Below are 55,709 nucleotides of genomic sequence, written 5' to 3' on the forward strand. Positions count from 1 at the left end.
CCGCAATGGTCGCGACCGGGACGGCGAGATTGAGCGCCTGCCGGACCTTGACGTCCGCAAGTGCGGGCCGCGTGAGGTTCATAGCGAGACCGATGGGCCGCAGGCCCGGCTTGCGCACCACTTCGACATCGGCGCTGCCCTCGAGCTGGCCGACGAGCTGGACCGGGACCGAGTCGATGACATCGACAGCTCCGGTGGTGATGGCGTTGATGCGCGTCGCGGGCTCGGCGATGAATTTGAAGACCACGCCGGACGCGCCGGGCTTCTCACCCCAGTAGCTGTCGAAGGCCGTCAGCGTCAGTTCCTGCCCCGGGTTGAAGGCCTGGACCATGTAAGGACCGGCGCCGACGGGGTTCTGCGCGAAGCCGTCTTCGCCGAACTTCTCGATCGCGGCCGGCGACACGATAGCGCCGGAACCATGGGCGAGCGTGTTGGGCAGCTGCGCGAACGGGGCGGAGGTTCTGATAACCACCGTCGTCTCATCGACCACTTCGGCTCCGGAGATCGGGTTCCACAGTGGACGGTTGGTCGTGTTGATTTCCTTGTTCATCATCCGCTCGATGTTGAACTTGATCGCGGCTGCATCGCACGGCGTGCCGTCATGGAAGGTGACACCACTGCGAAGCTTGATCTCGCACGACTGGAGGTCGTCGCTCATCGTGAACGCCTTCGCGAGCTGCGGCACGATCGTCATGTCGTCATCGAAGTCCAGCAAGCGGTCGAAGATCAACAGCGCCGCCTCGTAGCCGCCCGGATAGCCGGTAAAGGCGCCGTGCGCCGGGTCGAGCGTCAGCACGGCCGTGCTCTGTCCGTAGGTGATAACACCGGAAGCGCTCTGCGCGAAGGCGCGTATCGAGCCGACCGGCAGCGTGGAGAGGAGGGCCGCGCCTGCTGCGCCCGTGAGGAAGTGCCTGCGTTTCATGTCGTTTCTCCCATTTTCGTGTTGAGCGCTATCGGGCGCGGCAGACCTCTGCCGCGTCAGATCCAAAGTTCGTTCCATTTGAAGATCGCCGGCGTGCCCCCGGTGTGCACGAAGACGACAACGTCGTCGGGCTCGAAGCGTCCTTCGCGGATATGCGCGATCAGACCGGCGGCCGCCTTGCCGGTGTAGATAGGATCGAGAATGATTCCTTCGGTTCGCGCAAACAACCGGACGGCCTCGTCGCCGGCATCGCTCGGTATGCCGTAGCCCTTGCCCACGAAGGCTTCGGTGTTGATCACCTCGTCCTCGGCGACCTCGATGTCGAGCCCGAGAGCAGCAATCGTCTCGTTGGCGATCCTGGCGGTGCGGGACGGCAGGTCGAATTCGGCGGTCGCGCAGATCGCCTGCATGATGAAATCGGCCCCGAGCAACTTTTTCGCCAGCATGATGCCGGCCGAGCCCTTTCCGCTCGAAGACATGTAGAAGTAGTCCGGCTTGAGTTCGCGGGCCTCGAGTTGCTCCATAACCTCGAGCGTCACCTCGAGATAGGCCACGGCCGAAGCAACATCGAACATCGGGTTGTCGTTAAGAATATGGGGGCGCCCGCCGCTCGTGCGCACCTCCTCGGCCAGACTGTCGAGCATCGCTCGCTGCTCTCGCTGGTCGGCAGCGAAGTGCACGTCCGCTCCAAGCAAATAGTCGACGAGCAGATTGCCCTGGACGTTGTTGGGCCGCCGCCCCTCCAGAACGAGGATCGTCTTCAGGTCGAGCTTGTTGCAGGCGCCAACGGTTTGACGGGCGGAATTCGACTGTAGGTCGAGTCCGACGATCACCGTGTCCGGGTCGTCCTTCATCGCATGAGCGAGACGGAATTCGAGATTGCGCAGCTTGTTGCCGCCGAGAGCCACCCCCGTCAGGTCATCGCGCTTCACGAAGATGCGTGGCCCGCCGAGCGTGCGGGAAAGGTTGCGAGCCTCCTCGAGCGGAGTGTTCTTCAAGGCAATGTCGAGCCGTGGCAGGGTCGCGATCCGCTCGCGGATCTGCTGGTGGCTCATGACCGCCGTTTCAATCATTCCAACAACCTTCCCGCCTCCCGAAGACCCGCCTCGAAAGCGTCAGCGCCATCTTTCGACGCGCCATCTCGATATGCTTTCCTGAAAATGTCCAGTATACAGGACACTTGTCTCGTGTTAGAGACAGAATATCAGCCTCTCCGAATTGCGCAAGAGATAGCTTTTGTGAATGCACTTTCGCCCGCCACGACGGAGACGACGCAGCGCCGCGAGCGCAGTGTCGACCGGATCCTGCAAATCCTCGAATTCCTCCATGCGCACGGCGAGGGCATCCGCATCGGCGCGCTTGCCAAGGCGCTGAACGCGCCGCGTTCATCGACCTACACCCTGGTCAACGACCTCACGGAAGCCGGCCTTCTGGAGATCTCGCGGGATGACGGACGCATCTTCTTTGGTAAGCGGATGTATCTCTACGGCTTGAACTACATTCGCGAGAACTCGCTCGCCAAGCGAGCACGCATGGAGGTCGACCGGCTTGCCAAGGAAACCGGCGAAACCAGTGAGTTCTGCATGCTGCAAAACGGACGTTACACGATCATGCACATGCGGCCGGGCAACAGGCCGTTCCGGATCAGCTCGGCGGTCGGTCTCCAGATTCCTATCCCCTGGACGGCTTCCGGCCGGCTATTGCTTGCCGGAAGCAGTCGCTGTGAAATCGAGGAACTCATTGCAGAAGAGGACTTGATCCTACCCGACGGGCGACGCATCGACATTGAAGAGTTCATCGACGCGATAGAAGTGGCCCAGCGCGAGGGTTTCTGCCTGACCAAGGGCCTGGTCGATGCGGTGACGCAGTGTCTCGCAGCCCCGATCTACGGTGCCGATGGCAAAGTCGAGGCCACCATCTGCTTGGTTCTGCCGGTCGACCTGTCCGACGACCAGACCACCAACCTGCGCGATCGGCTGCTAGAGAGTGGACGAAAATTGTCGTCATGCTAGGTGCCTGAAGTCGCAGCGTCCCCACTCCGGGATGCGACGATGATGGGACTTCTCGATCTGTCCACGTCCTTTCGCGGCATCGGTATCCGCTGCTCGCCGGAAGCCTCCACACCACGCCGCTAAATTTGGCTTCCCACACAGAAAGCGACCTCTTGCCAAGTTGTAGGATGATAGTATCATCTGATCCCAGAAAGTAGGGGTCATGGTGCTCACTGCCTCCGACACGTCTCCCATTGAGAACCTCCACGCCGATTTGGTGAGATCGGTGGGCGGAGCGGCGGTCCTCGTCGAGCGGGAGGATAAGGCCGGTTACCTGACCGACTGGTCTGGAGACTGGACGGGTGACGCCTTCGCGGTGGTGAGACCCAGCTCGGTGGCGGAGGTTCAGGCCTGCGTGAAAGTCTGCCGCCGTCACGGGATCGGCATTGTGCCTCAGGGCGGCAACTCCGGGCTTGTCGGAGGCGGTTTTCCGCCTTCCACCGTCCAGAACATGGTGGTCGTCAGCCTCTCGCGGCTGAACGCCATCCGGCGGGCCGATACGGCAAATGCAACGCTCGACTTGGACGCTGGCTGCACACTCCAGAAGGCGAAGGACGCGGCGGATGCGATCGGCCTACAGTTTCCTCTCGCACTCGGAGCGCAGGGGAGTTGCCAGATTGGTGGGAACGCGGCCACCAATGCTGGTGGTGTCAACGTGCTACGCTTCGGCATGGTCCGCGACCTGATCCTGGGACTTGAAGCGGTGCTTCCCGACGGGTCGCTCTGGAGTTCGATGCGCGGCCTGCGAAAGGACAATCGTGGCTACGACATGAAGCAGCTTTTCATTGGATCCGAGGGCACGTTGGGACTAATTACCGGGCTCTGCCTGAAGCTCCATCCGAAGCCCGCGAAAATCGAAACCGCGTATGTCGGCGTCGGCTCCATCGAGGATGCCATGACGATTAGTGCTCTGGCGCGCAGCGAACTCTCTGAACTCGTCACCGCCTTCGAAATCGTAGGCTCCGAATGCCTTCCGCTCGCGCGGCTCATCGACGAGGGGCTGACCTTGCCTGTCTCGTCCGCATTTCCTTTCCATGTTCTGATCGAGCTCTCGTGCGGAAAGCGCCTGGACGGCCGCGTGCTCCTGGAGGGTTTTCTGGCCGACATGATGGCGCGAGGCCTCATCGGAGATGCCGCGGTGGCCCAGAGCGACCGGCAGGCGCGCAGCTTTTGGGCCATCAGGGAGGGCCTCGTTGAGGGACAGGCGCGTCGCGGCTATCACGTGCGCAGCGACGTCTCGGTCAGGCTCGGCGATGTGCCGGCCTTCGTTGCCGCGGCACGAGCTTTTGCCGCGCGGGATTGGCCCGACTGGACGCCGCAGGTCTATGGCCATGCCGGCGACGGAAACATCCATTTCAATCTCCTGCCGCCGCTCGGGATGCACCGCCGAGATGCACGAGAACACGGCCAGCGCATCACCAAAAGCCTTTTTGCGATCGTCGAAGACTTCAAAGGCTCGATCAGCGCGGAGCATGGCATCGGCAGAGCGCGGATAGGAGCCTTCTGGCAAGGGCTGGGCGAGGTGGAGCGGCGGACTATGCGCGCGATAAAGGACTCCCTTGATCCTCACGATATGATGAATCCGGGATGTCTATTTCCGGTTCTAGAGGAACAGAAATGAGAGAACGATCCAGCAGCATCGGTGTATTCGAGGCGCTTCCCGGGCGTGTTGCTTCCCTGCTGTCCCAGGAGATCCAGACCGGAGGTTTCAAGCCAGGCCATCGGCTGCCTACCGAGCAGCAACTCGCAGACCGATTCGGCGTCAGTCGCAATGTCGTGCGCGAAGCCGTCGCGCAATTGCGCGCCGACGGGGTCATCGAGGCGCGCCAGGGCGTCGGCGCCTTCGTGCTCGCACCCGAGCAGCGGGCCGCGATCCGCATCGACCGCGATGCGCTTATGGACGGCGACAACATGGAGCGGCTGTTCGAGCTGCGCTGCATCCTGGAAGCGGAGGCGGCGGGGCTGGCCGCCGAGCGACGCACATCGGAACATCTCGTAGCCATCAAGACCGCGCTCGACCGCATGAGCGGTGAAGAGCGATGGGAAGACGGCAGCATCGAAGCGGACCTCGCTTTCCATCGGGAGATCGCGCGAGCAACCGGCAACAGCTACATCCATACGTTCATTTCCTTCATCTGCGAGCAGATAAGGCGTTCGATCCATTATGCGCGCGCGGTGAACCCGCTGCACGATCTCGTGGATGTCAATGTCGGCGAGCACGTGCTGATCTACGAGGCGCTCGTTGCCGGTGAGGCCGACGCCGCCGCGGACGCCATGCGCAGCCATATCATCAGCGCCGCCGAGCGGGTTGGCGTGCGCCTAGGGAACACCAGGAACGGCCAGGAAACCAGGAGCAGCCAACCATGACATTCGGAACCGAGCAGCGCATTTCCGACATCTGCCTGCTGGTGGAGGATATCGAGCGCACCGTCGATTTCTATGTCGACAAGCTCGGCTTCCGGCTGCGCCGCCGGGCTGAAGGCTTCGCGGATTTCCACGGGGTCGGCGTCACGCTTGCCGCCTGGGAGATCGACCACATCAACCGCCACACCGGCGTGTCCAACGCGCGCGCTCCACGCTCTGTCCACAAGGCGTGCGTGGCGGTAAATCTCGCATTGCCCGCCGATATCGACCGGATCCATGGCGAGCTGTCGGCGAAAGGCGTCCCCTTCTACAGGCCGCCGGCCGACTACGTCTGGAACGCGCGATGCGCCTATTTCACCGATCCCGATGGCACACTCTGGGAGCTCTACGCCTGGCTCGACGGCGGCCCCGGCGACTATCACGACGAACAGCCGTGACCCACACCGCCGGACATGGGACCGGCGGGACGCAACAATGACAAAGGGGAAAGATCATGACAGGACATTTCTACCACCGCATTGACCGCAGAATCCTCCTCAAGACCGGCGCGGCGGCAGGCCTGCTCGCCGTTGCGCCGGGCATCCAGCTCCTCTCCGCGACATCCGCGAGGGCCGCTGCCAAGCTTGTCATCCAGTATGACTGGCTGATGTCGAACGGCCAGATCGGCGACATCGCGGCCATGAAGAACGGCTACTTCGAGGAAGCCGGCTTCGAGGTCACGTTCAGCCCCGGCGGACCGAACTCGGCGACCGTGCCGCCGGTGATCTCGGGCTCGGCCCAGCTCGGGCAGTTCTCCGAAACACCGCAGCTCTTCGCCGCCCGTGCGAGCGGCGTGCCCGTCCGCATCATCGCCTGCGGCTTCCGCACCGGCCCCTATGCGCTGACCTCCAAGCCAGGCAAGCCGATCAATGGCGTGGCCGACCTGAAGGGCAAGACGATCGGCATACAGCCGACGGCGCGTTTCCTGATGGACGCCATCCTGTCCAAGAACGGCATAGCGCCCGCCGACGTGAACGTCATCAACGTCGGTTTCGACAAGGGGCCGCTGGTGCGCGGCGAGGTCGACGCCATCGGTGGCTGGATCACCAACACCCAGGCGCTCTCCGTGGTCGGCGAGGATCGCGTCGATCTCCTCGTCCGCGACCTTGGTCTGGACTCCTACGCCAACGTCTACTCGCCACCGACAGCGCGATCGACAGCGACGCCGACACGCTGGCGAAGTTCATTGGCGCGGTGGCGAAAGGCTGGGGCTGGGTGCACGCCAACCCGCAGGAGGCCGTCCAGACGATGGTCGGCGCCTATCCGGAAATGGATCTCGGCTGGGAGGAGAAGACGATCGACCTGATCCTCAAGCTCTCCTTCGACGAGAACACCGCCGCCGGCGGATGGGGCACGTTCAGCCCCGAGTCGCTCGACAGCCAGCTGTCGCTGCTCGACAAGGTCGGCCAGTATCCGAACGGTCGGCCGAAGACCGAGGACGTCCACACGACGGCGATCCTCGACCTGACGGCCGACAGCCGGCCGAAGCTCGCCGCGCCCGGCGCCTGAGCCGATGCCGCAAGCCGTTCGGACGGTCGGTCTCGACGTCGGCTATCCGACGGCCAGGGCACCCGTCATCGTCATCACCGGCCTCGACCTCACCGTCGAGGCCGGTTCCTTCCTGTCGATCCTCGGCCCCTCGGGATGCGGCAAGTCGACCCTGCTTCGCGTGGTGGCGGACCTCCTGCCGCCGCTCTCCGGAACCGTCGAGGTGCTCGGCGAAACCGCCGCCTCCGTGCGCAGCCGGCGCGACGTCGCCTTCGTCTTCCAGGATTCCACGCTGCTGCCCTGGCGCTCGGTCAGGGAAAACGTCTGTCTGCCACTCCAGGTCGGACGGGCGAGCCTGACACGCGCGATCTCCGACCAGAGCGAAGCCCTGCTCGACCTGATGGGTCTGTCCGGCTTCGGCGACCGCTATCCCAACCAGTTGTCCGGCGGACAGCGGCAACGCGTCGCGATCGCGCGGGCGCTGATGGGCGAGCCCAAGCTGCTCCTCATGGACGAGCCGTTCGGTGCGCTCGATGAGATCACTCGCGACCGCCTGAACGACGAACTGCTCAACCTCTGGCGACGGACGGGAACGACGATCCTGTTCGTCACGCACTCGATCGCCGAGGCGGCCTACCTCGGAGAGCGCGTCATCGTGCTCGCCGCCAACCCCGGGCGCATCTGTCTCGACCGCGACCTGAAGCCCATCAAGCAAGCGCAAAACCGCTGCAAGCGCGAGGACCCCGCCCTGGTCGCCGCGATGGCGGAGCTGCGCGCCGCGCTGGCGGAGGCATTGTGACACCGCTCCCGCCCCTTGCCCGGACCGTGCTGCCCGTCGCGGGAGCCGCCTCCCTCGTCGTCGCCTGGCAATATCTCCTTCCGATGGCCGGCGTGCCCGCCTACATCGTGCCTACGCCGACGGCGGTCTTTGCCGTGCTGGCACGCGACGCGGCCCTCCTGTCGGGCCACTTCTGGCCGACCGCCATCGAAGCCGGCGCCGGCTTCCTCATCGGCAATCTCGCCGCGATCCTGCTGGCGGTCGTCTTCGTCCACAGCCGCGTGCTGCAGGCGGCCTATTTTCCCGTCGTGCTGTTCTTCAACACGATTCCGGTGCTGGCGCTCTCGCCCATCATCATCCTGATCTTCGGCTTGGGCATGACGCCCAAGATCGTCATCGCAGCAGTCATCTGCTTCTTCCCGACGCTGATCAACATGATCAGGGGCCTGGATTCGGCGGGGACCAACGAGCACGAACTGTTCCGCATGCTGTCGGCCAGCCGCTGGGAGGTATTCTGGCGCCTGCGCCTGCCTCGCTCCATGCCGCTGCTCTTCTCCTCGCTCCGGATCAGTTCGGCCACCGCCGTCATCGGCGCGATCGTCGGCGAGTGGATCGGCTCCGACAAGGGGCTCGGCGCGCTGATCATCCAGGCGACCTTCAACTACCAGTCCGACCGCCTGTATGCCGCGATCGTGCTGTCATCCCTGCTGGCCATCGGCATCTTCGCCATGGTCGTGGCGGCCGAGAGGCTCGTCGTCCGGGAGCCCTGATCCCGAGGAGGGCCTGTCCCTCCGCCTTCGGGTGTGGAGTGTTCTCACCCCGCCTGCGCAGGCGGCACGGCGGCGAGATCGAAGCCTCGGATCACCTCGACCAGCCGCTTCGTCTTCTCGATGTCGAAGACCTGCTGCGGCCCCTCCGGAGCCTTGTCGATGAACGGGCTTTCGTAGAGCAGACCCGGGTCCATCGCCCCCTTCTCGGTCAGATGCTCGATCACCATGTCGATGAACTCGATCTGCTCCGCCGTCGCCGCGCTGTCGCCCAGGAACTCTCCGAAAGCCTCGACGACGGCATGGCGGTCGAGGCCGACGAGCGCGCGGATGAAGGCGGCAAAGCCGTGGGCCAGCTGCGTTGCCTTCTCGAAGTGCCCGGCATCGCCGATGCCGGCGGCAAGCAGCATCTGCTGCAGTTCCTCGATGTCCGTCGGGGTGAGAGGTTTGCCGTGCCGGAGCTTGGCGATGGCGATGTGGTCTTCGTGCTCGCGCAGGAAATGCCGGGCCTTGCGCTTGAAGCGGGTGAAGTCGACCTCGCCCACCTGCGGCAGGTCGAGTTCGGTGCCTTCGCCGAGTTCGTCGATGAAGTTGGTGTAGACGATCGCCTTCCGGCGCTTCTCGATATGGTGGACGAGCCCGCGCAGGCGCAGCCGCACCAGTTCGAGCAGCGGCACGGTTATCCCCTCCCACCAGATGTCGGAGAGGACGTCGAGGATCAGCGCATGCTGGGCGGCAATCGCCGGAATGGCCGTCTGCTCGTCCAGCGCCGAGGCGATCTCGACCAGCTGCCTCTTCAGCCTGTCGAAGCGCTTCGAGCCCTTCATCAGCGCGATCTGAAGATTGAACATCAGGAGGTCGAAGCGCTTGGCCTCTTCCGGCTCGCTCTTCATCTGGTTCGGCAGCGGCGCGATCTTGTCGACCAGTTCCTCACGCATCGCCTCGGAGAGCGTCGCCCAGGCGTCGGGCGCCTGATATTTCTCGACCAGCTTGCGCTTGCCGCGCACGATGAAGTTGTCGAGGTTCATCGTCGCGACATAGGTCTTCAGGAAATCGAGCGCCCCGGCGCGGATCGTCTCCTCGCTCGGCGGCGCATCCTGGCCTGCGTCGTATCCGGTTCCCTCTTCCTGGAACGAGCCCTGCACGAGGAGACTGTGCTTCTCGTCAAGAGCGCGGACCAGATCGAAGCGCGCGGCAAACAGCCGCTCGCTGAGGGATCGGGCGTTCTTGCCCTCGTCGGGCTTGGGGTTCTGGCGGAAGAATTCCAGGTTCTGGCAGTAGTCGAAGACGCGGAAGAACTCCTTGTCCTCGCCGGGGCCGAAGAGATCCGGGCACAGCCGGGTGCCGCGGCCGATGATCTGCCAGAACTTGGTCTTTGAGCGGATCAGCTTGAACAGGACGAGGTTCACCACCTCCGGCACGTCGATGCCGGTATCGAGCATGTCGACGGAGATGGCGATGTGCGGCGCGCCGTCCTTCTTCGAGAAGTCGTCGATCAGGCTCTGGGCGTAGTCGGTCTTGAACGTGATGACGCGGGCGAAATGCCCGGCGAGATGCGGATAGGCCAGGTTGAACCGCTTCTCGATGAATTCGGCATGGGCCTGGTTCTTGGCGAAGACGATCGTCTTGCCCAGCCGGTCGCCGCCCGCGACCTTCAGGCCGTCGATCATCACGTGCTTCAGCACCTGGTCGACCGTGTCGGCGTTGAACAGCCATTTGTTGACCGCTTCGGGGTCGACACTGTCGGGCGGGTCGCCGTCCTCCTCGTCCCATTCCAGCATGTCCCAGGCTTCCTTCTCCGCCTCGGAGAGATCGTCATAGGCAATGCCTTCGCGCACGAATTTGAGCGGCACGGAGACCGCGCGCGGCGGCACGAGGAATTCGTCCTCCACTGCCTTGTCCAGCGAATAGGCGTCGGTCGGCACGCCGTCCTCGAGGTCGAACAGGCCGTAGGTGTTGTGGTCGACGTCCTCCTTCGGCGTTGCCGTCAGGCCGACGAGCAGCGAGTCGAAATAGGAAAAGATCGCGCCGTAGCGCTGGTAGACCGAGCGGTGGGCCTCGTCGATGATGACGAGATCGAAATGGCCGGGCCCGAAGCGGGCGGTCCCGCCCTTGCGCTCGTCGATGAGGTTCATCATCGTCGGATAGGTGGAGAGGAAGACGCGGCCCTCGGCACCCTTCTCCGTCACCAGATTGACCGGCGACGTCTCCGGCAGGTGCGCCTTGAAGGCTTTCGCCGCCTGGTTCACCAGCGCGACGCGGTCGGCAAGGAAGAGCACGCGTTTCACCCGGCAGGCGCGCATCAGCATGTCGACCAGCGCGATCACCGTGCGCGTCTTGCCCGAGCCGGTCGCCATGACGAGCAGCGCCTTGCGCTGGCGCTTCGCCTCGAAGCTGTCCTTGACGCGGGCGATGGCCCGCTCCTGGTAATAACGGTCGGCGATCTTCCGGTTCAGCGGGATCGTCGCCATCGGCTTGACCGACGTGCGCCGCTGGATCGCAAGTTCCAGCTCGGCCTTCTTGTAGAAGCCGGAGACGGCGCGCGGCGGATAGGCGGCGTCGTCCCAGATGAAATGCTCGTAGCCATTGGTGTAGAAGATCACCGGCCGCTGGCCGAACTGCGCTTCCAGGCAGTCGGCATAGAGTTTGGCCTGCTGCTGTCCGGCGGTCGCATCCCGCTTGGTGCGCTTGGCCTCGATGACGGCGAGCGGCTTGCCGTCGTCGCCCCACCGCACGTAGTCAGCAAAGCCCTTGCCTTCGGCGTTGGGCATGCCGGTGACGGGAAATTCCCGGTCCCGCGCCGCGCTCAGCGGCCAACCGGCTTCCTTCAGCAGGAGGTCTATATAGAGGTCGCGGGTCTGTGCTTCCGAATAGTCGTGATGGTCCGGCCGCGCCTCATTGGCGCGGCGGATCCGGTCGCGCTCGGCGCGGGCGGCGTCAAGCTCGGCGTCGAGATCGTCCTTGTTGCGCAGGAGATCGGCAAAGGCCTTGTCGCGCGCCTCCATCTCGGCCTTCAGCCGGGTCAGCTCGGCAAAGGCCTTGCGGACGAGATCGTCCTTGCGGGTGAGCAGGTCAGCGTCGAAGGCGAGCCCGTCCGGCGGCGGCGCCTTGGCATAGGTGCGGGCGAGCCAGAAGGTCAGGTGGAAGAGTTCGCGCACGGCATCCGCCGCGTCCCTGGCCGAGGTGTCCTTCGTCTCGTGCACCGCGCGGTTGCCGATCCGGATGATCAACCTGGCCTTGGTGAACACGGCCTGGCCGGCGCGCTGGACGAAGCTCGGTTCGTGGATCAGCGCCGAGATGCGGTCGTCATAGGGAAAGTGCAGGCCGCCGTCGTTCCTGTAGGCCCACTGCACCGCCAGCTCGACCGTGCGCCGGGCGTAGAAGGCGGCCGAGCGCGGATCGCCGGCAGCATGACCCTCCGCCCGCTTCGCGCTGTCGAAGATCTCGGGAAACTCGGCGGCGAGGAAGGCGAAGTTGGACATGGTTTATCCCCGGTAGACCACGGCCGAATCCATCCCTGCATGTAAATACGGATACAGCCCGGCCAACATGCAAGAAATTGCTATAAAATCTTTCAAGTCGACGTCTCGTAGCGTCGCGTTCGGATTACCTGCATGGCCGAGGCCCGGGTAATCGGAGCGAAACCCATAAAGCTTCTTTCCTACTTCCTTTATTGTTGCATGTGGCCAAAGATTTATCTGGTCACAAATCGCCCCAAGGGTTGTGCCGCTTACATTAAATGTCTGCTTTGCAACGCCCTCTACCAGAATAAACTGTTTTTGTATGCAGCTCTTTATTCGCCCCGACGTGGGTTCTGTATTAAGGTCTATGCAAGATTCTTCGTATTCACCATGTAACTGCTGCAAATGAGGATCATTATACGTAAGACGCCTCATCTCCTGAAAAAGTCTGGAAACCACTCCAGGAACAGTAGGCACCAATACAAATGGTTCTACTAATACATAACCAAGGCTGTATGTGTCGATTGCCTCAATTATGAGACTTCTAAATCTTAGGACAAGTTCGGGATCTTCTAAGTCAACGAGCGTCGAATAGGTCTTCGCAAGGCATACCACGGCATCAAGCTCCGTATCGGCTTTGCTCCGCAGGAGATTTCTGAGTGCTTCCCTTGATCCTTGTCCAGTCGATGCGAGTTCAAAGTCGGACCTATCTTTCTGATATTCGTCGAGCAAATTTCTGTATGAATCGAACTTTGCTTTCACGACTGGGTCGGCCAAGTTCCCGCCGGCATCGAAGGCGTCAGCGGAAGGCTGTTCCGGCTCTTCTGGCGGAGATGGTGGACGTTTGAGGCCGCGATAGATGTCCGCAAAAAGCAATTCCGGGTGGGGACGATTATCCGCGAGAGGGATCCAGAGCTCACTCCAGAGTCGTTTCCATACGTGCTTGAAATCACCATTCATTGGTCGTCGGCCTCTCTCGAGAAAAGAGTATGTTGAAGCGACCTGAAAAGCCCCTCGCTTTCGAATAATGCCTCGTTCGATATAGCCAATGAGCGCAAGATTTTATCGTGATGATTTGTAAATACCTTCTGTAAATCTATGGGAGGACATAATACAGGGATCTTGGATAGAGCGTCCATATCCAACCGTTTTGTGCCGTGTGCGGCAGTCGATACTTCTTGTAAGATTGCAGATCGCTGAGAGAGCAAGTTCCAGAGCCCGAAACGTGGATCAATGCCTTCGTGGAACACGATCGATTTGATGTCTTGGTTGAAAGCAGCTTCCCGGGCAAGGATTCCCACTGGCACGGAATGGGCAAGAATCATCCCGCGCACCACAATCAGCACTGCGTTTGCGGGGGCAAGTTTAACAGCGGACTGTCTGACTGCCGTTTCGCTGATATGATCTATGGCGTTCCGGATGATCACCGTTTTCATGTCTTTCGGAGAAACCCAAGGAATCTGACCTACCCAAAAGCTAGGGGAGGATTTTGATGGCGTCCCGCCGCTCAGGAAATCTGCAACGTCAGCAAGCTTCTCTTTAGCCCATTCCTTGGGATTGCTCACCGGATCCCCAAACATCTCCAGAAAGATCGACTGCGTGAGACTGTCGAGCAGCGCGATGGCCTGGCGGCGCTTCTGCCGGAGTTGATCGGCCTTATCGAGGATCGCCGCAATCCGCTTCTGCTCGTCGAGGGGCGGGAGGGGGATGGCGACCCTGTCCAGATTCTGGCGAGTGATTTGCGGCTGCGCTGCACCAGTGACGGCATCACCAAGGCCACGGTGCTCAAGGCAATGTCGTAGATACTTCTGATCAACTCTTTTCTCATCGAGCCTGTCGAGCGCCATTGCATTCCCGCTGATGTATGAGAATGGCTCAGACAAATTTATAGTCCCGCAGGTCGCCCCACGGCATGTGATCATGAGAGTTGGTTCTGCGTGCGTATACTCAGAATAGTATCCGATTTTACCGTTTGCTCCATAAACGGGATACCCCGTGGATGTCAGTTGGCTATTGGGGACGATTTTCCACTGTCTTGGGTAGCAGACGTCCAGTAGTCGGACGAAAGGAAAACTCACAACATCGCCTCCAGCTCTTTCAGCCCGGCGGCGATCTCGTCCTCCAGCGTCAGCAGTTCCGCTATGATCTCCTTCGGAGGCCGGTGGTCGGCGGCTTCGTGCACAACTTCCTTGTAGCGGTTGATCGAAAGATCGTAATCGGCCGCCGCGATCTCCTCGCGCGGCACGGTAAAGCTTTGGCCGGTGCGCGGGTTCTCCCGCTCAGGCCCGTCGCGCTTTGACCAGCGGGCCAAGACGTCCGGCAGGTTGTTCCTGGCATGCTCGTCCGCGCTCAGGGTCGCCTTCGGCACCGGCCCGAACTTCTCCTCCGGCACCAGCATCTGGCGCTTGTCGTCGAGGCTCATGCCGTCGGCCTGGACGGCGTAGAACCAGACGTCGCCGGTGCCGCCGGAATTGGTCTTGGTGAAGAAGACGATGGCCGTGGACACGCCCGCATAGGGCTTGAAGACGCCGGAGGGCAGTTTGACGATGGCGTCGAGCCTGTGGTCGTCGACCAGCATTTTGCGGATCGCCTTGTGGGCCGTCGAGGAGCCGAAGAGGACGCCGTCCGGCACGATCACCGCCGCGCGGCCGCCGGGCTTCAGCAGCTTCAGGAACAGCGCCATGAACAGGAGCTCGGTCTTCTTGGTCTTGACGATGGCCAGCAGGTCGCCCGACGTGGTCTCGTAGTCCAGCGAGCCGGCAAAGGGCGGATTGGCGAGGATGAGGGAATATTTGTCGGCGTCGTCGGCATGGCCCGAAGCGAGGGAATCCCGGTAGCGGATATCGCCGCCCTCGACGCCGTGCAGCTGCATGTTCATCGAGCCGATGCGCAACATGGTCGCGTCGAAGTCGTAGCCGTGGAACATCGTCTCGTGGAAATGCTCGCGGCTTTGCTTGTCCATCAGCATCTTCGGGTGATGCGTTCGCAGGAATTCGCCGGCGGCGACGAGGAAGCCGCAGGTGCCGCTCGCCGGGTCGCAGATCACGTCCCTCGGGCTTGGCGCGGTCATTTCGACCATCAGCTTGATGATGTGGCGCGGCGTGCGGAACTGGCCGTTCTGCCCGGCCGACGCGATCTTGCCGAGCATGTATTCGTAGAGATCGCCCTTGGTGTCGCGGTCCTCCAGCGGAATCTCCGCCAGCATGTCGACCACCTTGGCGAGAAGGCCGGGCGTCGGGATGGTGAAGCGCGCGCCCTTCATGTGCTCGGCATGGGCAGTGCCCTCCTCGGCCATCTCGCGCAGGAAGGGGAAGACGAACTCCGAGAACAGGAGAAACATGCGCTGCGGGTCCTGGTTCTTCAGCTTCGACCAGCGCAGTTCCTCATAGGTGACGTCCCTCCCGTCGCGGTCCTGCCGGTAGACGCCGGCTGGATAGATCACCCGCTCGATCGGCCGGCCGAGCATGGCGGCCTTTGCCTCCGCTCGGTTCTGGACGTCGTCCAGTCCGCGCAGGAAGAGGAGGTAGGTGATCTGTTCGATCACCTCCAGCGGATTGGCGATGCCGCCCGCCCAGAAGGCGTTCCACACGGCGTCGACCTTTGAACGGATATCTCCTGTCAGCACGTCGCATTCCTTGGTTGCAGTGTCGATTCGAGGGGTAGCACAGGGACGCGGTGACGATGAAGTGTGCCGTGGATCGCGACACTCACGACCCCGGGACGTTCACCGGCGGGAAAAGAGGCAGATTACGGCCAAGACATAGGGCGGAAGGCGCGCTCGTTCAGGTAGTCAGCACATCCGGTTCATGTGATGGAACTGGATGTGCAGATGAACGGCCCCAACGGTAAGGGCGACGGCTATCAATGATATGTCGAAGAAAAAATCCAATTCCATCTCCCATCTACTTGCCGCAAGATCCATACTGCCAGGAAATTCAAATTCAAAAGTCCAGTATGACGTGCTACGTTTCCACTTCGGTAAATGAAGGGAGAGAAGATGATTGCATATGAGCGATCCTATGGGACCGGACGATCCGTCTGTTCTGTCCTCGAGTTTTTCGGCTGGGTAGTGGTTGTTTTCGGAATCCTTGCCGCCTTCGTTGGAGTGGTCAGTGGCGGCTTCCTTGGAGCTATGTCCCGTGGATTCGGCGAGAGGGATCCCCACTTCATGGTGCGCGTCATTGCGATGATCCCCGGTCTGCTGATGGTCGTAGCCGGCCTGATTTCAGTGACCCTAGCACAACAGTCCCGTGCGACATTGGATACGGCAGAAATGACGCGCGACCTTCTTGATCTCGCGAAAAGGCAGTCGCTGCCGAGCCTGAGAACTTCGGCCGTCCAAGATGCCGATCCGCCCTTCGAGGACCATGAAACCGTTGTTGCTGCAGGTCGTGAATGGCGACGGACCGCGGCTGGCGGATACACGATCATCAAGGGCAAAGGCGTAGGTTTGACATTCGGGTCGATCGACGAACTCAAGGCTTACCTCTTGGAGAATCCGTGATCCCCTAGGGAACCGAACCCGAATGCAAGATTCGGGAATAGCGACGATTATCGGTTCCTCATCCTGCGGGTGGACGAGGCATCACGCACACGGGGTTGACCGGGCGAATTTCGAGCCGGGAGCTTTTTTCATGCATGCCTTCTTACGTTCGCTATAACGCACGCAGAAAGGAGCTTTCCTCGTGCCCATAGCCAGTCTCATCCATGTCTTGCCCCTCGACCAACGCCGCGGGATCAACCGCCGGGAGGCGGCCGACATCTGGGGCGTGTCGCCGACATTCTTCGACAGGCTTGTGAGGGACGGGGTGGCGCCGAAGTCGCGCCGCCTGCATGGTCGCCAGATCTGGCACCGGCATGAGGTGGAGGAGGCCTTCGACCGTTGGTTCGAACCCGCGCCGCCGAAGAGAGGTCATGAACTCACCGCCGACAACGACGACCTCGATGCCGAACTCGCTGCCTTCGAGGCCAGGCATGGTTACGCTTGAACTGAAAGGAGTGCACCGAGTCCGCGTCAAGGGCCGGACTTACTGGTATGCTTGGCGTGGCGGACCTCGTCTCAAGGGTGAGCCTGGGACTCCCGAATTCGTGGCGTCATACAACGAGGCGGTCGCCGACCACCGCGCGCCCGATGCCACCCGCTTCCGCTCCGTGATCCTCGCCTACAGGGCCAGCGCGGATTTCCAGAAGCTGGCGGAATCGACGAGACGGCAGTGGTCCCGCTGGCTGGACCGTATCGACGAACACTTCGGCGAACTGCGGACGGCGCAGTTCGACCGAGCGGAGAAGATCCGCCCCATCATCCGCAAGTGGCGCAGCACCTATGCCGACAGACCCCGCACGGCAGATTACGCCATGCAGGTCCTGTCACGAGTGCTCTCATATGCGGTCGATCCCATGGGAAAGATCGCGGCCAATCCTGCCGAAGGGATCAAGCAGCTCTACACGTCTTCCCGGGCGGAGATCATTTGGACCGATGAGGAGATCACGGCGCTGAAGGCCAGCAATTCGGAAGAAATAGGACATGCCGTCGACCTGGCCGCACACACCGGCCTTCGACTCGGCGATCTCTTGCGGGTCTCCTGGAGTCACATCGGCGAACACGAGATCACGCTGCCCACCGGCAAGAGCAGCGGCAAACGCCACGCAGTGATCCCACTCTATGATGATCTCCGGGAAATTCTGTCGCGCATACCTCGTCGCGCGACCACCGTGCTGACGTCGAGCAAGAACAGGCCGTGGACCACCGACGGCTTCGGCAGCTCGTTCAACAAGGCCAAGGCGCGTGCCGGCCTCGCTGACCGGGATCTCCATTTCCACGATCTCCGCGGCACCGCCGCGACCAAGTTCTACAAAGCCGGTCTCTCGGAACGAGTTATCGCCGAGATCATGGGTTGGGAAGAGCAGAGCGTCTCGAGGATTATCCGCCGCTATGTGGGTCGAGCGGCGGCGACTCGAGCCGCAATCGAGCAGCTCGCGAAGGGCAAATAAGGAACGTAGTTTGTAAAACCGGCTGTAAAACCGCCTCTCCCACGGGAGGCTCGTATGGCTCTAACACATTGAAAAGACAGCTGGAGCGGGTGAAGGGAATCGAACCCTCGTATGCAGCTTGGGAAGCTGCCGTTCTACCATTGAACTACACCCGCGACCCGTCATTGAATCGTCCAACGCGGTCGCGCTGTCAAGAGACGGGGCATCGGGTTCGTCAAGGCAATTGAACGCAACTCTAGGCTTGCCATCATTGAACCTCACGCGAGTGGAGGTGGCGATCTGCATGACGGGAAAGTTGCTGGTCCTTACGGTCCTGACGGCGAGCCACGCCCGATGGGGGGTGTAGACGACGCAGGCTCAATCTTTGGCCGGCAAAGTCGGCGAGCGCGAGAGTACGGCCCTCTTTCCGGCCGAACGTCGGAGACGAACTGTCAAGCCGGGCGAACCGATCCGACCGCGTGCTCGCGACGGGAACTTGTTGCGACATCGGCGGCGCCCGGCGAGGGATTAACCGATGGTTCACCATGCCGAAAGACGCAGGTGAACGGGAACTGTACCGGTGAGTTAACGGGCAGGTTGAAAGGTCAAGAGACTCTCATGCTGCGAGTAGAGCGAGGCCAGGAGCGAGATCGCGACGATACGGATATGGACGTCAACGTGGACTCATACGAGGTGTGGCGGGCATACAAGGACGTCGAACGGCTTGCCTTCATGTTTCGGGCGACACGGCAACGCCCCCCGGCGGAACTCGAAAGGCTACAGGCCTGGGTCAGGCGAATGGCTGCCGCGAACAGCATCAATCTGCACAGCCAGTAACGGCAGTGCTGCCGGCGCAATTTCCAAGGTTCCATGCGACGAACGAGCCACCTTGGCGCCTTCCCCTGCCCCTCCCGCTTGACGGGTCCGGCACGGGAGACCACTTGTGCGGGAGTTTCGCCGATCCATCCGGAGCCTCCCCGCCGTGCCCGCCCTGAAGCGCCTCATCGAATCGCGCCGTTTCGATCTCGTCATCACCGTTCTCATCATCGTCAACGCCATCACGCTCGGGCTCGAGACCTCGCAGGCCGCGATGGCCGAATGGGGATCGGTCTTGCTGTTCCTCGACCGCGTGATCCTCGCCGTCTTCGTGGTCGAACTTTTGGCGCGCTTCGCGGTGTACAGACTCGCCTTCTTCCGCGATCCCTGGCGCATCTTCGATCTCGTCGTGGTGGGTATCGCCCTGTTCCCGGCGACCGGCAACCTCTCGGTACTGCGCGCGCTGCGCATCCTGCGGGTGCTGCGACTCGTCTCGATGGTGCCGTCGCTGCGCCGCGTTGTCGGGGGCCTTGTTGCTGCCCTTCCGGGAATGGGCTCGATCATGCTCCTGCTCACGCTCGTCTTCTACGTCTTTTCGGTCATGGCCACGAAGCTCTTCGGCGCTGCCTTTCCCGAATGGTTCGGCACCATCGCCAGTTCGGCCTACTCGCTATTCCAGATCATGACGCTGGAAAGCTGGTCGATGGGTATCGTGCGTCCGGTCATGGAGGTATTCCCTCTGGCCTGGCTGTTCTTCATCCCCTTCATCGTGTGCACGACCTTCACCGTGCTCAACCTGTTCATTGGCATCATCGTGTCGGCCATGCAGGAGGAGCACGACGCAGAGGCCACCGCCGAACGCGCCGCCCTGCAGGGCGAACAGGAGATGATTCTCGCCGAGATCAGGGCGCTGCGGGAAGAACTGCGCGCGATGGCGAGCGAGCGGCGGTAGGGCCGTCAGCGAAAGTGTTTCGACAGCTTCAGGCCCTGCGCCTGGTAGTTGGAGCCGAGATCGGTCCCGTAGAGCGCCTTCGGCTTGGAGAGCATGTGCTCGTAGACAAGCCGGCCGACGATCTGGCCGTGCTCCAGAATGAAGGGCACCTCGTGGCTGCGCACCTCCAGCACGGCGCGGCTGCCGGTGCCTCCGGCGCCGGAATGCCCGAAGCCGGGATCGAAGAAGCCGGCATAGTGCACCCGGAACTCGCCCACCAGCGGATCGTAGGGCGTCATCTCGGCGGCGTATCCGGGCGGCACGTGAACGGCTTCGCGCGAGACGAGGATGTAGAATTCGTCCGGATCGAGGATCAGTTCGCGGCTGCCATGCGCGTGCAGCGGCTCCCAGAATTCGAGCACATCGTGGGCCGCGCGCCTGTCGACGTCGACCAGCGCCGTATGGTGCTTGCCACGATAGCCGATCGGCCCCTGCGCACTGCCTTCGAGGTCGATCGACAGCGCGATGCCCCCACCCGTCACGTTCGGCTGCTCCGACGCGACCAGCACGTCCGTGCGGTGCAGCGCTGCCAGTTCCGGCTCGGAGAGGATCGAATTGCCTTTTCGGAACCGGATCTGCGACAGCCGGGAGCCGGTGCGGGCGACGATCGGAAAGGTGCGAGGGCTCACCTCGAGATAGAGGCCGCCTTTGTACCCCGGAGCGATCTTGTCGAATTCCGGCCCGTGGTCGGTCATCACGCGGGTGAAGATGTCGAGCCGGCCCGTGGAGCTCTTCGGATTGGCCGAGGCCGCCACGCCGTCCGGTAGCGCCAGGCTTTCCAGCAAGGGCACGATGTAGACGCAGCCGGTCTCCAGCACCGCGCCCGCCCGAAGGTCGATCTCGTGCAGCTTCAGCCGGTCGAGCTTGTCGGCGACCTTCTTTTCCGGGCCGGGCAGGAAGCTCGCACGCACGCGGTAGGCCGTCTCCCCCAGCCTCAGGTCCAGGCTCGCCGGTTGGATCTGGTCGGCGTCAAGCGGGCGCGGCGTCGACAGGGCACCGGCCTCGAAAAGGGCCGCTATCTCGTGATCGGGAAGGATGCCTGTCGTACGCAAGTCTTCGCTCCGGTCGGCCCTGTCGCGGCCGCGTGGCGCATCGGGCGATTCGACGTTTCACACGCAGGCGATTGACGCAAGCCCGCCCCGGGTTTATGGGACCGTTTATCCCGTGGTGATTTGGCCGGTCGGCTTGCAGCCACGTTAAACAAGTCGCTAAAGGGCCGAACGCAAGACCGGCATGCGACTTTCGCGGCCGGTTTTTTTGTGCGTGAGGCATGACGACGATGAACGAGACGAAGCGAAACTGGAAACCGGCGACGGCGCTGGTGCACGGCGGCACGGCACGGTCGGCCTTCGGAGAGACGTCTGAAGCGCTCTACCTGACTCAGGGCTTCGTCTACGAGACCGCCGAGGCCGCGGAAGCCCGCTTCAAGGGCGAGGAACCCGGCTTCATCTATTCCCGCTATGCCAATCCGACCGTGGACATGTTCGAAAAGCGCATGTGCCTGCTGGAAGGCGCCGAGGATGCCCGCGCCACCGCGTCCGGCATGGCTGCGGTTTCCGCCGCCCTTCTGTGTTCGGTCAGGGCCGGCGATCACGTGATCGCCGCACGCGCGCTCTTCGGCTCCTGCCGCTGGGTCATCGAGACCCTGATGCCGCGTTACGGCATCGAGACGACGCTGGTCGACGGCACGAAGATGGCGGAATGGGAGGCTGCGCTGCGGCCGAACACGAAGCTCTTCTTCCTGGAAAGCCCGACCAACCCGACGCTGGAAGTGATCGACATCGCGGCCGTCGCAGCCATTGCCAACGGCATCGGCGCGCGGCTCGTGGTCGACAACGTCTTCGCCACGCCGCTGCAGCAGAAGCCGCTGGAACTCGGCGCGCACGTCGTCGTCTATTCCGCCACCAAGCACATCGACGGTCAGGGCCGCTGCCTCGGCGGCGTCGTCCTGTCGGACAAGAAATGGATCGACGAGAATCTGCACGACTACTTCCGCCACACCGGCCCGAGCCTGTCGCCGTTCAACGCCTGGACGCTGCTGAAGGGCCTGGAGACGCTGCCGCTGCGGGTTCGCCAGCAGACGGAGAGCGCGGCGCGGCTCGCCGGCCATCTCGCCTGCCACTCCGGCATCGCGAAGGTCATCTATCCCGGCCGGAACGACCATCCGCAGGCCGACATCATCGCCCGGCAGATGAAGGGCGGCTCGACGTTGATCTGCTTCGAGGTCAAGGGCGGCAAGCAGGGCGCCTTCCGCATGCAGAACGCGCTGGAGACCATCCGCATCTCCAACAACCTCGGCGACGCCAAGAGCCTGATCACGCACCCCGCGACCACCACCCACAAGAATCTGACCGACGAGACGCGCGCGCAACTCGGGATCAATCCCGGAACGGTGCGGCTTTCGGTGGGCCTCGAGGACGCGGACGACCTGATCGAGGACATCGACAGGGCGCTGGACCAGGCGGCGTAGGCGTAGTCGCCCCTCGTAGCGCGAGAATCGACCGGAGGATAACACGTCTTCCTTGCAGAAGGATCCTGGTCTATGTCTGCGACGATCAGGGAGTTCCGCCATGCGTCGTGTCCTGCCATACGTAGTAGTCCTCGCGGCGGTGACGCCCGTATCGGCGCAGACGGTGGACGAGGTGAGCGCCGACGGGATCGCGAGAAGCCTGTCTCGCTACATCGGCTCAAGGTCGTTCGAGACGGGCATATTCAAGGTCTCAGCCGAGGGGGACGCATACCGTATCGCCGTGAATCTGGATCGGTTCGCCGCGATGATCCCCCAAATCGACGCGTCGTCTTTCGATTTGGCGCCTTTCGAACTGCGCGTGAAGCCGCAGCCCGACGGGACCTTCCTAGTAGACAGCGACCTGATGCCAACAGGCGCGTTCAATTTCCAATTGGCGAGTACGGAGGCATCACCGCCCCTCCGCTCGCACGTCGAATGGCGCGCACAGGAGAGCCAGTTTACCGGAATGTTCGACCCCGAACTTGCCATGTACTCGTCGTTGTCTGGGACCTTGCGCGGCGTGAATGTGCTGTCGCACGATGACAGTCAGCGGATCGAGTACTCTATCGGCTCGTCGACGGTCGAGATGACCGCGAGGAAGTCGAAAGGGCCAGGGCTTGATCTCGAGACGACCCAGACCATGCTCGATCTCGTTGAAACCGTCACCGTGCCGGCTGCGCCGGATGGACCGCCGACCGCTATCACCCTCAGGTCGCCGAAGATCACAGTCGCCTCGAACACCACGGGAATGCAGTGGAAGCCGATGCTGGATCTTCTCGCATTCGGCGTGGCTCAGGCTGGGAAAGACATCGAGGCGGCTGATCGGACCGAATTGAAGCGGCTGATCCTGGCCACGCTGCCACTATGGGAAACGGTCCGAGGCGGCTACGACTTCACCGATCTGACCGTCGGCACACCGGCCGGACTGTTTCGCCTTGCAAACTTCGGAATCGACGTCACGATGGACGGCATCCGCAAGAGCGGCTCGCTCGACTATGGCGTCGATCTTGCCGGTATCGCTCTTCCCCAAGGCGTCGCCCCGGTCTGGAGCAATCCGCTTCTGCCCACGGATATCAACCTGAACTTCGGCGTTCGGAATCTCAATTCGGAAGACCCCGTGCGGCAGTTCATCGAGGCCTTCGACTTCGACCGTGAACCGCCGATTCCGGACGAGGTAGGCGAAAAGATTCTGGCGGACTTCATGGCCAACCCGCCGACATTCGTCATGGAGCGGAGCATCATCCGCAATGCCGATATCGAAGTCGTCATGTCAGGGGAGATGCCATTTTCGCTGGGCAAACCGACGATAGGCGCGACGATCGAAGTCGCGGGGTTCGACGCCGCCATTACCGCGTTGCAGACCGCGGCAGCCTCCGACGCTCGCGCGCAACAGGCATTCCCTCTGCTTCTGGCAGCCAAGGGACTTGGGAAGATGCTGCCGAACGGCCGGCTGCAATGGATCGGCGAACTCAAGAGCGACGGATCGGTCCTGGTGAACGGCGCGACGCTGAAAGGGCCGGATCCGATCGAAGTGCCGTTGCCACGGCTGTAATGAGGCCTGCGGACTGTTCCCAGTCCCCTCACCCAAACTGCCGCACCGCCAGGATGATGCGCGACAGCGCGGTGTAGAGGCAAACGGCTGCGAACGGATAGGCGATCACGGCAAACCAGCCCGGCAGGAGACAGAAGGCGACGAAGACCGCGAGCGTCTCGGTCGCCTCCGCGAGTCCGGTCGTGAAGAAGATGGACTTCTCCCCGCGCGCGAGCGTCGAGAGCTTCCGCCTCTCCGCCAGCACGGAGAAGGCGAGGAAGCTCGCTCCGTTGACGTAGAAGGAAAAGATCAGGGCGGCGGCTGGAAGCGCGTTGGCCTGCGGATCTGCGACCGCGAAGCCGAGCGGTATCGCGCCGTAGAAGAAGAAGTCGAGCAGGATGTCGAGATAGCCGCCGAGATCGGTCTTGCCCCTGATCCGTGCCACCGCTCCGTCAAGCCCGTCTCCAAGCCGGCTCACCAGGATCAGGACGAGACCGGTCGCCAGATGCCCGGCCGCGATTGTGGCCGCCGCAGCCATGCCGATGGCGAAGGAGGCGAGCGTGACGGCGTTGGCGGATATGCCGGCGGATGCCAGCCCCGCAGCCAGGCGATCGAGCGCGGGATCGAGTTTGCGCCTCGCCCAGCCGTCAAGCATGGCGGCCCGCCGGTATCGCACGGTCGGGAAGCGACCGGATTTCGGCCATCATCGCGCGAAAATCTCGGCGGTTGACCGGTCGGCGCGGTTCGTTGAAGGTTCCCCCATCGAGTCACCCGGAGCTTGTCTCATGTATCGGGCAATAACACGCGATATCGAAGTCAGCGTCGAGCCCTTCTATCTCGACGACCGTTCAGACCCGGACGATAGCCATTATGTCTGGGCGTACAGAGTCACGATAGCCAATCACTCGGATGATCACGTGCAGTTGCTGTCGCGCTACTGGCACATCACCGACGCCACCGGCCGGGTGGAAGAGGTCCGTGGCGCCGGCGTCGTCGGCGAGCAGCCGCAACTCGGGCCCGGCGACAGCTATCAGTACACGTCCGGCTGCCCCCTCTCCACTCCGTCGGGCATCATGGTCGGCCGCTACACAATGCGGGACACGCAGGGCGAACAGTTCGACGTGGCGATCCCCGCCTTCTCGCTCGATCTTCCCAACGGCATGCGCACGGTGAACTGAGGCCGCTATTCCTGGCTCTTCGCGAACTCTGAGGGATCGAAAGTGTATTCGGTCGAGCAGAACTCGCAGGTGACGCGGATCTCTCCGTCCTCGATGCTTTCGGCGATCTCCTCGTCCGAAAACCCGTCCAGCACGGACCGGATCTTCTCGCGCGAGCAGGAACAGTCGTCCGCGACCGGCACACCGGGGTAGACCACGACACCATGTTCGTGGAACAGCCGGTAAAGCAGCCGTTCCGCGCCGATGGTGGGGTCGAGCAGTTCGTCGGCTTCGATCGTGGCGAGCAACGCGAGCACCTCCATCCACGATCCGTCGATGACGCTCTCGTCGACATCGCCCTCGTCGCCGTCCCCGCCGGGCAGGTCCGGCAGCCGCAGACGTTCAGGCGCCTCGGGCAGGAATTGCGCCAGCACGCCGCCCGCGCGCCAGTGCTCGCTGCCTCCGTCGGCGCCGGGAATGATCTGCCGGGCGACGGACAGGCGCACTTCGGTCGGAATCTGCTCCGACTGGCGGAAATAGATGCGTGCGACCTCTTCGAGCGAGGCGCCATCCAGCTGCACGATGCCCTGGTAGCGCTGCGTATGGGCACCCTGGTCGATCGTCATGGCGAGAATGCCGCCGCCCAGCAGCTCCGCGGGCGACGTACGTCGCGCGGCTTCCGCTTCGGCCAGGCGCTCGGCGTCGTAGCGTGCATAGGCGCGCATCGAGCCCGGCGTGGAAAAATCCGCCACCAGCATGTCGACCGGCCCGTCGGTCTGGGTCTGCAGGATGAACTTGCCGTCGAACTTGACGGAACTTCCGAGCAGCGCCGTCAGAACTATGCACTCGGCGAGCAGCCGCGCGACGGGCTCGGGATAGGCGTGGCGTCCAAGCATCTGGTCGAGCATCGGCCCGAGCTGGACGGCGCGCCCGCGCATGTCGAGCGGCTCCACCTGGAACGGCACCACGACGTCGTCGCCGGCGAAGCCGAATTCGCCGAGCCTTGGTTCATTGGTCAATCGTCTATGCTCCGGAAAGACACCAGGCGAGCACGGCCTTTTGCGCGTGCAGCCGGTTTTCCGCCTCGTCGAAGACCACGGATTGCGGTCCGTCGATCACCTCGTCGGTGACCTCCTCGCCACGATGGGCGGGCAGGCAGTGCATGAAGAGCGCGTCCGGCTTGGCGTGGCGCATGAGGTCGGCGTTCACCTGGTAAGGTAAGAATACATTGTGGCCGCGTGCGCGGTGCTCCTGGCCCATGGAGATCCAGGTGTCCGTCATCACGCAGTCGGCTCCGCTGACGGCGTCGGCGGCATCGTCGAAGAAACGTATGCGGGCACCCTCGCCTTTCGCCCAGTCCACGAACCGCGTGTCGGGCTCGCTGCCGCCGGGCACGGCGATGTTCAGGTCGAAACTGAAGCGGGCCGCGGCCTCGATCAGGGAATGAAGAACGTTGTTCCCGTCGCCCGACCAGGCGAAAAGCCTGCCCGCCACGTCTCCGCGATGCTCCTCGTATGTAAGAACGTCGGCCATGATCTGACAAGGGTGGGTCTCGTCGGTGAGCCCGTTGATCACTGGTACGGTCGCATTCTCCGATAGTTCCACCAGGCGGTCGTGGGAGGTGGTGCGGATCATGATGATGTCGACGTAGCGCGACAGCACCTTGGCCGTGTCGGCGATGGTTTCGCTGCGGCCGAGCTGCATCTCCGTGCCCGTCAGCATGATCGTCTCGCCGCCAAGTTGGCGCATGCCGACGTCGAAGGACACGCGGGTGCGCGTCGACGGCTTGTCAAAGATCATCGCCAGCACCTTGCCCTCGTAGGGCTTGCTGCGCTTGCCCGCCTTCGTGTCCGCCTTGCGGACCTTCGCATCCTCCAGCATCGAGCGCAGGCTGTCGGTCGGTATCGCCGACAGATCGGTGAAATGGCGCGGCTTGCCGTTCGTCATCATGCTTCTTCCGCTAGTTCCCGCCGGCCTTGGACGCCAGCTTCGACGCGGCGGCACGGATCCGCTCAAGGCCGGTCCGGATCTCCTCGTCCGTCACCGTGAGAGGGGGAAGGAGCCGCACGACGTTGTCGCCGCCCGGAACCGTCAGGAGCTTCTCCTCACGGAAGGCCATGTTGACCCCCGCATTGGGGATGCGGCATTTGATGCCGAGGATCAGTCCGACGCCGCGGATCTCCTCGATGACCGACGGATACTCGTCCGCGATCGCCGCGAGGCCTTGCTTGAACAGCAGCGACTTACGGCTGACCTCGTCAAGGAACCCCTCTTCGAGCACCACGTCGAGCACGGCATTGCCCACCGCCATGGCGAGCGGGTTGCCGCCGAAGGTGGTGCCGTGAACGCCGGCCGTCATGCCGACCGCCGCCTCGTCGGTCGAAAGGCAGGCACCCAGCGGGAAGCCGCCCCCGATGCCCTTGGCGATGGCCATGATGTCGGGTTCGGCGCCCGACCACTCGTAAGCGAAGAGCTTGCCGGTCCGGCCGACGCCGCACTGGACCTCGTCGTAGATCAGCAGCAGTCCGTTGTCGTCGGCGAGCTTGCGCATCAGCTTGAGCATCTCGGCCGGAACGACGCGGATGCCGCCCTCGCCCTGCACCGGCTCTACGAGGATCGCCGCGGTCTCGGCCGTGATCGCCTTCTTGAGCGCCTCGGCGTCACCGAGCGCAATCTGGTCGAAGCCCTCGACCTTGGGGCCGAAGCCTTCGAGATACTTCGGCTGTCCGCCGGCCGCAATCGTGGCCAGGGTGCGGCCGTGGAAGGCGCCCTCGAACGTGATGATGCGGTAGCGCTCTGGATTGCCGTTCACATGATGATAGCGCCGCGCCGTCTTGATGGCGCATTCCAGCGCCTCCGCGCCGGAATTGGTGAAAAAGACCTTGTCCGCGAAGCTGTTGGCGACGAGGCGCTCGCCCAGGCGCCGCTGTCCCGGGATCTCGTAGAGGTTCGACACGTGCCATAGCTTGCCGGCCTGTTCCGTCAAAGCCTCGACGAGATGCGGATGGCCGTGGCCGAGCGAGTTCACCGCGATGCCGGCCGCGAAGTCCAGGTATCGCTCGCCGTCGGTCGTGACCAGCCACGTTCCCTCGCCGCGATCGAAGGCCAGGGGCGCCCTGGCGAATGTCTCGAATAGCGCCGAACCGCTCATGCGAAGTTGCTCCGGATGGGCCTGTGCATGCGGAGGTTCCCGCCATTCCCATGCATGCGCGGGTCCGCAAACTAAAAAGCCGCCCCCGGGGCGGCCTCTTCGACGCATATTGGATTTTTTCGCTTGCAAGTCAACGGGAAGCTCCGTTCCGGCGATTTCTCCCGGCCGGCATGCGGGTCGGCAAGTTGGGGAAAACCGAAAAAACAGATTCGGCTGACTCAGGGTGACTCTTGTCACTGAGTCACCGGGTATTGTAGCTTGCGCCTACGAAACAACTAGATTTCGTGCGGCGGACTAAAAATTCTCCCGAGTATCTGTGGCGTCCTCCTGGCGGCAGCCAGGGCGGGTATGGATTCGGATTCCGCCGGATGTGGCACCACCAGGAGCATACGGCATGAACTGGACAGACGAGCGGGTGGAACTCCTCCGCAAACTTTGGGCCGAGGGACTGAGCGCGAGCCAGATCGCGGCACAGCTGGGAGGCGTGAGCCGCAACGCCGTCATCGGCAAGGTTCACCGGCTGAAGCTCTCCAGCCGCGGGCGCGCGGCCCCGGCGCAAACGCGCCAGAAGAAGCCGAAGCCCGCCGGCACGAAGGCGCAGCGGCCGGCTGCCGCGCCGCGCGCGATGCCGCAGACCGTCGGCGCCACCGCGCTCAAGGTCGACTACGAGGCCGAACCCGCTGTTCGCCCGTCTGCGCGCCCGGCGGAGAACGTGGTCGTTCCGATCTCGCGTCACCTCAAGCTGGCGGAGCTGACCGACAAGACCTGCAAGTGGCCGAACGGCGACCCGCTTACCGAGGAATTCCATTTCTGCGGCAACGACTCTCTGGAGACGGGCCCCTACTGCACCTACCACGCCAGACTCGCCTTCCAGCCCGCGTCCGAGCGTCGCCGGCAGCGCTGAGCCGCGGCGGCCGGTGCATCCGCGAGGGAAGACTTACTCCCCGGACAGGACCACCCGGTGGCTCTTGTCTTCCTTCGGCCGGTCGAGCGGCATCTGGACGCCGGTGATGATGTAGTGGACGGTTTCGGCGATGTTGGTCGCGTGGTCGCCGATGCGCTCGATGTTCTTGGCGCAGAACAGGAGATGGGTACAGGCGGCGATGTTGCGCGGGTCCTCCATCATGTAGGTGAGCAGTTCGCGAAAGAGCGACGTGTACATCGCGTCGATATCGTCGTCGCGGTCGCGGACGGTGCCGATGCGCTCCACCGAACTCGTCGCGTAGCAGTCGAGCACTTCCTTGAGTTGCACCAGGGCGAGTTGCGCCAGCGCTTCCAGCCCGCGCGACAGCCGCACAGGCTGTGGCGTTTCCAGGATTGAGAGCACGCGCTTGGCGATGTTCTTGCCGAGGTCCCCGACGCGTTCCAGGTCGGATGAGATGCGGATGGCGCCGATGATCTCGCGCAGGTCGTCGGCCATCGGCTGGCGTCGAGCGATGATGACGATCGCCTTGTCGTCGATCTCCCGCTGGCCTTCGTCCAGCAGGACGTCATCGGCGATCACCTTGCGGGCCAGCGCGGGATCGTGATGAACGAGCGCCTTGACGGACTCGTCCACCATTCGCTCCGCAAGCCCCCCCATGCTGGCAATACGGCTCGCCAGGAACTTCAACTCCTGGTCGTAGGCGTTCATGATATGCACTGTGGGCATCTGTCCGACTCCCCCGCGAATCACGATTGTATACGGCAGCCACATGACCGAAAGACGAAAACCGGTTCCGTCGACTAAGAAACGGTCAGTTGGTGGGGAAGTTGACCGTGAAGGTGGCACCTTCGCCGATCTTCGATTTGATCGTCAGCCGGGCGTTGTGTCTTGTCAGGATGTGCTTGACGATGGCGAGGCCGAGGCCGGTCCCCTTCTGGGAGCGGCTCGTCTCGACGTCCACGCGATAGAAGCGCTCCGTGACCCGCGGGAGGTGCTCTTCCGCGATGCCCGGACCATGGTCGGTGAAGCTCACCCGCGGCCCGGTTCCCGGCTCCGCGGGCAGGACGGATACCTCGACCCGCCCGCCGGACTGGCCGTACTTGATGGCATTCTCCAGCAGGTTCTCGAAGACCTGGGTGAGTTCGTCGCCGTTGCCCCGCACCTCGACGGGGCCGGAAGGAATGTCCTTGACGATGTCCACGCCATTGTCGGCCGCGAGATGCCTCAGCGCGTCGATCACCCCCTCGACCAGCGGCCGGACGTCGATCGTTCCAGAGGCCGGCGCGTAGCTCTTCATCTCCAGCCGCGACAGCGACAGCAGGTCGTCGATGAGGCGCGCCATGCGCGCCGTCTGGTTCTGCATGATCTGGAGAAACTGTTCGCGCGCCTTCGGATCGTTGCGGGCGGGGCCCCGCAGGGTGTCGATGAAGCCCGCCACGGACGCCAGCGGCGTGCGCAGTTCGTGACTGGCATTGGCAATGAAGTCGGCGCGCATGCGGTCGATGCGGCGGATCTCGCTCTGATCCTTGAAGACCAGCACGAAGAGCCCGCTGCTCTCGCCGACCGACGTGCCCGCGATGCGGAACCACCGCTCGATCGGCACACGCTCGACATACTCGCAGCTTAGCGGCCCCTCGCCGCCGGCCAGCAGCGCCGCGAGCAAGTCCTGGAACTCCGGGGTTCGGAAGCGAAGGTTGAGCAGCGTCCCTGCATCCAGCTTGCCGAAGGCGGTTCGCGCGGCTTCGTTGCGGGTCACGACGATGCCATGTGGGTCGAAGACGATCATCGGGTCCGGCACGGCTTCGGCGAGCGCCTGCGCCGATAGCCCTTCGAAACCGAGGCTCGCGGCGGCGTCGGCCTCCGCCCTGACGCGCCGTGCCGTCTTCCTGCGCGCCAGCGCCGCCACCAGAACCACGAAAGCGATCGCAAGCGCGATCCACGCAATCGAGAGCCCCCCCGCGTAGCCGAGCGCCACGATCGCCACGGCGGCCGCCATGAGCACCCACCGCGCCTCGGTCAGACGTCTGCGCACGATGCCGGCCGTGCCCGCTCCCGCCTCCTCCGTTTCGCTCATCGTGGTCCTCTGAAGCACCAGGGTTTCGTCCACGCCCCGTCACCCGACGGCGGCTGGACGCCGTTCCATACGCTCAATAGCATGGCTGGCCAGTCATCGAGGAGAAACAGGAATGACGACCTACAGCCATATGCGGAACCTGCCGGACACGGAACCGGTGCGCATCACCGTGGCGGGAACAGAACGCGTCTTCGACATCGACGACCCCAAGCTCCCCGACTGGATCAAGGACGCCGCGATGGCCTCCGGTGGCTACCCTTACAAGAAGAAGATGGACAAGAAGGACTACGAGGAGACGCTGGAGCGGCTGCAGATCGAACTCGTCAAGCTCCAGCTCTGGCTCCAGGCAACGGGCGAACGCGTCATGGCGATCTTCGAGGGGCGCGACGCGGCCGGCAAGGGCGGCACCATCTTCGTCCTGCGCCAGTACATGAACCCGCGCAGCGCCCGCAACGTCGCCCTCCCCAAGCCGACCGACCGCCAGCTCGGACAATGGTACTACCAGCGCTATGTCGAGCATTTCCCGACGGCCGGCGAGTTCGTGACCTTCGACCGCTCCTGGTACAACCGCGGCGTCGTCGAGCCGGTGAATGGCTTCTGCACCGAGGAGCAGTGCGAACGCTTCCTCGACGAGACGCCGACCTTCGAGCGCATGATCGTCAACGAAGGCATCCACTTCTTCAAGTTCTGGCTCAACATCGGGCAGGAAATGCAGCTCGAGCGTTTTCACGACCGCCGCCACGATCCGCTCAAGATCTGGAAGTTCTCGCCGATCGACATCGCGGGCATGTCGAAGTGGGACGAGTACACGCAGGCGCGTGACAGGATGATGAAGCGCACCCACACAGAACACGCCCCCTGGATCCTGCTGCGCGCCAACGACAAGCGCCGCTCCCGGCTGGAGGTGATCAGGCGCATCCTCAAATCGCTCCCCTACGAGGGCCGCAACGACGACGCCATCGGCGAGGCGGACGAAAAGATCATCGGCAGCGGACCAGAAGGCATCGGCACCTAAACCGCGCCCGCCGGTGCCGCACGCCCGGCGGCTGTCTTCTCCCCTGCCGCCTTCCTCAGTCCCCGGCTCCGTCGAAACCGCCGGTGTGGCGTCTTTTCCCAATAATGGGGGCGCCACACGAGTTGGCCGATGGCGCGGTAGGCCGCGACCGACATCAGCAGCCAGTAGGGCACCGTCGAGAGGGCCGTCTTCCAGTAGCCGGCGCGGTCCCTCGGCGGCAAGCAGCGCCATCCCAACAGCAGGAACGATCCGTATCCCGCGGCGATGTTCATTCCCGACAGTCCGAGCAGCCAGCGCTCGTTCGGCACGAGAACACCCCACAGGGCCGACTTCCCGCACAAGAGGAGCGTCGTGCCCCACAGCAGCGGATGCAGCAGCGCCGACGCGATCAACCCGCCGAACAGGATCTGGAAGATGAGGAAGGAGCCAGCGCCAAGATCGCGATAGAGCCGGACCGGCTGACGCATGTGGACGAGCCACGTCTGCATCCAGCCCTTGTACCAACGGGTCCGCTGCCTGAGCCACACCATGATTTCCTCCGGTGCGTCCTCCAGGGTCGGCAGCGAGATGGTTGCGGTCCTGTACCCGAAGCGTTGCAGCCGCACGCCGAGATCGGCGTCCTCGGTGACGTTGTGCGGATCCCACCCGCCAACGTCGACCAGGGCTTCGCGGCGGAAATGCGGCCTTATGTATCAAGAGCACCAAGCCCGGCGATCACCTCGCCGAAGGGCGGTGAGGCGTGAGCGCGCTGGCGGCACTGGCCGCGTTGGGCAATTCATGCAGTAGGCTTCTAAGCTTCAACTCCCCTAAATTGGCGATCGTAATTGTAAGCCTCATTTTGAGCTACGGAACCGGCAATGCGAAATCTTCCGTTCTCGTATTTGAAGCAATACCCCCTCACGAAATCGCCACCAGCGATGCCAGAATATATGACGTAGCCAATCAGGAAGGTTGGCTTCACAAAAATTCCGTCCAGTTCTTTCGGGGGCGAGCGAATAGGTGGTGCGTCAAATACACCGATGAACTCTGCTGTACCCTTGTTGTTTCGAAAGACCTTCGTTTTCTCGCCGGCTTGGCCTTCGAATCGCTTCCCGTACTTGATGAACGGGCCGCCTGTAAGAGGTTCCGACAGCCCTCCATCGGGCGGTACAACTTCTCCATTAGGTATCAGACGACCATGCTTGTCATCCGGCTCTATGACGGCGGGCAGCGCATTTTGTTCGTCTATGACCACCACCTTTTGGTAGTCACGCCGCAGGATGGCCGGCATCCTTCCATAGTTGGCGTAGCAAAATGCCAACGGGGATTCGCTCCCGTCCTCATGTACTTTCGGTACTTCCAATATCTCTATGATGATGAAAGGGCGTTCTATTCCGATGAGCGCCGCTTTCGTTATCTCAACAGAGTCTTCTGCAGCCTTGGTGGCGGCAGCAGCTTGAATCGCCATGTCCTCGGCGGAGTCAGCAGCCCGCCTCGTGTGGTGCAGAGTGCCTATGATGGCAACGAGGGCCGCAGCGGTCAGCCCGACCGTCATCGCAGTCGCGATGAGCATCCACAGCCCCCACAAGGCCATTTCCTGCTGGGCCTGCAAATCTTCGCTGGATTCGTTTTCGCGGTCGTGGGCTGCTATCTTTTCATCGAGGCAAGCGATGAAAGCGTCCCCCGGTCGGAGGCCGCACGTTTGAACTATATCGTCGCGGGTAGCCTGTCTTTGGCGCTCAGCGTGTTCCTGATAGCGCTCATAAACTTCGTTCTGTTCTGACCAGTGTTGAAGAACGATCCCGTAGAGAATTCCGATGACGCACAGAGCGCCAACGCCTAAAACTATCGCAGATGTAAGTTTTCCGAACCAATCGCGTTTAGGCATTGAAGCAAGAATGCAGCACTGAAGCCCCCCCGGCTTATCTTGTTGTTCAGGTTACGCTCGGTTTCGTGAATGTCCATAGCCGCCAGTTTCTCGGCTAGCTGGGCATAGGTCACGCCCTTCCGCTTCAACTCCCCCTTGAGCAGATTCTTCGCCCGCGTCTCGTATTCCACGTTGACGGGGTTGTCCTTGCGCGTCGCCATGCCGCTACCTCCAGATATCATCATTTTCGATGATATACACCATTGACAATGGGGACGTAAACCATCATATCAGGTGAAGAACATCACCGGATACGATGACAAATGGCACAGCACTTCCTCCTTTCCGCCGAAGCCCGAACCCTCTCCCTCAAGGACATCTACAAGGGTGGCGAGGCAAAGGCTTATGAGGCGTTCAAGCGTCTCCGCTGGCAGGAGACCGAGGGCGAGCCGGTTTGCCCGAAGTGCGGATGCCTGGACCATTACGAGATCAGCACCCGCCGCAAGTTCAAGTGCGCTGCCTGCGGTGCGCAGTTCTCCGTTACGTCCGGCACGATCTTCGCTTCCCGCAAGATGGCCTTCACCGATCTGCTGGCCGCGATCTGCATTTTCGTCAACGCCGCGAAGGGCCTTTCCGCCCTCCAGCTCTCGCGCGATATCGACTGCCAGTACAAGACGGCCTTCGTTCTGGCGCACAAGCTTCGCGAGGCTCTTGCCGCCGAGACGGCCGGCATGGACCTGTCAGGCGAAGTCGAGATCGATGGCGCCCACTTCGGCGGCCACGTCCGCCCGGAGAACCGCAAGGAAGACCGGAAGGACCGTCGCGTGAAGGAAAACCAGTCCGACCGTCGCCGCGTCGTGGTGGCCCTTCGCCAGCGCGGCGGACGCACCCTGTCCTTCGTTCGCCACTCGGAAGCGGAAGGCGTCGAGATCGCCCGCGCTCGCATGGTTGCCAAGGCCGAACTGTTCGCCGATGAGGCTAGCCACTGGGATGCGCTGGAAATCGATTACAAGAGCACCCGCATCAACCACAGCGTCTCCTACAGCGACGGCCACGGCAAGCATACCAACTGGGTTGAAAGCTACTTCTCCCGCCTTCGCCGCATGGTCGGTGGCCAGCACCACCACGTCAGCCACAAGTACCTGTACCAGTACGCCAACCACGCCGCTTGGCTGGAGGACCATCGTCGCCGCTCGAATGGTGGCAACGCCTCGGCGCTACTCGGTGGTGCGCTCAATCATCCGGTGTCGCGCGTGTGGGCGGGATATTGGCAGCGTTCCGCAGCGTGAGAATAGGTGTGGAAAGACTTGCCGGATTGCAACTCTAGGATTCGACAGCCGCGACAGAATCGCTGAAATAGAAAGGTCGATGCGAGGTTCAGTCGCATCGACCTTGGAAGTAACCAGCCGGTAGGGGCTGGCCGCGTGATCACCGCCCCACAATTAGACGTGTGGCGGGAGCAGTCAATCCCCTGCCGGCCCTATTCAGCGAAAGGGCCGATCATGGCTTTAGATTATCCACAACCGTATCAACTGACGTTTGATGATGCCGTCGATATCTGGCTCCGCCATTGGGCGGGCGAGTATCAGCATCACATCGCCGGCTCGTTTCGGGTGAACCCCGGCCGGGTGAACGATGTCCTGAAAGGACGGAAACATGCCGGGAGCGAGCAGGTAGCCGCCTCAAAAAGGAGGGCTGCCTAATGGCTGGTGATGTTCACACTATCCTTTGCGGCGTCTGCAAAGTGCCGCTCCAAGGACCTAGTGACGGCAAGGACGACAACGTGTTCTCCTGCCCCTCTTGCGGGGCCAGCGACACACGTAAGGAAGTCCTTCGCATTGTGACTGAGCATGTAGAGGAAGTCACGGCGCGCGCCTTTCAGGAAGGCTTCCGAAAGGCGCTTCGGGGCAACAAGTTCGTGAAGGCCACGGGAAAGCCCGTCCCAAAGCGATTCCACAAGTACATCTCGGACTTCAACCCGAAGATCTGACATAGCACTACCGGCGGGCTTCGGCCCGCCGCCTTCTATCTCTGATTATCATGTGCTATCGCTAGGCGGTGGCGGGTCTGAGTGATGACGCGCGAAAATTGTTACGTCCAGAACGTGCCGCCCTGGGGCGGTCAGGCCCGCCGCTCCCACATCACGTTCCCCTTCGCATCCGCAACGCCAAGACCCGTATTGGTTCGCTATCCCTGACAACCCGTGTTAAGTTTCGGCATCGTCGGCGACTTGCACAGGCAAGCTGACGCTTGAGAGACACCCCCTTTTTGCAGAACGGGTTTGCGCTCCCGCCTCATGGTATGAGGAGCTTTTCCATGCCCACAATCTCTATTCGATGCCTTCATTGCGGCGTGTCCAACGATCTTACGGTTCAGGGCGAAATCCTCAAAAGCGAGGAGGTCTCATGCTCCAGCTGCCACGGCTCGCTCGGAACGTGGGGGAAGCTGACTGAGACGATGGTTCTCAACCCCGCCGCTCCCATCGAAGATTCCCATTCTTATCAGTTGCCGACTTAACCTCCCCAGCCTCCCGCATAGCCCGTAGGGCCTTCCCCACTCGCCTTGTGAGATCGGCGAGGTACTTGCGGTCCCGCGCATCCTCGCCGCGTATGGCGACGATCTCTCGGGCGATGTCGCGGCTGGATAGCGGGCCTTCCGCGTGCCGTAGCTCGCCATAGATGGCCTTGGACAGTTCACCCTTGCCGAAGAGCACCTCGCGCTTCTGGCGGGGCATGGCGGCGTCCAGATCGCCGGTATAGCCGAGCACGTTCAAGGTTCGATCCATTGCGCCGATGTCGTTCTTGATCTCGGCAAGGCGGTCCCGAATGCGCTCCGCTTCGTTGAACAGATCGGCGCGCTTTTTGAGCAGGCCGGTGATCGTATGTTCGAAGGTATCGGTGCGCGCTGGTCTCATGTAATAATAATCTCGGTGCGACTGGTTAAGTCGCCAAATGCACTCGGCTGACAGGTGTTCTGGCATAAAGCCCCAGTTCAGGGGACCTGTCAGCCGTCAGTGAGGCCACGCGCGGATTGTAGGGGAATCACGGCCTTTCCGCTTCCGGATGTTTGGTGCTCTTGATACATAAGGCCGCGGAAATGATTGGAGGTTCCGCCGAGCGGGATGAGCAGGTCGTTTGACGACAGCCAGGGGAGGATGCCCCGGAACAGGGCCGCGTATTCGAGCCGGAACATGAAGGGCAGGATGCCGTAGCGCCCGTTGGTGATCGAAAGCGGCGCCTGCACGCAGGCGAGATCGTCGCCTTCGTCGCGGAACCGCGCCCATGCCTCGCGAAGCTGCATGGGATGCGGCCTGTCTTCCGCGTCGTAGAGCGCGATCAGTTCTCCGCCGGCGAGCGGCAGGGCGAAGGAGAGCGCCTTCGGTTTCGTGCGGGGCTCGCTCGGTGGCACTTTGATGACTTCCACCCAGGGACGGAGCGTCTGTCGCCCGATCGCCGCGAGCGTCGCCTCGTCGTCCTCCTCGCAGACCAGCTTGATTTCCAGCTTGCTGCGCGGCCAGTCGAGCCCGGCAAGCGCTGCGAGCAGGTCGGGGATCACCTCGGCCTCGCTATGGAGCGCGACGAGCACCGTATAGGCGGGAAGATCGGCGTCCGCGGGACGGGCGCCGAGGCGGACCTCGTCGCCGATCGTTTCCGATACGGCCGATGCCAGCCGCAGGCCGATGCAGCCCAGGAACAATGTGGAGAAGCAGGCATAGACCGAAAGCGCGGTCACGACCGGCGCGAGGAAAAGGAGCACGGGCACGGCGACGATCGCAACGCCGACGAAAAACGCCTGCCAGGAATCGGTGATAAACCGGGCCGACATGGCAGGCCACACATTGAACAGACCGCGGCACGCCTCCCGCAGCAGATGCGCGTGCACCCGTGCGAGAAGCGCTGCCCTCAGCGTGGACGGACTGGCGACCACGAGGCGCGACGCGAGCCGCGGCCGGCGCGCCAGCAGCGCCTTGAACGCGATGATGTCGAGCTTCACCGGCGCGATCACAAGGAGCGTTTCGGCGCCTCCGTTTTCCAACAAAGACATGCCGCTGCCGCGCGCGCTCCTGAGCGCGGCCAGCGCACCGGCTTCTCCCGTCAGCAAGCGGGCCGGGTCGATCGCGTCCAGAAACGGCAATCCGAGTTCGGCGGAGAGTGCCCGAAAATGCGCGTCCTCCGGCACGATGCCGGACGAAAGCAATTCGGAATGCAGGCACGTCCGGTTGACCCGGGCGCGCTCCGCCAGCCGCATGGCGACGTCGTCCGTCAGCCTGAGCCTCGCCAGGAAACCGTCCCAGCCGTTCAGCAGGCGCAGACGATCAAGAAGCCGAACGCCCTCCGACCAGCCACCGATCCCCGGTGGCGGGCCGGCAGCCGGATCACGCCGGCGGCCAAGGCCGGGCGGAAGACCCCTGTCCCCCATCCTGTTCCCCCGAACAGCACTCCGACGCCCGACCGGACCGGCGAGCGCCCCTCAGCACTCACCGATACGGCCGACGGTTCACGCGGCCATGCGCGATACGCGTTTCAGCCGCCGGATCGTTGCCTCATCCTGCAACGCATTGTGGAACAGGGATATCTCCCTGTCTATACGGTTGCACAACTCTGCGCTGTCGCCCTTGAGCAGCATCCTCGTCTGCGAAAGCGCCCGTGCAGGCTTCTTGGCAAGACGTCGCGCTGTTTGGCGTGCCCGCGTCTCGGGATCGGTGTCCTCGACCAGATCCGATATGAGACCGAGCTTCAGCGCAGCGTCCGCCTTCAGGGTCTCTCCAAGGCAAAAGAAGCGGAAGGCCGAGGCATAGCCGAGCTTTTCGGGCGCAAGCAGGCTCGTCGCCGCATCGGGGACCAGCCCCAGATCCACGAAGGGGACGCGGAACGTGCTCTTGGGCGAGGCGTAGACGAGGTCGCAGTGGAACAGCACCGTGCACCCCACCCCGATGGCGTCGCCATCGACGCAGCCGAGCATCGGCTTCGAGAACCTCGCCAGGCGCCGGAACATGCCCGAGACGGCCTTGATGAGCGTCTCGTGCTTGGACGGGTCGAGGAACTCCGAAAGGTCGCCGCCCAGGCAGAAACACCCCGAAAGCCCTTTCAGGATGACCACCCGGACTTCGTCGTCGGCCTCGGCGCGGTCCAGTTCGCGCGAAAGCCGCTCGTAGGCGCTGTGGTCGAGGATCGGGCGGCCGCCGTCGCCCGACAGGGTCAATGCCAGCGTGTGGTTGCGGAATTCGGATTCGTGCAGGATCTCCATGGATTCTTTCTCCGATATCTTCAGCTTCTCGTGAGGCAGTCGATCTGCAGGCACTCAGGAAGCTTGCTTGTAGGAAAACGCGTCCGGCAGTCCGTTGCTCAGGACCGGAGCGTGCTGGTTGCGGCGGTTGCGGACGACGTCGAGCGTGTTGTCGTTGAACGTCAGCAGCGTCGCCACGACCTGCTGGCGGCCGTAGGTCCGCTGGTAGCCGAGCGGACGGGCGAGGAAGCTCAGTTGCAGCGCCCGCAGCACCCACATCGGCTCGAACTCGATGATCACCTGGTCCACCTCGTTCCGCAGACCCCATTCGACGAAGCCGGCGATGAGTTCCGTTCCGACGGTCGACACGCCGCGCCGGCCGTCGCGGAAGGCGGGCGCGACCGCGTAGCGCGTCAGTTCGTAGATGTTGGGTCCCTTCGGCGAGGTCCCTTCGCACAGATCCTGCAGCACGTCGGTCAGGAGATGCGGCTGGGTCGTGGGAAGCATCCGCTGGTACCCCGCAAGGCGGCCGTTGCGCATGCACAGATGATGGACCGCCTCATCGTGATCGAACTGGTCGATCTCCATCTGGTCGGGCCGGCGCAGATCGTCCCATCCCATTTCCTCGACGAAGATCTGGTGGCGGAGGCGGTGGACCTCCTCCCACAGGTCGGGACGTTCGGTCAGTTCGGTCGTGGTCATTGCATAGATCATGGCGATCGCTCCTTGGTTGTGGCGCAAAAAAACTACGATGCGCATCGCAACCGAGTATTACGTGATCGCGTAATCAGGTTTCACCGGACCGGTGAAACGGACGCTCGCGAAACATCGCGACGCACGAAGAAACTCCGTCCGACAAATGCGGGCGAAGCGAGTGAAGATCGGGAGTTGGAGGCCCTTGGAGCGCGGAGGCTAGGAGATGTAGCCGAGCCGGATCGCTTCGGCGACGGCATGCACGCGGTTCACCGCGCCGAGCTTGCGCTTGGCGTTGAGGAGATGCTTCTCCGAGGTATGTTCGGAAATTCCCAGTATCTGGGAAATCTCCCACTCGGATTTCCCTTCCGCCGCCCATTTGAGACATTCCGTCTCGCGCGGCGTGAGGTCCGGCCGCCGGGCGAATATCTCATGGGCGTTCTGCAACTGGAGAGCCCGTCCAACCGCGTAGGTCGCGGCGAGTTCGATGACGCCGAGCGCTTCCGGCGAGATGTCGACCATCTCCCCGCCGAGCGACACCATCACGACCGTTCCCTCCAGGGTGATCAGAGGAAAGGCCAGCCCGTCGTTCAACTTGAACTCGCCGGCATCGCCCATGACGCGCTTCCCGCTGCGACCGACCTGCAGCCTGTCGGCCGCCGCGCTCCAGCGCACCAGCGAGGGTTGGCGCTTCATGTAGGTGACGACCGGGTCCTGGTCGACGTAATTGCGTGCAACGTAGCGCTCGAGCCACGATTCGGGCCATTCGCACAGCATCGCATGGCTTCGCTGCCGCGACTTCGGCGTACCGGGGGAAGGCACCGTCCCGGCCATGAGCGCGGTGAGGCCGTAGTTTCCGGTCAGCCGGAGAAGGAGCCGGCTGACGCCCTCCGGCGTGGAGGCGTGCTCCAGGTCGTCGATGAACTGCAAAGTGTCGTCGAATTGCCCCATCAATGTCTCCGACGCTATAGAAATCGATTTATAGCGGGTGTGGCACCCAATGTTCCATTAACCCAAGGTTGCATTCGCGCGTGAACCACTCGAAATCATGACATCTCGCGGTTAGTTTCTATCTTGCGCCTCTGTGAACCCGATGGCAACGGAGTATTAGCTTGACGCGAAGGAATGGAAGTTGAAGCGAATAGTCTCGGCACTGGCCCTCCTGGCAGCACTTCTGGGCCCTTCCGGGTCTGCCGAACCGACGATCCCGCATTTCTGGGATTCGCGCGAACGGCAACCGAAGCCGGAACTGTCGAATCTCCCGCGGCTCCGCTTCCTGACCACGATCGATTTCCCTCCCTTCAATTTCCTGGACGAGAGCGGGCGGCTGACCGGCTTCCACGTGGATCTCGCCCGCGCGATCTGCGCCAGGATAGACCTCACCGACACCTGCCAGATACAGGCGGTGCCATGGGAGGAACTGCCCCAGGCGCTGCGGGCCGGTGACGGTGAAGCCATCATCGCCGGACTTGCCATCAGCGCGGAGTCGCGCCAGCGCTTCGCCTTCTCGCGCCCCTATCTGCGACTGCCCGCCCGCTTTGTCATGCACAAAGGCAGCGCGGCCGAGGAACCGGTCTATGCCGGGCTCGAGGGCAAGCGCGTCGGCGTGATCGACGGTTCAGCGCACGAAAGGGCCCTGAGGGACCTCTTTCCCGGCGTCAGGGTCGTCACATACAGCCGGTCGGACTGGATGCTCGACGATCTTCGCGAAGGCAAGACCGATGCCGTGTTCGGCGACGGAATGCGGCTCTCGTTCTGGCTGGCCGGGACTGGCTCGCAGACCTGCTGCAGCTTCGCCGGCGGCCCCTATCTCCTTCCGGAGTACCTGGGAACGGGAATGGCGGTCGCCGTGGATCCGGGAGACGAGCAACTGCTCGCGGCGATCAACTATGCGCTGCGCGAGATCGAGGCCGAAGGCACGTTCGCGGAACTCTACTTGCGATATTTTCCCCTCGGGTTCTTTTGACCGCTTGGCTAAACCCCGTACGTGGTTTCAGACGAGCGTCCGATGCCTGATGACGGCCGCCCTCTCGATGGCCGCCGCGGTCAGCGTGTCGATGCCGAGATGCCCTCGCAGGATCTGGAGGATGCGCAGTTCCTCCGGCCTGACGCGGCGATCCGCTGCGGCTATCTCCACCGCCACGGAATAGGCCGTGTCCCTAAGCCGGGCCGGTATGGCCTCGACGATCGAAGCCACGATGTCGTTGAGCGTCTCGTCCTGCTGAAGCACCTGGTGGCTCCTGCGGGCGACGTCGAGGAGGCTTTCGGGCTCGAAGTCGACGAACACCGGCATGGTCCGCACCACGGTTCCCATCTTTGCCAGTTCGCGGTCCGTCATGTTGCTGTCGGACGCGGACACCGCCACCATGATGTGGACGAGCGCTTCCTGAACGTTGGCCGGCTGGATCAAGATCGACTCCTCGGGTCTGCTGTCGTGGCGGGTACGTAGGAACCGCACCCGCGTGCCGCAAGCAAAAACGCCCCGCGCGATTGACGCTTCGGCCGGCCATGCATAGACGAGGGCACAATCCGGATTGACGCCATGACTGACACGACCGAACACCTCGACCTCTCGCCCGCCATGCTGGAGGCCGCGGCCGAAAGCAAAGCCTGGCCCTTCGAGGAAGCGCGCAAGATCGTCGCCCGCTACGACGGCAAGGCGTTCCCCGAAACGGTGCTGTTCGAGACTGGCTACGGCCCATCCGGGCTGCCGCATATCGGCACGTTCGGCGAGGTGGCGCGCACCACCATGGTCCGTCACGCCTTCCGCGTGCTGACTGGAGACAAGGTGCCGACGCGGCTGCTCTGCTTCTCCGACGACATGGACGGCATGCGCAAGATCCCGGACAACGTTCCCGACCGCTCGTTCCTGGAACCCCATCTGCACAAGCCGCTAACCGTAGTGCCCGACCCGTTCGGCGGCGGTTTCGAGAGTTTCGGCCACCACAACAACGCCATGCTTCGCCGTTTCCTCGACGCCTTCGGCTTCGACTACGAGTTCGCCAGCGCCACCGACTACTATCGGTCCGGTCGCTTTGACGCGATCCTGAAGCGCGTGGCCGAGCGCTACGACGCCATCATGGCGATCATGCTGCCGACGCTCGGTGAAGAGCGCCGCGCCACCTATTCGCCCTTCCTGCCGATCTCGCCGAAGAGCGGCCGCGTGCTCTACGTGCCCATGAAAAAGGTCGATGCGCAGGCCGGCACCATCACCTTCGACGATGAGGACGGCACCGAGACCACGCTTCCGGTCACCAGCGGCAATGTGAAGCTGCAGTGGAAGCCTGATTTCGGCGCGCGCTGGGCCGCCCTCGGTGTCGATTTCGAGATGTTCGGCAAGGACCACGGGCCCAACATGGGCGTCTACGACCGCATTTGCGTGGCACTGGGCGGCAAGGCCCCCGAGCATTTCGTCTACGAGCTCTTCCTCGACGAGAACGGCCAGAAGATTTCCAAGTCGAAGGGCAACGGTCTCACCATCGACGAGTGGCTGACCTACGCCCCGACCGAGAGTCTGGCGCTCTACATGTTCCAGCGGCCGCGCCAGGCCAAGAAGCTCTATTTCGACGTCATTCCGCGCGCCGTCGACGAGTACTACCAGTTCCTCGCCGCCTATCAGCGCCAGGACTGGAAGGAAAGGCTCGGCAACCCGGTCTGGCACATCCATTCGGGCAATCCGCCGGCGATCGAACTGCCTGTCTCCTTCGCGCTGCTGCTCAATCTCGTCAGCGCGTCGAACGCGCACGACAAGTCCGTGCTATGGGGCTTCATCGCGCGACACGTGCCGGGCGTGACGCCGCAGACCCATCCGGAACTCGACCGGCTGGTCGGACATGCGATCCGCTATTTCGAGGACTTCGTCAAACCCGCCAAGACCTTCCGCGACCCTGACGGCGTCGAGGCGGCGGCACTCGAAGCGTTGTCGCAGAGGCTCGCGGCATTGCCGCCGGACGCCGACGGCGAGACGATCCAGAACGCCGCCCTCGACGTAGCGCGCGGGATCGAACGCTACCAGGATCATTCCAAGAAGAGCCCGACTGGCGGACCGGGCGTATCGGTCGCCTTCTTCCAGATGATCTACCAGGTGCTTCTCGGGCAGGAACGCGGCCCGCGCTTCGGCTCGTTCGCGGCGCTCTACGGCATTGCCGAGACCCGCAACCTGATCAGCGAGCGGCTCGCTTCGGTGGCTGCCTAATAGAGCCCCTTGGGCTCGCGCAGGAACGGCTCGATCGCGGCCGGGCGCGGCGCCGGCTCTTCGGCCGACGGGGCAGGAACGGCGTCGACGGCTCCATCCGTTGCGGCAACGGGCGGCAAGGGCTGCCCCTCCGCGACGGGCTCTTCCGGTTGCCCGCTTCCGGGAAGCTTTTCGGGACCCGGCCCGAAGATGCCGCGGCGCTCGGCGAGCGCCTCGTTCTGCTGCGCGGCATAGGGGCCGGTACTGGACACCTTGGCCCAGCCATTTGCCACCAGCCAAGCGCCGAGGTCCTGCGAGCCGAGCCGGCAGGCGACTGAAAGGCGGGCGGGAAGCTCGCCTTCGGGAATGTCGCAATCGAGCGCGCGCCCGCGCAGCAACGAACGGAACGCGGTGCGGGCCGCCATTCCGCAAGGCCACTCACCGTTGCTGCCCTGACACATGTGATCCGGCTCGACGATCTCGATGCCGGCGATCGCGATGACCATGCCTTGCGCCTCCACCCGGCCGGCGGCCGTCGCGACCGGGCGGAAGATCATGTTCCTGTCGTCCGCCTCCCCGCCGCTTCTCTTCGCCGCAGCAGGCGAAGGCGGTGCGGCCGGACCGATGTCGCTCAGCGGCGCGCGCGGATCGGTCCGCCGCAGTTCACCGCCGACCTCGGGCGGTGCGATGAGATCCGGCGCGATCTGGCGGACTCGGGGCGAAGCGCCGCGTTCAGCCTGCGCCATCTGGAACACTTGCAGGTCCCCATCATGAGGCTGCCCGGCCAATGCCGCAGAGGCTGTCGCGGCCAGGAGTGCCGTCACAAGCAGTTTTTGAAGCACGTTTACTGGCTCGCCCATACGATGCGCGCGATCCATTCCACCTCGCCCATCGGCACGGTCCTGCGCGGATGCTCGCGGTTGAGCGAAAGAAGTTCGACGCTCTTGCTGGTCTGCCTGGCGAGAATCTTGGCCGTCACCTCACCGGCGGTGGTCTTGACGACGACACGATCGCCCTTGCGGATCGTCGCCCCCGGCTCCACGATCAGCACGTCGCCGTCGCGATAGAGCGGCAGCATGGAATCGCCCTGCACCCCGAGCGCATAGGCGCCCTCGCTGGAGCGTTCCGGGATCTCCACCAAGTCCCAGCCCTGCCCCGCCGGAAAACCGGCATCGTCGAAGAAGCCGCCGGCGCCGGCCTGCGCGAAACCGATCAGCGGCACGGACGGACGCTGCACGGGCAGCGGGCGATCCGGAACGGCATTCGCCGGTTTGGGCCGCGCCGGTTCGACCAGTTCCATGAACTCGTCGAGCGTCGCCCCGGTCGCCTCCATGATCTTGGCAAGCGATTCGGTCGATGGCCAGCGCGGACGTCCGTCGGCCGAAAGCCGCTTCGACTTGTTGAAGGCGGTCGAATCAAGCCCCGCCCGCTTCGCCAGTCCCGAAGCGGAGAGGGAATAGCGCTCGGCAAGCGCGTCAATCGCGGCCCACACGCGGTCATGCGAGAGCATGCGACTCCCTCGATTCCACAGGAAAAAATACCTTTTCGCGAGTTCTAGCGTCCCGGTCCCGCCTTGTCCATACGAGCCGTGGCTAGACGTCGGAACTGAAAGGCCTCCGCCCGCTCGCCAGGGCCCGGTCCAGCATGTCGAGCCGGTCCTGGCCCCAGAAGGGCTCGCCGTTGAGGACGAAAGACGGCACGCCAGTGGCGTCACGGGCGATAGCGTCCTCGGTGTTCCTGGCACGCATCGCCGCGATCTCGGGCGTCTGCGCCCGCTCCAGAACCGCCGCTGGATCGAATCCCGAATGCGCCAGCAGCGGCGACAGCGTCTCTTCCTCGGCGATGTCCTTCTCCTGCGCCCAGACCGCCGCGAAGACGTGGCCCATGTAGTCCATGGGATCGCCGCCATCGGCCAGGATGGCGCAGATTGTGTGGTCGGCCAGCGCGGGATTGGTCGGAAAATGCTTCGGCTTCAGGTTTAGCGTCTTGCCGCGAAGCTCGGCGTAGCGTTGGAGTTCGATGAACCGATAGCGCTGGCGCACCGCCGCCCGGTCGGCAAGTCCCACCTGCCCCGAAACCTTGAACATCTCGGCGAGGTTGAGGGGGCGCGGCACGAGGGTCGCCCCACGCCGAGCCGCGATCTCGCGTGCCGCCTCATGCCCGAGATAGGCCCAGGGCGACACGCAGGTGAGAAAGTAGTCGATGGTGACGGGCATGGATGGGTTTCCTTTGATTTCGGGCGCACCTTAGGAGGTGCGGGCCCACCTCGCAAAGCCTCAGGTGGCTACTTTTGCCAGTTTCCGCAGCCCGGTATGCGAGGCCATGAAGATCCGCTCCTCCTCGCTCGGCGGGCGCGGCTGGATATCCTGCCCCAGGGTATGCACGATTTCCTGGATCGGCACGAAGCGACGGTTGCGGAAATCGTAGACGCCGGCCGTCGTCATCACCAGCGCTGCTGTCTGTCCGTCCTCCAGCACGAAGCGGTGGCGGCCGATGACCTGCGTGTCCTCCCAGGTCTCCACCGTGGATACGACCTCGAAGCGCTTCCAGAGCCTGACCTCGCGGACGTACACCGCCTGCAGCCCGCCCATCATCGGCGCCCAGCCATTCTTGCGCGCCAGCCCCAGCAGGCCGGCGCGCAGGAAGATGTCGATGCGGCCGACGTCGGCCAGCATCATGTAGCGCGCGTTGTTGAGGTGGAGATTGGAATCGATGTCGGTCGGCAGGCAGCGGAATGTCAGCCTGCTCTCCTCGCCCATGCGGTAGGGTCCGCGCGAGCGCGCTGTCAGCACCATGCGGGCCAGACGTGCCCAGACATACATGAACTGCTCCTTGCATGGCGCGACGCGCTTCCCTCCGACTTGTGGAGAGTGGCCAGGGGTTGGGGGGGCGGCCCGAAGGGCCAACCCGAAAACCAACCCCGCTGCGCTTTTGAAGTCTGATCCCGCACTGGCGGTGCGGCGCCCCCCCTGCCTTCCTGCAACCGGAGGAAGTGGTCGGCGCCGAGCCAGGTCGTCCGGCCTGGCTCGGCGGAGGAACGTCAGCGGCGGCTCAGGCCGCCTTCTTCTGGTCCTTGTAGGGATCGAAGCGGCCGTAGAAGGTCTGGCCTTTCTCGGCCATCTCCACCAAGAGCTTCGGCGCCTTGTACTGCGCGCCGTACTTCTTCTGGAGCTTCTTGGCCAGCGCCACGAACTCCTTAACGCCCATGCCCTCGATGTAGGACAGCGCGCCGCCCGTGTAGGGCGCGAAACCGAAGGCGAGGATCGAGCCGACGTCCGCCTCGCGCGGGTCGGTGACGATGCCCTCTTCCATCACGCGCGCGGCTTCGAGCGCGATGGTGACGAGGAAGCGCTGCTTCAGTTCCTCCACGTCGATCCTGTCGGGATCCTGCTGCGGGTAGAGGTCCTTCAGTTCGGGCCACAGGTGCTTTTTGGCGGGCTTGGCCGGGTAGTCGTAGAACCCCTTGCCGTTCTTGCGGCCGTGGCGTCCGTGGGTATCGACCATGGTGTTGATCAGCTTGAACTGCTCGGCGTCGACGGCCTTCTCGCCGAGGTCGCGGATGGTCTGCTTCATGATCTTCTGTGCGAGGTCGATCGCCGTCTCGTCGGTCAGCGCCAGCGGTCCGACCGGCATGCCGGCCATCTTCGCCGTGTTCTCGATCATCGCCGGCGGAACGCCCTCGATCAGCATCTGGAACGCCTCGGCCATGTAGCGCAGCACGCAGCGATTGACGTAGAAGCCGCGTGTGTCGTTGACCACGATCGGCGTCTTCTTGATGGCGCGAACATAGTCGATCGCCACCGCCAGCGCCTCGTCGCCGGTCTTCTTGCCCAGGATGATTTCGACCAGCATCATGCGGTCGACCGGCGAGAAGAAGTGGATGCCGATGAAATTCTTCGGCCGCTTCGAGTTCTTCGCCAGCCCGGTGATCGGAATGGTCGAGGTGTTGGAAGCGAAGATGGCGTCCTTGGCGATCACGGCCTCGGTCTGCTCGGTGGCGCCCTTCTTGACTTCCGAATCCTCGAAGACGGCTTCGATCACGAGGTCGCAGCCGTCGAGATCGGAATAGTCGACCGTCGGCGTGATCAGCGACAGGAGCTTCTCCTTCTCCTCCGCCGTGGAGCGGCCTTTCTTCATCGCCGCGTCCACCAGACTTTCCGAATGGGCCTTGCCCTTCTCGGCCGAGGGCATGTCGCGGTCGAGGAGCACCACGGGGATGCCCGCCTTGGCGGTGACATAGGCGATGCCCGCGCCCATGAAGCCGGCGCCCAGCACGCCGATCTTCTTGAACTTGGTCTCCTTGACGCCGACGGGACGGCGCGCGCCCTTGTTGAGTTCCTGCAGCGAGATGAACAGCGAGCGGATCATCATCGCCGCTTCCGTCGTCTGCATGATCTCGGTGAAGTAGCGCTGCTCGATGCGGATCGCCGTATCGAAGGGCACCAGCAGGCCTTCATAGACGCACTTCAGGATCGCGCTGGCTGCCGGATAGTTTCCGTAGGTCTCGCGGCGCAGGATGGCGATTGCCGGCGGCCACAGATTGGCGCCCGCGGCCGAATAGACCGGGCCGCCGGGCAGCTTGAAGCCCTTCACGTCCCACGGGGCGACAGCCTTCAGCCCGTCCTTGATCAGCCCCTTCGCCGTCTCGACGAGTGCCTCGGGCGCGGCGATCTCGGTGATCAGGCCCATCTGCTTGGCTTTCTTCGGCGACAGCGACTGGCCGGAGGTCAGCATCTGGAGCGCGCTCTGACCGTCCGTCAGCCTGGGCACGCGCTGCGTGCCGCCCGCCCCCGGGAACAGGCCGACCTTCACTTCCGGCAGGCCCATCTTGACCTTGTCACTGTCGGCCGCGACGCGGGCATGGCAGGCGAGCGAGAGTTCGAAAGCGCCGCCCATGCAGGTGCCGTTGATCGCGGAAACCCAGGGCTTGCCCGAGGTCTCGAGCTTGCGGAACAGCCAGCTCATACGGCCCGCGCCGTCAAACAGCATCCTGATCGCTGCGTCGGCGTCCTTGGCCTTCTCGTCCTTGAACAGCTTCAACATGCGCTGCAGCATCGTGAGATCGGCGCCGCCGGAGAAGCTTTCCTTGCCCGACGTGATGACCGCGCCTTTGATCGCATCGTCGGAGGCGACCTGGTCAACGATCTTCTCGAGCTCGTTCATCACCTCTTCGGTGAAGACGTTCATCGACTTTCCGGGCATGTCCCAGGTGACGAGCGCTATGCCGTCGGCATCGGTAGCGATGGTGAAGTTAACATATGACATGATCTACCACTCCAGAGAGAATATTGGGAAAGCGCTGAGGCTGAGTCATCGCTTTTTTAGCTCAACCGAACGGAAGGTCGGGCTGATGTTCACGCTTCGGCAAGGGATTGCGGCTTGAACTGACCTCGACCGCAATCGCAACTTGCCCGTTGGAACGACGATGACCAGACAATGTGAAGGCTGCCAGACCGGAGAGCCGCTCGACTTTGAATTCTCGATGGCTTTCCAGCCGATCGTCGATACGGCGGACAACCGCATCTGGGGCTACGAGGCCCTGGTACGGGGCCGCTCCGGAGAGGGCGCGCCGTCCATCCTGTCCAGGGTTCGGCCCGATCAGAAATACAAGTTCGACCAGGCCTGCCGGGTCAAGGCGATCGAACTTGCCGCAAGGCTCTACCCGCGCGACGGAAAGCTGCCCAAACTCTCGATCAACTTTCTTCCGAATGCCGTCTACGAGCCGGCCGCCTGCTTGCGGGCGACGCTGGCCGCGGCCCGCAAGTCCGACTTTCCGCGCGACGCCATCATGTTCGAGTTCACGGAGAACGAAACGGTGCGCGACACGAGCCACCTCCAGGCAATCATCACCGAATATCGCCGGCAGGGTTTCACCACCGCGCTGGACGATTTCGGCGCCGGCTTCGCCGGGCTTGGGCTGCTGGCGGACTTCCAGCCCGATCTCATCAAACTGGATATGGACCTGGTCCGCGGCGTCGAAGGCAGTCGCGCCCGTCAGGTCATCATCGCGGGTATCATGCACATCGCGCGTGAACTCGACATCACGGTTCTTGCCGAAGGCGTCGAGACCGAAGCCGAATTCACGGTGCTGAAGAGCGCGGGCATCACGCTCTTCCAGGGCTATCTGTTTGCCAGACCCAGCTTCGAAACGCTGCCGGGTATAGGCGGCGCCTTTGGCGGCGCGTTCCGGAGCGCCGCCTGAAGAGCGCCGACAGCGGTCGCCCATGACGATCACACCCGCTCGATGATCGTCGCCGTGCCCATGCCGGCGCCGATGCACAGCGTCACCAGCGCGGTGTTCAGGTCCCGGCGCTCCAGTTCGTCGAGCACCGTGCCGAAGATCATCGCGCCGGTGGCGCCCAGCGGATGGCCCATCGCGATGGCGCCGCCGTTGACGTTCATCTTGTCGTGCGGAATGTCGAAGGCCTGCATGTAGCGGAGCACCACAGAGGCGAATGCCTCGTTGAGCTCGAACAGGTCGATGTCCGACAGCTTCATCTTCGCCCGCTTCAGGAGTTTCTCGGTGACGTCGACCGGGCCGGTCAGCATGATCGCCGGCTCGGAGCCGATGTTGGTGAAGGCGCGGATGCGCGCGCGCGGCTTCAGCCCCATCGCCTTGCCGCCCTTCTTGGAGCCGAGCAGCACCGCGGCTGCGCCGTCGACGATGCCGGAGGAATTGCCGGCGTGGTGCACGTGCTTGACCGCCTCGACCTCCGGATAGCGCTGGACGGCGACAGCATCGAAGCCGCCCATCTCGCCAGGCATCACGAAGGACGGGTTGAGCGAGGCCAGCGACTGCATGTCGGTCGAGGGGCGCATGTGCTCGTCATGGTCGAGGATCTTTAGGCCGTTCTGGTCCTTGATCTCGATGACGGAGTTCTTGAACCAGCCCTTCTCCCAGGCGTTGGCCGCCCGCTTCTGGCTCTCCACCGCGTAGGCGTCCACGTCGTCGCGCGAAAAACCATACTTGGTGGCGATCAGGTCGGCCGAAACGCCTTGCGGCACGAAGTAGGAAGGCAGGCCCACCGACGGATCCATGAACCAGGCGCCGCCCGACATGCCCATGCCGACGCGCGACATGGATTCCACGCCGCCCGCGATCACGATGTCGTCCGAGCCGGCCGCGATCTTGGCCGCGCCAAGATTGATGGCGTCGAGGCCCGACGCGCAGAAGCGCGACAGCTGGATGCCGGGCGCCTCGGTCGCGTAGCGCGCCTCGAAGGCGGCGGCCCTCGGGATCACCGAACCGGCCTCGCCGACCGGATCGACGCAGCCGAAGACGATGTCGTCGACGGTCGAGGTGTCGAGCCCGTTGCGGTCGCGCACCGCTTCCAGTGCCTTCGCCGCGAGCCGGACGGCCGGCACCTCGTGCAGCGATCCGTCCTTCTTGCCGCGACCGCGCGGCGTGCGCACGGCGTCGTAGACATATGCATCTGCCATTGTGGCGTCTCCTCTATTCAGACTTGCGGTTCGACGAGCACTTGCGTGCTCACCGAGTTCGCTATGAAACAGGCGTCGTGCGCCTTGTGGTGCAATTCCGCGAGCGCGGCCGCATCGGCCTCGCACTCCGCGCGCGGGCGTAACGTCACCTTGAGGATGGCGGTGCGCCCCTGCGCGTTTTTTCCCATCTCGCCCACCGCCTGGTCGCGGTATGAGCGGACGTCGAGCCCCGCCCGGCGGGCGAAATCCAGAAACCACAGCATGTGGCAGGATGCCAAGGAGGCGACGAACAATTCCTCGGGATCAACCGAGGTCTCCGACGAGAACTGGGCCGGCACGTTCTGCGGCGCTCCCGAGGCCTGGATCGTCGTGCCCCCGTCGAAGGCGATCTCGTGCACGCGCGTATAGCGCCCGAGGGTGAAATGGTCGTCCTCGTCCTGTTGCCAGCGTATGTCGGCGGTGTGCGTGGACATGCCTGTCTCCTCAGAGGCTCCTGGCGATCAGGAGCTTCATGATCTCGTTCGTGCCGCCGTAGATGCGTTGCACGCGTGCATCGCGCCACATGCGCGCGATCGGATACTCGTTCATGTAGCCGTAGCCGCCGTGCAGCTGCAGGCACTCGTCCATGATTTTGCCCTGGAGATCGCTGAGCCAGTACTTGGCCATCGAGGCGGTGACGGGATCGAGACCGCCATCGATGTGGCGCGCCACGCAATCGTTGTAAAAGACGCGGCCGACCGTCGCCTCGGTCTTCAACTCGGCGAGCTTGAACTGGGTGTTCTGGAACTCCATCACCGCCTTGCCGAAGGCCTTGCGCTCCTTGACGTAGTCGATCGTCAGCGCAAGCGCACGCTCGATGGCAGCGATCGCCGTGCCGCCGATCTGGAGCCGCTCCTGCGGAAGCTGCTGCATCAATTGCACGAAGCCCTGGCCCTCTTCGGTGCCGAGCAGGTTCGACGTCGGCACGCGCACATCGTTGAAGAAGAGTTCGGACGTGTCGTTCGACTTCAGCCCGACCTTGTCGAGGTTGCGACCGCGCTCGAAGCCCTCCACCTCGTCGGTCTCGATTACGATCAGCGACGTTCCCTTGGCACCCTTCGCCGGATCGGTCTTGGCGACGACGATGATCAGGTTGGCGAGCTGTCCGTTGGTGATGAAGGTCTTGGAGCCGTTGACCTTGTAGTGGTTGCCGTCCTTCTCCGCGCGCGTCTTCACCCCTTGCAGGTCGGACCCCGCGCCCGGCTCTGTCATGGCGATGGCGCCGATCAGTTCGCCCGAGGCCATCTTGGGCAGCCACTTCTTCTTCTGCTCCTCGGAGCCGTAGTGAAGGATGTACGGGGCCACGATCGAGTTGTGCAGCGCGATCCCGAAGCCGTCGACACCGACATGGCTGATCGCCTCGATGATGGCGCTCTCATGCGCGTAGGTGCCGCCCGAGCCGCCGTATTCCTCGGGCATGGAGGCGCACAGCAAACCGTTCTCGCCCGCCTTGCGCCAGCTTTCGCGGTCGAAGATCTCGGCCTTCTCGAATTCCTCGTAGCGCGGTTCGATCTCCGTCTCGAGGAACTTGCGCGCCATGTCGTAGAGCATGCCGACGTCCTCGCCGGCCCAGGGGGCCTTCGGCAGGCCCAGGACGGATGCGGGATCGTGCGACATGAACAGGTCCTCCGTGTCGGCCGCTATAGCAAGAAAGTTCAAGCTTGAACAGACGGGGCAATGCCCGTCCGGTCAGAAAGCCTCCGCGGGAAGCGCCATCATCGTCTCCGAACCGGCGGAGATGCGGGCGAGATGCGCGGCGGTTTCGGGCATCACCCGTTCCATGAAGAACTTCGCCGTCACCAGTTTGGTTTCGTAGAAGGACCCTTCGCCGTTCGCGCCCTCGGCAAGCTTTGCCTGCGCCACCTTGGCCATCTGCGCCCACATGTAGCCCAGCGCGACAAGGCCGAACAGGTGCATGTAGTCGGTCGAGGCCGCGCCCGCATTGTCGGGGTTCTTCATGCCGTTCTGCATCAGCCACATGGTGGCCGCCTGGAGATCGTTGAGGCCTTTCTTCAGGCCCTTTGTGTAGCCCGACATCTTGTCGTCGGAGCGGTTTTCCTCGCAGAACTCGCCGACTTCCTTGAAGAAGGCCTGCACGGCGCGGCCGCTGTTCAGCGCCAGCTTGCGGCCGACGAGATCGAGAGCCTGGATGCCGTTCGCGCCCTCGTAGATCATGGCGATGCGGGCATCGCGCACAAACTGGCTCATGCCCCATTCCTCGATGTAGCCGTGGCCGCCATAGACCTGCTGCGCCATCACCGCGTGCTCGAAGCCCTTGTCGGTAAGCACGCCTTTGATGATCGGCGTCATGAGACCCATGTGGTCGTCCGCCGTCTCCCGCTCCTTGTCGTCGCCGGACCGGTGCGCGACGTCGGACTTGATGGCCGTCCACAGGATCAGCGCGCGCCCCGCCTCGTTGAAGGCCTTCATCGTCATCAGCTTGCGGCGGATGTCGGGGTGCACGATGATCGGGTCGGCCTTCTTGTCCTTTTCCTTGGCGCCGGTCAGCGAACGGCCCTGCAGGCGTTCGCGGGCATAGTCGGCGGCGTTCTGGTAGGCGACTTCCGACACGGAGAGACCCTGCAGGCCGACGCCGAGGCGCGCCTCGTTCATCATCACGAACATGGCCTTCAGGCCACCGTTCTCCTGGCCGATCAGATAGCCGGTCGCCTCGTCGTAGTTCATGATGCAGGTCGAGTTGCCGTGGATGCCCATCTTCTCTTCGATGGAGCCGCAGGAGACGCCGTTGCGCTCGCCCGATTCGGGATCGAACTTCGGCACGATGAACAGCGAGATGCCCTTCACCCCTTCCGGCGCGCCCTCGATGCGTGCCAGCACCAGATGGACGATGTTTTCGGCCATGTCGTGCTCGCCGGCCGAGATGAAGATCTTCTGGCCGGAAATCTTGTAGGCGCCGTCGCCGGTGGGGACGGCCTTGGTGCGCAACAGGCCCAGATCCGTGCCGCAATGCGGCTCGGTCAGGTTCATGGTCCCCGTCCAAACGCCTTCGGCCATCTTCGGCACGTAGGTCTGCTTCTGCTCCTCGCTGCCGTGCGCCAGGATCGCCGCAATGGCGCCCTGAGTGAGGCCGGGATACATCATCAGCGCCATGTTCGCCGAAGACATGTACTCACCGACGGCCGAGTGCACGGTGTATGGCAGCCCCTGCCCGCCATATTCGGGCGGCACCGGCAGCGCCAGCCAGCCGCCCTCGCGATACTGGTCGTAGGCTTCCTTGAAGCCCTTGGGCGTCGTCACCGACGCATCGTCATGGCGTACGCAGCCCTCTTCGTCACCCACCCGGTTCGTCGGCTGGATGACGTTCTCGGCGAGCTTGGCACCTTCGGCGAGGATCGCCTCCAGAATGTCAGGGGTCGCATCCGAGAAGCCGGGCAGGTTGGAGTATCGCTCGTAGCCCAGGACTTCATTGAGAACGAACAGCGTGTCCCTGACGGGAGCGCGGTATGTCGGCATGGGAGTCCTCCAGAAAATCGAACGCTGTCCCGATATCACCGGGACAGTCAAATCTCATCGGCGCGTGCCTATCAAATATTGACGTTTGCGTAAACGTCAATTCGATGACGCAGAAGATTTTTACAACGTGAGCTTCGAGCGCTCCACGAGCAAGATCACGCCGCCGACAGCTTCTGACGCTCTTCGAGCGCGTCACGGACCACGTTCATTGCCTCGCGCAACTGTGCGATCGCCTCGTCGAGCTGTTGCCGCTGCCTTTCGAGGCGCGACAGCTGTTTTTCCGATTTCTCGAAGGCAACCCGAAGCTGCTTGGTGTTGGTCCCGTGCGGATCGTACAGATCCATCATCTGCTTGACCTCCCGCAGCGAGAAGCCGACGTTTCGTCCGAGCAGGATGAGTTGAAGGCGCGCCCGCTCGCGGCGGGAATAGAGACGCGTATTCCCTTCCCGCTTCGGCTGGATGAGCCCCTTGTCTTCGTAAAAGCGAAGCGTACGGAGCGTTACGCCAAAATTCTTTGCCATGTCGCCGATCCGCACATAGTCATCGTGCGGTTCTGCGAAAGCGTCGGATGCATTGGCCATTACCTCGATGGCCGAGACTCTCTTCATCATGAGTTGTGGTATCCCTTGGCGTCGCCGCCACGCGGCACGCACATCTTTCTCAGCCCAGCGGGCTACTTCGTTCCGTCAGATTTTCTGAGACGGGTCGCGCCACGACGCTCTGTCTTACGTAGTGTGACGCTCGGGTGACGGGGAGCTAGTGATTTGCGCTCGGGAAATCAACTGACGTTTGAATACAAACTGTTTCA

The 55,709-nt window shown here is 63.3% G+C and carries 53 protein-coding genes, 1 tRNA gene, 1 pseudogene and 1 riboswitch (1 of these 56 running past the window's edge); of the genes and pseudogenes, 22 read left to right on the top strand and 33 right to left on the bottom strand.

The features are described 5' to 3' along the window. Together BSQ44_RS20110 and BSQ44_RS20115 are read right to left on the bottom strand one after the other, a co-directional pair. Positions 1-922, bottom strand: the 5' portion of a protein-coding gene (locus tag BSQ44_RS20110; RefSeq protein WP_072606885.1) for an ABC transporter substrate-binding protein. The gene continues 683 nt to the left of window position 1, outside the view; 922 of the gene's 1,605 nt are visible here — the first part of the coding sequence; the start codon lies at positions 920-922; its stop codon lies beyond the left edge, outside the window. 56 nt (positions 923-978) lie between these two features. Beyond that, entirely contained in the window at positions 979-1,995 is a 1,017-nt protein-coding gene (locus BSQ44_RS20115) for a pyridoxal-phosphate dependent enzyme (RefSeq protein WP_083534833.1), read from the bottom strand. A gap of 165 nt (positions 1,996-2,160) precedes the next feature. On the opposite strand from BSQ44_RS20115, the gene BSQ44_RS20120 reads away from it, so the two are divergent. The 7 genes and pseudogenes from BSQ44_RS20120 (at position 2,161) to BSQ44_RS20150 (ending at position 8,412) form a co-directional block, all read left to right on the top strand. Further along, positions 2,161-2,934, top strand: coding sequence for an IclR family transcriptional regulator (locus BSQ44_RS20120; RefSeq protein WP_235633275.1), 774 nt, complete (start codon positions 2,161-2,163; stop codon positions 2,932-2,934). Positions 2,935-3,136: 202 nt separating this feature from the next. After that, positions 3,137-4,594: an FAD-binding oxidoreductase gene (locus BSQ44_RS20125; protein WP_083534835.1), complete on the top strand. Its 1,458-nt coding sequence runs from the start codon at positions 3,137-3,139 to the stop codon at positions 4,592-4,594. After that, positions 4,561-5,340: a FadR/GntR family transcriptional regulator gene (locus tag BSQ44_RS20130; RefSeq protein ID WP_235633276.1), complete on the top strand. Its 780-nt coding sequence runs from the start codon at positions 4,561-4,563 to the stop codon at positions 5,338-5,340. Before BSQ44_RS20125 ends, BSQ44_RS20130 begins: the two co-directional genes overlap by 34 nt. Continuing rightward, the gene (locus BSQ44_RS20135; protein WP_072606887.1) at positions 5,337-5,774 is read left to right on the top strand and encodes a VOC family protein; all 438 of its coding nucleotides are present in this window, start codon (positions 5,337-5,339) and stop codon (positions 5,772-5,774) included. The genes BSQ44_RS20130 and BSQ44_RS20135 overlap by 4 nt, the downstream gene beginning before the upstream one ends. Before the next feature lie 56 nt (positions 5,775-5,830). Then, a pseudogene (locus BSQ44_RS20140) lies at positions 5,831-6,885 on the top strand (ABC transporter substrate-binding protein). A 4-nt stretch (positions 6,886-6,889) separates the two neighbouring features. Beyond that, a complete protein-coding gene (locus BSQ44_RS20145; RefSeq protein ID WP_072606888.1) occupies positions 6,890-7,663 on the top strand; it encodes an ABC transporter ATP-binding protein in 774 nt (257 codons plus the stop codon). Then, a complete protein-coding gene (locus BSQ44_RS20150) occupies positions 7,660-8,412 on the top strand; it encodes an ABC transporter permease (RefSeq protein ID WP_235633277.1) in 753 nt (250 codons plus the stop codon). Before BSQ44_RS20145 ends, BSQ44_RS20150 begins: the two co-directional genes overlap by 4 nt. A gap of 44 nt (positions 8,413-8,456) precedes the next feature. Here BSQ44_RS20150 and BSQ44_RS20155 read toward each other — a convergent pair whose 3' ends face one another. From BSQ44_RS20155 to BSQ44_RS20165, 4 genes are read right to left on the bottom strand one after another with little or no spacing between them, the layout of a single operon-like run. Continuing rightward, positions 8,457-11,891: a DEAD/DEAH box helicase family protein gene (locus BSQ44_RS20155; protein ID WP_072606890.1), complete on the bottom strand. Its 3,435-nt coding sequence runs from the start codon at positions 11,889-11,891 to the stop codon at positions 8,457-8,459. Positions 11,892-11,894: 3 nt separating this feature from the next. Further along, positions 11,895-12,830 carry a hypothetical protein gene (locus tag BSQ44_RS26995; RefSeq protein ID WP_157894643.1) on the bottom strand — a complete coding sequence of 312 codons (936 nt, stop codon included), beginning with the start codon at positions 12,828-12,830 and terminating at the stop codon, positions 11,895-11,897. After that, positions 12,827-13,948 (bottom strand): restriction endonuclease subunit S, encoded by a 1,122-nt coding sequence (locus BSQ44_RS20160; protein ID WP_072606891.1) that lies wholly within the window; start codon positions 13,946-13,948, stop codon positions 12,827-12,829. The genes BSQ44_RS26995 and BSQ44_RS20160 overlap by 4 nt, the downstream gene beginning before the upstream one ends. After that, entirely contained in the window at positions 13,945-15,495 is a 1,551-nt protein-coding gene (locus BSQ44_RS20165) for a type I restriction-modification system subunit M (RefSeq protein WP_072606892.1), read from the bottom strand. Before BSQ44_RS20165 ends, BSQ44_RS20160 begins: the two co-directional genes overlap by 4 nt. Positions 15,496-15,867: 372 nt before the next feature. Here BSQ44_RS20165 and BSQ44_RS20170 point away from each other — a divergent pair, with 372 nt between their 5' ends. From BSQ44_RS20170 to BSQ44_RS20180, 3 genes are all read left to right on the top strand, one after another. After that, the gene (locus tag BSQ44_RS20170) at positions 15,868-16,374 is read left to right on the top strand and encodes a hypothetical protein (RefSeq protein WP_072606893.1); all 507 of its coding nucleotides are present in this window, start codon (positions 15,868-15,870) and stop codon (positions 16,372-16,374) included. A 181-nt stretch (positions 16,375-16,555) separates the two neighbouring features. Beyond that, on the top strand, positions 16,556-16,858 hold the full coding sequence (locus BSQ44_RS27285) for a helix-turn-helix transcriptional regulator (protein WP_179948735.1): 303 nt from the start codon (positions 16,556-16,558) through the stop codon (positions 16,856-16,858). Beyond that, the gene (locus BSQ44_RS20180) at positions 16,845-17,861 is read left to right on the top strand and encodes a tyrosine-type recombinase/integrase (protein WP_072606895.1); all 1,017 of its coding nucleotides are present in this window, start codon (positions 16,845-16,847) and stop codon (positions 17,859-17,861) included. The genes BSQ44_RS27285 and BSQ44_RS20180 overlap by 14 nt, the downstream gene beginning before the upstream one ends. 81 nt (positions 17,862-17,942) lie before the next feature. Here the strand turns inward: BSQ44_RS20180 and BSQ44_RS20185 are convergent. Next, positions 17,943-18,016: transfer RNA gene (locus tag BSQ44_RS20185), tRNA-Gly, on the bottom strand. An 806-nt stretch (positions 18,017-18,822) separates the two neighbouring features. On the opposite strand from BSQ44_RS20185, the gene BSQ44_RS20195 reads away from it, so the two are divergent. Further along, positions 18,823-19,608, top strand: coding sequence for an ion transporter (locus BSQ44_RS20195; RefSeq protein WP_072606897.1), 786 nt, complete (start codon positions 18,823-18,825; stop codon positions 19,606-19,608). A 5-nt stretch (positions 19,609-19,613) separates the two neighbouring features. On the opposite strand, the gene BSQ44_RS20200 is transcribed toward BSQ44_RS20195, so the two are convergent. Continuing rightward, positions 19,614-20,699, bottom strand: coding sequence for a 2'-deoxycytidine 5'-triphosphate deaminase (locus BSQ44_RS20200; protein ID WP_072606898.1), 1,086 nt, complete (start codon positions 20,697-20,699; stop codon positions 19,614-19,616). Between the two features lie 102 nt (positions 20,700-20,801). Further along, positions 20,802-20,879: riboswitch (SAM riboswitch) on the top strand. 47 nt (positions 20,880-20,926) lie between these two features. Here BSQ44_RS20200 and BSQ44_RS20205 point away from each other — a divergent pair. Next, positions 20,927-22,117 (top strand): O-succinylhomoserine sulfhydrylase, encoded by a 1,191-nt coding sequence (locus BSQ44_RS20205; RefSeq protein ID WP_072608181.1) that lies wholly within the window; start codon positions 20,927-20,929, stop codon positions 22,115-22,117. Positions 22,118-22,217: 100 nt separating this feature from the next. Then, positions 22,218-23,708: a hypothetical protein gene (locus tag BSQ44_RS20210; RefSeq protein ID WP_072606899.1), complete on the top strand. Its 1,491-nt coding sequence runs from the start codon at positions 22,218-22,220 to the stop codon at positions 23,706-23,708. A gap of 28 nt (positions 23,709-23,736) precedes the next feature. Here BSQ44_RS20210 and BSQ44_RS20215 read toward each other — a convergent pair whose 3' ends face one another. Further along, positions 23,737-24,342 carry a CDP-alcohol phosphatidyltransferase family protein gene (locus tag BSQ44_RS20215; protein ID WP_072606900.1) on the bottom strand — a complete coding sequence of 202 codons (606 nt, stop codon included), beginning with the start codon at positions 24,340-24,342 and terminating at the stop codon, positions 23,737-23,739. 130 nt (positions 24,343-24,472) lie between these two features. On the opposite strand from BSQ44_RS20215, the gene apaG reads away from it, so the two are divergent. Continuing rightward, positions 24,473-24,865, top strand: coding sequence for a Co2+/Mg2+ efflux protein ApaG (gene apaG / locus BSQ44_RS20220; RefSeq protein ID WP_072606901.1), 393 nt, complete (start codon positions 24,473-24,475; stop codon positions 24,863-24,865). A gap of 5 nt (positions 24,866-24,870) precedes the next feature. On the opposite strand, the gene BSQ44_RS20225 is transcribed toward apaG, so the two are convergent. Genes BSQ44_RS20225 through BSQ44_RS20235 form a run of 3 tightly spaced genes read right to left on the bottom strand, consistent with a single transcriptional unit; the run spans position 24,871 to position 27,995 of the window. Continuing rightward, positions 24,871-25,863 (bottom strand): Hsp33 family molecular chaperone, encoded by a 993-nt coding sequence (locus BSQ44_RS20225; RefSeq protein WP_072606902.1) that lies wholly within the window; start codon positions 25,861-25,863, stop codon positions 24,871-24,873. Between the two features lie 4 nt (positions 25,864-25,867). Then, positions 25,868-26,791 (bottom strand): ornithine carbamoyltransferase, encoded by a 924-nt coding sequence (gene argF, locus BSQ44_RS20230; protein ID WP_072608182.1) that lies wholly within the window; start codon positions 26,789-26,791, stop codon positions 25,868-25,870. 13 nt (positions 26,792-26,804) lie between these two features. After that, entirely contained in the window at positions 26,805-27,995 is a 1,191-nt protein-coding gene (locus BSQ44_RS20235; protein ID WP_072606903.1) for an aspartate aminotransferase family protein, read from the bottom strand. A 394-nt stretch (positions 27,996-28,389) separates the two neighbouring features. On the opposite strand from BSQ44_RS20235, the gene BSQ44_RS20240 reads away from it, so the two are divergent. After that, positions 28,390-28,899, top strand: a complete 510-nt coding sequence (locus tag BSQ44_RS20240; RefSeq protein WP_072606904.1) for a GcrA family cell cycle regulator — start codon at positions 28,390-28,392, stop codon at positions 28,897-28,899. Between the two features lie 33 nt (positions 28,900-28,932). Here the strand turns inward: BSQ44_RS20240 and phoU are convergent, their stop codons facing one another. Together phoU and BSQ44_RS20250 are read right to left on the bottom strand one after the other, a co-directional pair. After that, on the bottom strand, positions 28,933-29,646 hold the full coding sequence (gene phoU / locus BSQ44_RS20245) for a phosphate signaling complex protein PhoU (RefSeq protein WP_072606905.1): 714 nt from the start codon (positions 29,644-29,646) through the stop codon (positions 28,933-28,935). Between the two features lie 85 nt (positions 29,647-29,731). Then, positions 29,732-30,994 carry an ATP-binding protein gene (locus tag BSQ44_RS20250; protein ID WP_072608183.1) on the bottom strand — a complete coding sequence of 421 codons (1,263 nt, stop codon included), beginning with the start codon at positions 30,992-30,994 and terminating at the stop codon, positions 29,732-29,734. A gap of 112 nt (positions 30,995-31,106) precedes the next feature. Between BSQ44_RS20250 and ppk2 the strand changes: the two genes are divergently transcribed. Then, positions 31,107-32,009: a polyphosphate kinase 2 gene (gene ppk2, locus BSQ44_RS20255; protein ID WP_072606906.1), complete on the top strand. Its 903-nt coding sequence runs from the start codon at positions 31,107-31,109 to the stop codon at positions 32,007-32,009. Here the strand turns inward: ppk2 and BSQ44_RS20260 are convergent. Both BSQ44_RS20260 and BSQ44_RS27925 read right to left on the bottom strand, forming a co-directional pair. Continuing rightward, a complete protein-coding gene (locus BSQ44_RS20260) occupies positions 32,006-32,698 on the bottom strand; it encodes a glycosyltransferase family 2 protein (RefSeq protein WP_083534837.1) in 693 nt (230 codons plus the stop codon). The genes ppk2 and BSQ44_RS20260 overlap by 4 nt on opposite strands. 101 nt (positions 32,699-32,799) lie before the next feature. Then, entirely contained in the window at positions 32,800-33,279 is a 480-nt protein-coding gene (locus BSQ44_RS27925; RefSeq protein WP_378215765.1) for a hypothetical protein, read from the bottom strand. A 51-nt stretch (positions 33,280-33,330) separates the two neighbouring features. On the opposite strand from BSQ44_RS27925, the gene BSQ44_RS27930 reads away from it, so the two are divergent. Then, positions 33,331-33,771, top strand: a complete 441-nt coding sequence (locus tag BSQ44_RS27930; protein ID WP_378215767.1) for a hypothetical protein — start codon at positions 33,331-33,333, stop codon at positions 33,769-33,771. 62 nt (positions 33,772-33,833) lie between these two features. On the opposite strand, the gene BSQ44_RS20270 is transcribed toward BSQ44_RS27930, so the two are convergent. Continuing rightward, positions 33,834-34,076: a DUF6471 domain-containing protein gene (locus BSQ44_RS20270; protein ID WP_072606909.1), complete on the bottom strand. Its 243-nt coding sequence runs from the start codon at positions 34,074-34,076 to the stop codon at positions 33,834-33,836. Between the two features lie 102 nt (positions 34,077-34,178). Here BSQ44_RS20270 and BSQ44_RS20275 point away from each other — a divergent pair, with 102 nt between their 5' ends. Both BSQ44_RS20275 and BSQ44_RS27000 read left to right on the top strand, forming a co-directional pair. Continuing rightward, positions 34,179-35,144: an IS1595 family transposase gene (locus tag BSQ44_RS20275; RefSeq protein WP_072606910.1), complete on the top strand. Its 966-nt coding sequence runs from the start codon at positions 34,179-34,181 to the stop codon at positions 35,142-35,144. Positions 35,145-35,695: 551 nt separating this feature from the next. Further along, positions 35,696-35,845, top strand: coding sequence for a hypothetical protein (locus BSQ44_RS27000; protein ID WP_157894645.1), 150 nt, complete (start codon positions 35,696-35,698; stop codon positions 35,843-35,845). A 474-nt stretch (positions 35,846-36,319) separates the two neighbouring features. On the opposite strand, the gene BSQ44_RS20290 is transcribed toward BSQ44_RS27000, so the two are convergent. The 5 genes from BSQ44_RS20290 to BSQ44_RS20310 form a co-directional block, all read right to left on the bottom strand. Then, complete coding sequence (locus tag BSQ44_RS20290; protein ID WP_072606913.1) at positions 36,320-36,769, bottom strand: hypothetical protein; 450 nt, start codon at positions 36,767-36,769, stop codon at positions 36,320-36,322. An 89-nt stretch (positions 36,770-36,858) separates the two neighbouring features. Continuing rightward, positions 36,859-38,274: a glycosyltransferase gene (locus BSQ44_RS20295; protein WP_072606914.1), complete on the bottom strand. Its 1,416-nt coding sequence runs from the start codon at positions 38,272-38,274 to the stop codon at positions 36,859-36,861. A 78-nt stretch (positions 38,275-38,352) separates the two neighbouring features. Continuing rightward, entirely contained in the window at positions 38,353-39,102 is a 750-nt protein-coding gene (locus tag BSQ44_RS20300) for an enoyl-CoA hydratase-related protein (protein WP_072606915.1), read from the bottom strand. A gap of 54 nt (positions 39,103-39,156) precedes the next feature. Beyond that, positions 39,157-39,795, bottom strand: coding sequence for an acyl-homoserine-lactone synthase (locus BSQ44_RS20305; protein ID WP_072608184.1), 639 nt, complete (start codon positions 39,793-39,795; stop codon positions 39,157-39,159). A 198-nt stretch (positions 39,796-39,993) separates the two neighbouring features. Continuing rightward, a complete protein-coding gene (locus BSQ44_RS20310; RefSeq protein WP_072606916.1) occupies positions 39,994-40,725 on the bottom strand; it encodes a helix-turn-helix transcriptional regulator in 732 nt (243 codons plus the stop codon). Positions 40,726-40,915: 190 nt separating this feature from the next. Here BSQ44_RS20310 and BSQ44_RS20315 point away from each other — a divergent pair, with 190 nt between their 5' ends. Beyond that, the gene (locus tag BSQ44_RS20315) at positions 40,916-41,740 is read left to right on the top strand and encodes a transporter substrate-binding domain-containing protein (RefSeq protein ID WP_072608185.1); all 825 of its coding nucleotides are present in this window, start codon (positions 40,916-40,918) and stop codon (positions 41,738-41,740) included. Positions 41,741-41,767: 27 nt separating this feature from the next. On the opposite strand, the gene BSQ44_RS20320 is transcribed toward BSQ44_RS20315, so the two are convergent. Next, positions 41,768-42,184, bottom strand: a complete 417-nt coding sequence (locus BSQ44_RS20320) for a tellurite resistance TerB family protein (protein ID WP_072606917.1) — start codon at positions 42,182-42,184, stop codon at positions 41,768-41,770. A gap of 132 nt (positions 42,185-42,316) precedes the next feature. Between BSQ44_RS20320 and BSQ44_RS20325 the strand changes: the two genes are divergently transcribed. Then, positions 42,317-43,969, top strand: coding sequence for a lysine--tRNA ligase (locus BSQ44_RS20325; RefSeq protein WP_072606918.1), 1,653 nt, complete (start codon positions 42,317-42,319; stop codon positions 43,967-43,969). On the opposite strand, the gene BSQ44_RS20330 is transcribed toward BSQ44_RS20325, so the two are convergent. The 5 genes from BSQ44_RS20330 to BSQ44_RS20350 all read right to left on the bottom strand — a co-directional run bounded on the left by BSQ44_RS20330 (position 43,966) and on the right by BSQ44_RS20350 (position 49,213). After that, the gene (locus BSQ44_RS20330; RefSeq protein ID WP_072606919.1) at positions 43,966-44,694 is read right to left on the bottom strand and encodes a thermonuclease family protein; all 729 of its coding nucleotides are present in this window, start codon (positions 44,692-44,694) and stop codon (positions 43,966-43,968) included. The genes BSQ44_RS20325 and BSQ44_RS20330 overlap by 4 nt on opposite strands. 98 nt (positions 44,695-44,792) lie before the next feature. Further along, positions 44,793-45,458 carry a LexA family transcriptional regulator gene (locus BSQ44_RS20335; protein ID WP_072606920.1) on the bottom strand — a complete coding sequence of 222 codons (666 nt, stop codon included), beginning with the start codon at positions 45,456-45,458 and terminating at the stop codon, positions 44,793-44,795. An 82-nt stretch (positions 45,459-45,540) separates the two neighbouring features. Next, on the bottom strand, positions 45,541-46,164 hold the full coding sequence (locus BSQ44_RS20340) for a 2-hydroxychromene-2-carboxylate isomerase (protein WP_072606921.1): 624 nt from the start codon (positions 46,162-46,164) through the stop codon (positions 45,541-45,543). A gap of 60 nt (positions 46,165-46,224) precedes the next feature. After that, a complete protein-coding gene (locus BSQ44_RS20345; protein WP_072606922.1) occupies positions 46,225-46,770 on the bottom strand; it encodes a thioesterase family protein in 546 nt (181 codons plus the stop codon). 229 nt (positions 46,771-46,999) lie between these two features. After that, positions 47,000-49,213 carry a 3-hydroxyacyl-CoA dehydrogenase NAD-binding domain-containing protein gene (locus tag BSQ44_RS20350; protein WP_072606923.1) on the bottom strand — a complete coding sequence of 738 codons (2,214 nt, stop codon included), beginning with the start codon at positions 49,211-49,213 and terminating at the stop codon, positions 47,000-47,002. 160 nt (positions 49,214-49,373) lie between these two features. On the opposite strand from BSQ44_RS20350, the gene BSQ44_RS20355 reads away from it, so the two are divergent. Further along, positions 49,374-50,150: an EAL domain-containing protein gene (locus BSQ44_RS20355; RefSeq protein ID WP_072606924.1), complete on the top strand. Its 777-nt coding sequence runs from the start codon at positions 49,374-49,376 to the stop codon at positions 50,148-50,150. 29 nt (positions 50,151-50,179) lie between these two features. Here BSQ44_RS20355 and BSQ44_RS20360 read toward each other — a convergent pair whose 3' ends face one another. The 5 genes from BSQ44_RS20360 to BSQ44_RS20380 all read right to left on the bottom strand — a co-directional run bounded on the left by BSQ44_RS20360 (position 50,180) and on the right by BSQ44_RS20380 (position 55,509). Beyond that, positions 50,180-51,388: an acetyl-CoA C-acetyltransferase gene (locus BSQ44_RS20360; protein ID WP_072606925.1), complete on the bottom strand. Its 1,209-nt coding sequence runs from the start codon at positions 51,386-51,388 to the stop codon at positions 50,180-50,182. 17 nt (positions 51,389-51,405) lie between these two features. Then, a complete protein-coding gene (locus BSQ44_RS20365; protein WP_072606926.1) occupies positions 51,406-51,861 on the bottom strand; it encodes an OsmC family protein in 456 nt (151 codons plus the stop codon). Positions 51,862-51,871: 10 nt separating this feature from the next. Continuing rightward, entirely contained in the window at positions 51,872-53,044 is a 1,173-nt protein-coding gene (locus BSQ44_RS20370; protein WP_083534838.1) for an acyl-CoA dehydrogenase family protein, read from the bottom strand. Positions 53,045-53,116: 72 nt separating this feature from the next. After that, entirely contained in the window at positions 53,117-54,901 is a 1,785-nt protein-coding gene (locus tag BSQ44_RS20375) for an acyl-CoA dehydrogenase C-terminal domain-containing protein (protein WP_072606927.1), read from the bottom strand. Between the two features lie 155 nt (positions 54,902-55,056). After that, positions 55,057-55,509, bottom strand: coding sequence for a MerR family transcriptional regulator (locus tag BSQ44_RS20380; RefSeq protein WP_072608187.1), 453 nt, complete (start codon positions 55,507-55,509; stop codon positions 55,057-55,059). Positions 55,510-55,709: the final 200 nt, after the last annotated feature.

Source organism: Aquibium oceanicum (genome assembly GCF_001889605.1).
GTDB classification, from domain to species: Bacteria; Pseudomonadota; Alphaproteobacteria; order Rhizobiales; family Rhizobiaceae; genus Aquibium; species Aquibium oceanicum.

Excerpts from the sequence above, each read along its gene's own strand:
- BSQ44_RS20115 (WP_083534833.1), bottom strand. The coding sequence starts at position 1,995 with ATGATTGAAACGGCGGTCATGAGCCACCAGCAGATCCGCGAGCGGATC.
- BSQ44_RS20125 (WP_083534835.1), top strand. The coding sequence starts at position 3,137 with ATGGTGCTCACTGCCTCCGACACGTCTCCCATTGAGAACCTCCACGCC.
- BSQ44_RS20130 (WP_235633276.1), top strand. The coding sequence starts at position 4,561 with ATGTCTATTTCCGGTTCTAGAGGAACAGAAATGAGAGAACGATCCAGC.
- BSQ44_RS20135 (WP_072606887.1), top strand. The coding sequence starts at position 5,337 with ATGACATTCGGAACCGAGCAGCGCATTTCCGACATCTGCCTGCTGGTG.
- BSQ44_RS20145 (WP_072606888.1), top strand. The coding sequence starts at position 6,890 with ATGCCGCAAGCCGTTCGGACGGTCGGTCTCGACGTCGGCTATCCGACG.
- BSQ44_RS20155 (WP_072606890.1), bottom strand. The coding sequence starts at position 11,891 with ATGTCCAACTTCGCCTTCCTCGCCGCCGAGTTTCCCGAGATCTTCGAC.
- BSQ44_RS26995 (WP_157894643.1), bottom strand. The coding sequence starts at position 12,830 with ATGAATGGTGATTTCAAGCACGTATGGAAACGACTCTGGAGTGAGCTC.
- BSQ44_RS20170 (WP_072606893.1), top strand. The coding sequence starts at position 15,868 with ATGATTGCATATGAGCGATCCTATGGGACCGGACGATCCGTCTGTTCT.
- BSQ44_RS20180 (WP_072606895.1), top strand. The coding sequence starts at position 16,845 with ATGGTTACGCTTGAACTGAAAGGAGTGCACCGAGTCCGCGTCAAGGGC.
- BSQ44_RS20205 (WP_072608181.1), top strand. The coding sequence starts at position 20,927 with ATGAACGAGACGAAGCGAAACTGGAAACCGGCGACGGCGCTGGTGCAC.
- BSQ44_RS20210 (WP_072606899.1), top strand. The coding sequence starts at position 22,218 with ATGCGTCGTGTCCTGCCATACGTAGTAGTCCTCGCGGCGGTGACGCCC.
- BSQ44_RS20215 (WP_072606900.1), bottom strand. The coding sequence starts at position 24,342 with ATGCTTGACGGCTGGGCGAGGCGCAAACTCGATCCCGCGCTCGATCGC.
- apaG (WP_072606901.1), top strand. The coding sequence starts at position 24,473 with ATGTATCGGGCAATAACACGCGATATCGAAGTCAGCGTCGAGCCCTTC.
- argF (WP_072608182.1), bottom strand. The coding sequence starts at position 26,791 with ATGACGAACGGCAAGCCGCGCCATTTCACCGATCTGTCGGCGATACCG.
- BSQ44_RS20235 (WP_072606903.1), bottom strand. The coding sequence starts at position 27,995 with ATGAGCGGTTCGGCGCTATTCGAGACATTCGCCAGGGCGCCCCTGGCC.
- BSQ44_RS20240 (WP_072606904.1), top strand. The coding sequence starts at position 28,390 with ATGAACTGGACAGACGAGCGGGTGGAACTCCTCCGCAAACTTTGGGCC.
- phoU (WP_072606905.1), bottom strand. The coding sequence starts at position 29,646 with ATGCCCACAGTGCATATCATGAACGCCTACGACCAGGAGTTGAAGTTC.
- BSQ44_RS20250 (WP_072608183.1), bottom strand. The coding sequence starts at position 30,994 with ATGAGCGAAACGGAGGAGGCGGGAGCGGGCACGGCCGGCATCGTGCGC.
- ppk2 (WP_072606906.1), top strand. The coding sequence starts at position 31,107 with ATGACGACCTACAGCCATATGCGGAACCTGCCGGACACGGAACCGGTG.
- BSQ44_RS27925 (WP_378215765.1), bottom strand. The coding sequence starts at position 33,279 with ATGCCGGCCATCCTGCGGCGTGACTACCAAAAGGTGGTGGTCATAGAC.
- BSQ44_RS27930 (WP_378215767.1), top strand. The coding sequence starts at position 33,331 with ATGTACTTTCGGTACTTCCAATATCTCTATGATGATGAAAGGGCGTTC.
- BSQ44_RS20270 (WP_072606909.1), bottom strand. The coding sequence starts at position 34,076 with ATGGCGACGCGCAAGGACAACCCCGTCAACGTGGAATACGAGACGCGG.
- BSQ44_RS20275 (WP_072606910.1), top strand. The coding sequence starts at position 34,179 with ATGGCACAGCACTTCCTCCTTTCCGCCGAAGCCCGAACCCTCTCCCTC.
- BSQ44_RS20290 (WP_072606913.1), bottom strand. The coding sequence starts at position 36,769 with ATGAGACCAGCGCGCACCGATACCTTCGAACATACGATCACCGGCCTG.
- BSQ44_RS20295 (WP_072606914.1), bottom strand. The coding sequence starts at position 38,274 with ATGGGGGACAGGGGTCTTCCGCCCGGCCTTGGCCGCCGGCGTGATCCG.
- BSQ44_RS20300 (WP_072606915.1), bottom strand. The coding sequence starts at position 39,102 with ATGGAGATCCTGCACGAATCCGAATTCCGCAACCACACGCTGGCATTG.
- BSQ44_RS20305 (WP_072608184.1), bottom strand. The coding sequence starts at position 39,795 with ATGATCTATGCAATGACCACGACCGAACTGACCGAACGTCCCGACCTG.
- BSQ44_RS20310 (WP_072606916.1), bottom strand. The coding sequence starts at position 40,725 with ATGGGGCAATTCGACGACACTTTGCAGTTCATCGACGACCTGGAGCAC.
- BSQ44_RS20325 (WP_072606918.1), top strand. The coding sequence starts at position 42,317 with ATGACTGACACGACCGAACACCTCGACCTCTCGCCCGCCATGCTGGAG.
- BSQ44_RS20330 (WP_072606919.1), bottom strand. The coding sequence starts at position 44,694 with ATGGCGCAGGCTGAACGCGGCGCTTCGCCCCGAGTCCGCCAGATCGCG.
- BSQ44_RS20335 (WP_072606920.1), bottom strand. The coding sequence starts at position 45,458 with ATGCTCTCGCATGACCGCGTGTGGGCCGCGATTGACGCGCTTGCCGAG.
- BSQ44_RS20340 (WP_072606921.1), bottom strand. The coding sequence starts at position 46,164 with ATGCCCGTCACCATCGACTACTTTCTCACCTGCGTGTCGCCCTGGGCC.
- BSQ44_RS20345 (WP_072606922.1), bottom strand. The coding sequence starts at position 46,770 with ATGTATGTCTGGGCACGTCTGGCCCGCATGGTGCTGACAGCGCGCTCG.
- BSQ44_RS20350 (WP_072606923.1), bottom strand. The coding sequence starts at position 49,213 with ATGTCATATGTTAACTTCACCATCGCTACCGATGCCGACGGCATAGCG.
- BSQ44_RS20355 (WP_072606924.1), top strand. The coding sequence starts at position 49,374 with ATGACCAGACAATGTGAAGGCTGCCAGACCGGAGAGCCGCTCGACTTT.
- BSQ44_RS20360 (WP_072606925.1), bottom strand. The coding sequence starts at position 51,388 with ATGGCAGATGCATATGTCTACGACGCCGTGCGCACGCCGCGCGGTCGC.
- BSQ44_RS20365 (WP_072606926.1), bottom strand. The coding sequence starts at position 51,861 with ATGTCCACGCACACCGCCGACATACGCTGGCAACAGGACGAGGACGAC.
- BSQ44_RS20370 (WP_083534838.1), bottom strand. The coding sequence starts at position 53,044 with ATGTCGCACGATCCCGCATCCGTCCTGGGCCTGCCGAAGGCCCCCTGG.
- BSQ44_RS20375 (WP_072606927.1), bottom strand. The coding sequence starts at position 54,901 with ATGCCGACATACCGCGCTCCCGTCAGGGACACGCTGTTCGTTCTCAAT.
- BSQ44_RS20380 (WP_072608187.1), bottom strand. The coding sequence starts at position 55,509 with ATGAAGAGAGTCTCGGCCATCGAGGTAATGGCCAATGCATCCGACGCT.